The 57,671-nt window shown below is 70.4% G+C and carries 48 protein-coding genes and 4 tRNA genes (1 of these 52 running past the window's edge); 34 read left to right on the top strand and 18 right to left on the bottom strand.

Going from position 1 to position 57,671, the window contains the following annotated elements; genetic code table 11:
* Positions 1–155: 155 nt before the first annotated feature.
* A tRNA-Val gene (locus tag AC07FN_RS14255) sits at positions 156–227 on the bottom strand.
* A gap of 57 nt (positions 228–284) precedes the next feature.
* A complete protein-coding gene (locus AC07FN_RS14260) occupies positions 285–683 on the bottom strand; it encodes a TIGR02611 family protein (protein WP_478396020.1) in 399 nt (132 codons plus the stop codon).
* A gap of 942 nt (positions 684–1,625) precedes the next feature.
* Between AC07FN_RS14260 and AC07FN_RS14265 the strand changes: the two genes are divergently transcribed.
* The 6 genes from AC07FN_RS14265 to AC07FN_RS14290 all read left to right on the top strand — a co-directional run bounded on the left by AC07FN_RS14265 (position 1,626) and on the right by AC07FN_RS14290 (position 5,095).
* Positions 1,626–2,051, top strand: coding sequence for an SsgA family sporulation/cell division regulator (locus AC07FN_RS14265; protein WP_093261194.1), 426 nt, complete (start codon positions 1,626–1,628; stop codon positions 2,049–2,051).
* A 141-nt stretch (positions 2,052–2,192) separates the two neighbouring features.
* Positions 2,193–2,265, top strand: a tRNA-Gly gene (locus AC07FN_RS14270).
* A gap of 47 nt (positions 2,266–2,312) precedes the next feature.
* Positions 2,313–2,384: transfer RNA gene (locus tag AC07FN_RS14275), tRNA-Cys, on the top strand.
* Between the two features lies 1 nt (position 2,385).
* Positions 2,386–2,460: transfer RNA gene (locus tag AC07FN_RS14280), tRNA-Val, on the top strand.
* 320 nt (positions 2,461–2,780) lie between these two features.
* A complete protein-coding gene (locus AC07FN_RS14285) occupies positions 2,781–4,616 on the top strand; it encodes a glycoside hydrolase family 15 protein (protein ID WP_478396021.1) in 1,836 nt (611 codons plus the stop codon).
* Complete coding sequence (locus tag AC07FN_RS14290; protein WP_478396022.1) at positions 4,613–5,095, top strand: hypothetical protein; 483 nt, start codon at positions 4,613–4,615, stop codon at positions 5,093–5,095. Before AC07FN_RS14285 ends, AC07FN_RS14290 begins: the two co-directional genes overlap by 4 nt.
* Before the next feature lie 5 nt (positions 5,096–5,100).
* Here the strand turns inward: AC07FN_RS14290 and AC07FN_RS14295 are convergent, their stop codons facing one another.
* The 4 genes from AC07FN_RS14295 to AC07FN_RS14310 all read right to left on the bottom strand — a co-directional run bounded on the left by AC07FN_RS14295 (position 5,101) and on the right by AC07FN_RS14310 (position 10,069).
* On the bottom strand, positions 5,101–5,877 hold the full coding sequence (locus tag AC07FN_RS14295) for an SWIM zinc finger family protein (protein WP_478396023.1): 777 nt from the start codon (positions 5,875–5,877) through the stop codon (positions 5,101–5,103).
* A gap of 192 nt (positions 5,878–6,069) precedes the next feature.
* Positions 6,070–7,851 (bottom strand): DEAD/DEAH box helicase, encoded by a 1,782-nt coding sequence (locus AC07FN_RS14300; RefSeq protein WP_478396024.1) that lies wholly within the window; start codon positions 7,849–7,851, stop codon positions 6,070–6,072.
* Between the two features lie 23 nt (positions 7,852–7,874).
* Positions 7,875–8,924 (bottom strand): hypothetical protein, encoded by a 1,050-nt coding sequence (locus AC07FN_RS14305; protein WP_478396025.1) that lies wholly within the window; start codon positions 8,922–8,924, stop codon positions 7,875–7,877.
* A gap of 317 nt (positions 8,925–9,241) precedes the next feature.
* Entirely contained in the window at positions 9,242–10,069 is an 828-nt protein-coding gene (locus tag AC07FN_RS14310) for an alpha/beta fold hydrolase (RefSeq protein ID WP_478396026.1), read from the bottom strand.
* A 62-nt stretch (positions 10,070–10,131) separates the two neighbouring features.
* Here AC07FN_RS14310 and AC07FN_RS14315 point away from each other — a divergent pair, with 62 nt between their 5' ends.
* Positions 10,132–10,707: a CGNR zinc finger domain-containing protein gene (locus AC07FN_RS14315; RefSeq protein ID WP_478396027.1), complete on the top strand. Its 576-nt coding sequence runs from the start codon at positions 10,132–10,134 to the stop codon at positions 10,705–10,707.
* A 123-nt stretch (positions 10,708–10,830) separates the two neighbouring features.
* Complete coding sequence (locus AC07FN_RS14320) at positions 10,831–12,408, top strand: hypothetical protein (protein ID WP_478396028.1); 1,578 nt, start codon at positions 10,831–10,833, stop codon at positions 12,406–12,408.
* Between the two features lie 333 nt (positions 12,409–12,741).
* Here AC07FN_RS14320 and AC07FN_RS14325 read toward each other — a convergent pair whose 3' ends face one another.
* The 3 genes from AC07FN_RS14325 to pruA all read right to left on the bottom strand — a co-directional run bounded on the left by AC07FN_RS14325 (position 12,742) and on the right by pruA (position 16,262).
* The gene (locus AC07FN_RS14325; RefSeq protein WP_478396029.1) at positions 12,742–13,395 is read right to left on the bottom strand and encodes a Pr6Pr family membrane protein; all 654 of its coding nucleotides are present in this window, start codon (positions 13,393–13,395) and stop codon (positions 12,742–12,744) included.
* A 139-nt stretch (positions 13,396–13,534) separates the two neighbouring features.
* The gene (locus tag AC07FN_RS14330; protein WP_478396030.1) at positions 13,535–14,464 is read right to left on the bottom strand and encodes a proline dehydrogenase family protein; all 930 of its coding nucleotides are present in this window, start codon (positions 14,462–14,464) and stop codon (positions 13,535–13,537) included.
* Positions 14,465–14,633: 169 nt separating this feature from the next.
* On the bottom strand, positions 14,634–16,262 hold the full coding sequence (gene pruA / locus AC07FN_RS14335) for an L-glutamate gamma-semialdehyde dehydrogenase (RefSeq protein WP_478396031.1): 1,629 nt from the start codon (positions 16,260–16,262) through the stop codon (positions 14,634–14,636).
* Between the two features lie 148 nt (positions 16,263–16,410).
* Between pruA and AC07FN_RS14340 the strand changes: the two genes are divergently transcribed.
* Complete coding sequence (locus tag AC07FN_RS14340) at positions 16,411–18,078, top strand: PucR family transcriptional regulator (protein ID WP_478396032.1); 1,668 nt, start codon at positions 16,411–16,413, stop codon at positions 18,076–18,078.
* A 3-nt stretch (positions 18,079–18,081) separates the two neighbouring features.
* Here AC07FN_RS14340 and AC07FN_RS14345 read toward each other — a convergent pair whose 3' ends face one another.
* The 3 genes from AC07FN_RS14345 to AC07FN_RS14355 all read right to left on the bottom strand — a co-directional run bounded on the left by AC07FN_RS14345 (position 18,082) and on the right by AC07FN_RS14355 (position 21,907).
* Entirely contained in the window at positions 18,082–18,654 is a 573-nt protein-coding gene (locus AC07FN_RS14345) for an SMI1/KNR4 family protein (RefSeq protein WP_478396033.1), read from the bottom strand.
* Positions 18,655–19,147: 493 nt separating this feature from the next.
* Positions 19,148–20,080: a type I pantothenate kinase gene (coaA, locus tag AC07FN_RS14350; protein WP_452617426.1), complete on the bottom strand. Its 933-nt coding sequence runs from the start codon at positions 20,078–20,080 to the stop codon at positions 19,148–19,150.
* 375 nt (positions 20,081–20,455) lie between these two features.
* Complete coding sequence (locus tag AC07FN_RS14355; protein ID WP_478396034.1) at positions 20,456–21,907, bottom strand: amino acid permease; 1,452 nt, start codon at positions 21,905–21,907, stop codon at positions 20,456–20,458.
* A gap of 336 nt (positions 21,908–22,243) precedes the next feature.
* On the opposite strand from AC07FN_RS14355, the gene AC07FN_RS14360 reads away from it, so the two are divergent.
* The 6 genes from AC07FN_RS14360 to AC07FN_RS14385 all read left to right on the top strand — a co-directional run bounded on the left by AC07FN_RS14360 (position 22,244) and on the right by AC07FN_RS14385 (position 31,126).
* Positions 22,244–22,696 (top strand): universal stress protein, encoded by a 453-nt coding sequence (locus AC07FN_RS14360; RefSeq protein ID WP_452617428.1) that lies wholly within the window; start codon positions 22,244–22,246, stop codon positions 22,694–22,696.
* Entirely contained in the window at positions 22,677–23,654 is a 978-nt protein-coding gene (locus AC07FN_RS14365; protein ID WP_478396035.1) for an adenylate/guanylate cyclase domain-containing protein, read from the top strand. The genes AC07FN_RS14360 and AC07FN_RS14365 overlap by 20 nt, the downstream gene beginning before the upstream one ends.
* Before the next feature lie 235 nt (positions 23,655–23,889).
* Positions 23,890–25,269, top strand: coding sequence for an FAD-binding oxidoreductase (locus AC07FN_RS14370; RefSeq protein WP_478396036.1), 1,380 nt, complete (start codon positions 23,890–23,892; stop codon positions 25,267–25,269).
* Positions 25,270–25,288: 19 nt separating this feature from the next.
* Positions 25,289–26,518: a class I SAM-dependent methyltransferase gene (locus AC07FN_RS14375; RefSeq protein ID WP_478396037.1), complete on the top strand. Its 1,230-nt coding sequence runs from the start codon at positions 25,289–25,291 to the stop codon at positions 26,516–26,518.
* A gap of 159 nt (positions 26,519–26,677) precedes the next feature.
* Positions 26,678–27,160 (top strand): VOC family protein, encoded by a 483-nt coding sequence (locus tag AC07FN_RS14380; RefSeq protein ID WP_478396038.1) that lies wholly within the window; start codon positions 26,678–26,680, stop codon positions 27,158–27,160.
* Between the two features lie 78 nt (positions 27,161–27,238).
* Positions 27,239–31,126, top strand: a complete 3,888-nt coding sequence (locus AC07FN_RS14385; RefSeq protein WP_478396039.1) for a tetratricopeptide repeat protein — start codon at positions 27,239–27,241, stop codon at positions 31,124–31,126.
* Here the strand turns inward: AC07FN_RS14385 and AC07FN_RS14390 are convergent, their stop codons facing one another.
* Positions 31,127–32,536, bottom strand: a complete 1,410-nt coding sequence (locus AC07FN_RS14390; RefSeq protein ID WP_478396040.1) for a lipase maturation factor family protein — start codon at positions 32,534–32,536, stop codon at positions 31,127–31,129. It abuts the gene before it with no gap.
* 64 nt (positions 32,537–32,600) lie between these two features.
* On the opposite strand from AC07FN_RS14390, the gene AC07FN_RS14395 reads away from it, so the two are divergent.
* The 3 genes from AC07FN_RS14395 (at position 32,601) to AC07FN_RS14405 (ending at position 34,683) form a co-directional block, all read left to right on the top strand.
* Positions 32,601–33,425, top strand: coding sequence for a putative RNA methyltransferase (locus AC07FN_RS14395; RefSeq protein ID WP_478396041.1), 825 nt, complete (start codon positions 32,601–32,603; stop codon positions 33,423–33,425).
* A 57-nt stretch (positions 33,426–33,482) separates the two neighbouring features.
* Positions 33,483–33,626 carry a hypothetical protein gene (locus AC07FN_RS14400; RefSeq protein ID WP_478396042.1) on the top strand — a complete coding sequence of 48 codons (144 nt, stop codon included), beginning with the start codon at positions 33,483–33,485 and terminating at the stop codon, positions 33,624–33,626.
* A 94-nt stretch (positions 33,627–33,720) separates the two neighbouring features.
* A complete protein-coding gene (locus AC07FN_RS14405) occupies positions 33,721–34,683 on the top strand; it encodes a pentapeptide repeat-containing protein (protein ID WP_478396043.1) in 963 nt (320 codons plus the stop codon).
* An 86-nt stretch (positions 34,684–34,769) separates the two neighbouring features.
* On the opposite strand, the gene AC07FN_RS14410 is transcribed toward AC07FN_RS14405, so the two are convergent.
* Positions 34,770–36,230 carry an aldehyde dehydrogenase (NADP(+)) gene (locus AC07FN_RS14410; protein WP_478396044.1) on the bottom strand — a complete coding sequence of 487 codons (1,461 nt, stop codon included), beginning with the start codon at positions 36,228–36,230 and terminating at the stop codon, positions 34,770–34,772.
* Between the two features lie 153 nt (positions 36,231–36,383).
* Positions 36,384–37,733: an FAD-dependent oxidoreductase gene (locus AC07FN_RS14415; protein ID WP_478396045.1), complete on the bottom strand. Its 1,350-nt coding sequence runs from the start codon at positions 37,731–37,733 to the stop codon at positions 36,384–36,386.
* A 343-nt stretch (positions 37,734–38,076) separates the two neighbouring features.
* Between AC07FN_RS14415 and AC07FN_RS14420 the strand changes: the two genes are divergently transcribed.
* From AC07FN_RS14420 to AC07FN_RS14435, 4 genes are all read left to right on the top strand, one after another.
* Entirely contained in the window at positions 38,077–38,883 is an 807-nt protein-coding gene (locus AC07FN_RS14420; RefSeq protein ID WP_478396046.1) for an SAM-dependent methyltransferase, read from the top strand.
* Positions 38,884–38,888: 5 nt separating this feature from the next.
* Positions 38,889–41,003 carry a putative bifunctional diguanylate cyclase/phosphodiesterase gene (locus tag AC07FN_RS14425; RefSeq protein WP_478396047.1) on the top strand — a complete coding sequence of 705 codons (2,115 nt, stop codon included), beginning with the start codon at positions 38,889–38,891 and terminating at the stop codon, positions 41,001–41,003.
* Between the two features lie 275 nt (positions 41,004–41,278).
* Positions 41,279–43,294, top strand: coding sequence for a threonine--tRNA ligase (gene thrS / locus AC07FN_RS14430; protein ID WP_478396135.1), 2,016 nt, complete (start codon positions 41,279–41,281; stop codon positions 43,292–43,294).
* Entirely contained in the window at positions 43,291–43,866 is a 576-nt protein-coding gene (locus AC07FN_RS14435) for an HIT family protein (protein WP_478396048.1), read from the top strand. Before thrS ends, AC07FN_RS14435 begins: the two co-directional genes overlap by 4 nt.
* Positions 43,867–43,991: 125 nt before the next feature.
* Here the strand turns inward: AC07FN_RS14435 and AC07FN_RS14440 are convergent, their stop codons facing one another.
* Entirely contained in the window at positions 43,992–44,519 is a 528-nt protein-coding gene (locus AC07FN_RS14440) for a YceI family protein (RefSeq protein WP_478396049.1), read from the bottom strand.
* A gap of 184 nt (positions 44,520–44,703) precedes the next feature.
* Between AC07FN_RS14440 and pgsA the strand changes: the two genes are divergently transcribed.
* Positions 44,704–45,309 (top strand): phosphatidylinositol phosphate synthase, encoded by a 606-nt coding sequence (gene pgsA, locus AC07FN_RS14445; protein WP_478396050.1) that lies wholly within the window; start codon positions 44,704–44,706, stop codon positions 45,307–45,309.
* Between the two features lie 92 nt (positions 45,310–45,401).
* Here the strand turns inward: pgsA and AC07FN_RS14450 are convergent, their stop codons facing one another.
* The gene (locus AC07FN_RS14450; protein WP_478396051.1) at positions 45,402–47,516 is read right to left on the bottom strand and encodes an elongation factor G-like protein EF-G2; all 2,115 of its coding nucleotides are present in this window, start codon (positions 47,514–47,516) and stop codon (positions 45,402–45,404) included.
* Positions 47,517–47,725: 209 nt separating this feature from the next.
* On the opposite strand from AC07FN_RS14450, the gene pdxS reads away from it, so the two are divergent.
* Positions 47,726–48,643 carry a pyridoxal 5'-phosphate synthase lyase subunit PdxS gene (pdxS, locus tag AC07FN_RS14455; protein WP_478396052.1) on the top strand — a complete coding sequence of 306 codons (918 nt, stop codon included), beginning with the start codon at positions 47,726–47,728 and terminating at the stop codon, positions 48,641–48,643.
* A 42-nt stretch (positions 48,644–48,685) separates the two neighbouring features.
* On the opposite strand, the gene AC07FN_RS14460 is transcribed toward pdxS, so the two are convergent.
* Positions 48,686–49,258 (bottom strand): helix-turn-helix domain-containing protein, encoded by a 573-nt coding sequence (locus AC07FN_RS14460; RefSeq protein ID WP_452617445.1) that lies wholly within the window; start codon positions 49,256–49,258, stop codon positions 48,686–48,688.
* Between the two features lie 69 nt (positions 49,259–49,327).
* Here AC07FN_RS14460 and AC07FN_RS14465 point away from each other — a divergent pair, with 69 nt between their 5' ends.
* From AC07FN_RS14465 to secD, 10 genes are all read left to right on the top strand, one after another.
* Complete coding sequence (locus AC07FN_RS14465) at positions 49,328–50,035, top strand: AzlC family ABC transporter permease (RefSeq protein ID WP_452617446.1); 708 nt, start codon at positions 49,328–49,330, stop codon at positions 50,033–50,035.
* A complete protein-coding gene (locus AC07FN_RS14470; protein ID WP_358578540.1) occupies positions 50,032–50,343 on the top strand; it encodes an AzlD domain-containing protein in 312 nt (103 codons plus the stop codon). The genes AC07FN_RS14465 and AC07FN_RS14470 overlap by 4 nt, the downstream gene beginning before the upstream one ends.
* A 129-nt stretch (positions 50,344–50,472) precedes the next feature.
* Positions 50,473–51,141: a pyridoxal 5'-phosphate synthase glutaminase subunit PdxT gene (gene pdxT / locus AC07FN_RS14475; RefSeq protein WP_478396053.1), complete on the top strand. Its 669-nt coding sequence runs from the start codon at positions 50,473–50,475 to the stop codon at positions 51,139–51,141.
* 15 nt (positions 51,142–51,156) lie between these two features.
* On the top strand, positions 51,157–51,909 hold the full coding sequence (locus AC07FN_RS14480) for a YebC/PmpR family DNA-binding transcriptional regulator (RefSeq protein WP_452617448.1): 753 nt from the start codon (positions 51,157–51,159) through the stop codon (positions 51,907–51,909).
* A gap of 227 nt (positions 51,910–52,136) precedes the next feature.
* Entirely contained in the window at positions 52,137–52,604 is a 468-nt protein-coding gene (locus AC07FN_RS14485) for a DUF4262 domain-containing protein (protein ID WP_235883461.1), read from the top strand.
* A 123-nt stretch (positions 52,605–52,727) separates the two neighbouring features.
* Positions 52,728–53,300, top strand: a complete 573-nt coding sequence (gene ruvC / locus AC07FN_RS14490) for a crossover junction endodeoxyribonuclease RuvC (protein ID WP_452617449.1) — start codon at positions 52,728–52,730, stop codon at positions 53,298–53,300.
* A 120-nt stretch (positions 53,301–53,420) separates the two neighbouring features.
* The gene (gene ruvA, locus AC07FN_RS14495; protein ID WP_478396054.1) at positions 53,421–54,020 is read left to right on the top strand and encodes a Holliday junction branch migration protein RuvA; all 600 of its coding nucleotides are present in this window, start codon (positions 53,421–53,423) and stop codon (positions 54,018–54,020) included.
* 10 nt (positions 54,021–54,030) lie between these two features.
* Positions 54,031–55,101, top strand: coding sequence for a Holliday junction branch migration DNA helicase RuvB (gene ruvB / locus AC07FN_RS14500; protein ID WP_478396055.1), 1,071 nt, complete (start codon positions 54,031–54,033; stop codon positions 55,099–55,101).
* 327 nt (positions 55,102–55,428) lie between these two features.
* Positions 55,429–55,821: a preprotein translocase subunit YajC gene (gene yajC, locus AC07FN_RS14505; RefSeq protein WP_478396056.1), complete on the top strand. Its 393-nt coding sequence runs from the start codon at positions 55,429–55,431 to the stop codon at positions 55,819–55,821.
* 375 nt (positions 55,822–56,196) lie between these two features.
* On the top strand, positions 56,197–57,671 hold the 5' portion of the coding sequence (gene secD, locus AC07FN_RS14510) for a protein translocase subunit SecD (RefSeq protein WP_478396057.1). Its footprint extends 85 nt past the window's final position; only the first 1,475 of its 1,560 coding nucleotides appear in the window; its start codon is at positions 56,197–56,199; its stop codon lies off the right edge, out of view.

The following is a 57,671-nucleotide window of genomic DNA, read 5'->3' on the forward strand; positions in this document are numbered from 1 at the left end:
GCTCCGCGACAAGACCCTCTACCAGCCAGCCCGACCCACAACCCAACCCACGGCGCCCCCAGCCGCCGCTTGACAAAAACATAGGAACACCCCCCCACTACAAATACAAGTGAACCCTGTCTGCCGATGGCAGACAGGGTTCACCTATGAACGCGTGGGCGATACTGGGATCGAACCAGTGACCTCTTCGGTGTGAACGAAGCGCTCTCCCCCTGAGCTAATCGCCCTTGTTCTGTTGTTTCGTCCCCGTTCCCGGCGACGAGAAGAACAATACACGATCGTTTTCAGGCGCCGAACAGGGGGGAGGCCAACCACGTCCAGTGCAGGCCAAACCACCCGCCGACCGTGTTGAACAGGCCCAGCAGCCACAGCGTCGTGAGGACGACGAGGCAGGTGGCACCCATGACGGCGAGCTTGGTGGCGAGGTGCTGGCGGGCGAGCCAGCGCACCCAGCGCTGGTAGTAGCGCTTGGCGAACATGTTGACCTGGTGGGCCCAGTGGAACTCGGTGGCGAGGATCCCGAGGCCGGCGAAGACGACGAGCCAGCCGGGGCCGGGGTAGGGGATCATCAGGATGCCGGCGATGAGCACGATGGTGCCGAAGACGCCGAGCACGACGCGGTAGGTGATGTTGAGGCCGGGCTTGCTGCGGACGCGTTCGCGGAAGGCGTGCAGGCGCTGCATCAGGGCGTGCAGCCTGGGCGCGCGCTGTTGGTCGGTGGTGGGTTCCGCGTCGGTGTCGCGGGGTCCCGACTTGGTCGTGTCGTTCAGGGCTGTCCACCTGCCAGTTGCGAACGGTCGTCGGTGTGGGACACCTCTCGCGGGCCGCCGGTCGCCCGCGGTGTCCGATGTGCGTCAGAATACGGGCCTGGTCCGATTGTGGCCGTCGCCGTGCGGCTGGGGTGTCAAGCGCGCAGTTGGCCGGTGCGGGTTCGCCCGCTGCGGTTCGGATGTGACCGGAATCATCACCGATCGTGGGTGGTGCCGGGTCTTTTGGCCCTGGCGCCGGTCTTCGATCCTGGTCACAGTGTGACGCCACTCTCGACCGGGCGTTCGGGCGCACGCGTGGCCGATAACGGAGACGGTTCGGACCATTAGCCCGATACGGGGAACTGTGGTGGCGAGCGTCTCATCAGCGGGCCTCGCTGCGAGAATGCCGGGTGGTCCGATCGCCTATTCTTGAGCGGACGTCAAGCGAGCTCGACGAAGCGGTAAACCCGGTGGTCAGACCGGGCGCGGCAGCGGGTTCCGCAAGGCAAGGGCGACGGATCGAAGGCCCGGTGCAAGAACGATTCGCTCGGTTACGGAACGTAGTGGAGTTCGGTCACTGAGTGGAGTGCTGGTCCTGTGAATCAACGTCCTGGAGTCGAGTTCGTTCGCGGCGGATCTTTCTCCGGTGTGAACTTCGGTTCCGGCCCGTCTCGTAATGGGGTGGCCGGATCCGTGTTCGCCCCGAAACCGGAGTCTCGCGAACACGCTGCGCGTTCGCTTGATTGCCCAGCGAATTGGGGTTTGCCCCGTACGGGTGATCTATGCGGGAGTTGCGAGCGTTTCGGCCCGATGAGGCGTCACAACTGTGTTGCTCGGTCGATAAGCGGACCGGGAAGGAGCGGAAAGGGGAGGACAATGCGTAACGATCATGTGACACTCCGTTCGACGGCCGTGTTCGATCTGTTGGCTCCGCAGGCACCTGCCGTGCCGGTTCAGGTCGAGCTGCGTTACGACACCCGGGATCCGTACGCGGTGGTGGCCGCGTTCCGCACCGGCCGCGCCGGCTGGGTCGAGTGGGTGTTCGCCCGCGACCTGCTCGCCGACGGGCTGATCGCGCACGCGGGCGAGGGCGACGTGACGATCCGGCCGGTGGTCGACGACCCCGAGGTCGTGGCGATCGAGCTGAGCTCGCCGTCCGGCCACGCGGTGTTCGAGGCCTCGGCGCAGGAACTCGCGGACTTCCTCGACCGCACCTACGACGTCGTGGTGCCGGGCAACGAGAACCTGTGGGTCGATGTGGACGAGGCGCTGACCCGGTTGCTGCCTCACGACCTGGGCTGATCCGGGGGGAAGATCGGCCCGGCGCGGCGGCGCGCCGGGCGATGGGGCCCCCCTTTGATCGCGGTCGTGGGCGTGGTCTAGAGTTCACTGTGCAACGCGGCGGACGGACCGGAGGTTCTCCGGTTTAGAAGTCGCAGGCAGGCGGACGTAGCGCAGCTGGTAGCGCATCACCTTGCCAAGGTGAGGGTCGCGGGTTCGAGTCCCGTCGTCCGCTCTGGATTCTCTGGTGGTCCAGCCGACTTCGGTGTGGATGCGGAGTCCGGCGGAGTGGCCGAGTGGCTTAGGCAAGGGCCTGCAAAGCCCTGTACGCGGGTTCGATTCCCGCCTCCGCCTCGCGCGATTAGCTCAGTGGGAGAGCGCTACCTTGACACGGTAGAGGTCACTGGTTCAATCCCAGTATCGCGCACCATCTTTTTCGCAGTTCGCAGCCCCTGCGGTGGTCATCACCGGCAGGGGCTGTTCGCGTATGGGGGCTCAATCTCGCCGCGGGTCAATTGTCCTTGCTGCGCGTCGCTTTCATCTTGTCGGGCGCAGTCTCGAACCGGCGTCGGCTCTGGTGGGCGTAGGGCAGAAAGGCATTGGTCCGGTTCTGCCGTGCTGCCGCAGTCTGGCGTGGTGAGGGCGCTGTGCGATGGCGTTGCCGGGCCCGGCGGTGCGGCCGGTGAGCGGGGCGTGGATCGCACGGTGACGAACGGCCGCCGGATCTGAGGTAGCAGTTCGGGGGGTTCGATGATCGGGTCGGATCTCGGCAACGGCTCGCGCGTCGTAGTGCCGCGCCGGGAGGGGTATGCGCCGCTGCGGGACTACGCGGCGCTGGGCGATGGCCGGACCGTGGCCCTCCTCGCCCTGGACGGCTCGGTGGACTGGCTGACGGTGCCGGACCTGGATTCGCCGACGGTCTTCGGTGCGGTGCTCGACGCGCGTCGGGGAGGCCGTTTCGCGCTGGAGCCGGAGCTGCCCTACCAGGTCAGCCGCCGGTACCTCCCGAGCACGAACGTCGTGGAGACGACGTTCGCCACGGCCGAAGGTGCGGTCCGGGTGACCGATGCCCTGACGCTGCCCGGAACGGCGTTGACGCCCACCCGGGAACTGGTCCGCAAGGTCGAAGGGTTGTCGGGCGCAGTACCCATGCGCTGGTGCGTGCAGCCCCGTTTCGGCTACGGCACCGCGGGCCTGCGCATCAAGCGGCGAGCAGACGTGCCGGTGGCGTCGGCGGGCACGGACGCGGTGGCTGTGTGCACCTGGGGCGCGGGCGAGCCGGTGTGCTCCGGTGCGGAGATCGAAGGTGCCTTCGAGATCCGGATGGGTTCGCAGGCCGATCTAGCACTGAGCTTCGCGCATCAGGAGCCGCTCGTGGTGCCCGCACGTTCGGAGTGCGCGGCGCGGCTGGAGGAGACCGGGCACCGGTGGCGGGCCTGGCTGCGGGATCGCTCCGGCGCCGGGCGCTGGCAGGAAGCCGTGACGCGCAGCGCCTTGGCCCTGAAACTGCTGGTGTTCGCCCCGTCGGGAGCGGTGGCCGCCGCCGCGACCTCGTCGCTTCCCGAGGAGATCGGCGGCGGGCGCAACTGGGATTACCGGTTTTCCTGGCTGCGGGATTCCGCCTTCACCCTGGACGCATTCCTCGCGCTCGGGTGCCCCGACGATGCGCAGGCCTACTTCTGGTGGCTGATGCACGCCACCCAGTTCACCGAGCCGCGGCTGCGCCCGCTGTACCGGCTCGACGGCGGTGCCCGCGCGCCCGAGCGCGTGCTCGCATTGGCAGGGTACCGCGGGTCGGCGCCGGTGCGGGTGGGCAATGCCGCAGTCGAGCAGCTGCAGCTGGACACCTACGGCGAACTGCTGCAGACGGCCTGGCTGTACGCGACGGCCGGCGGCAGGCTCGATGCCGACATCGCGCGGCGGTTGGCGAGGGTGGCCGATTTCGTGTGCGCGAGCTGGCGGCAAGCGGACGCGGGGATCTGGGAAGTCCGCAGCGCGCCCCGGCATTTCACCCAGTCGAAGATGATGTGCTGGATCGCCCTCGACCGCGCGCTGCGCTTGGCCGAACGAGGGCTGCTTCCCCGCCGGCACGCACGCGCGTGGCGGCGCGAGCAGGATGCGATCGAGGACTTCATCGAAACGCGGTGCCTGAGCGAGGACCGGAGCAGCTACGTGCGCAGCGCCGGCGCCGAGGAGGTGGACGTCAGCGTCTTGCTCGGCCTGCTGCGCGGTTATGCGGGTCCGCAGCAGCCCCGGCTGCACGGCACGATCGAGGCCATCCGCCGTGACTTGGCGCGCGGACCGTTCGTGTACCGCTACGGCGGCGACGATGGTCTGCAGGGGACTGAGGGGGCGTTCGTGGCCTGCTCGTTCTGGCTGGCGGAGGCCGTTGCGCGCTGCGGTCACCTCGAAGAGGCCGCGGAGCTGATGGACCAACTGGTCGGGCTGGCCAACGACGTGGGCCTCTACAGCGAGGAGATCGACCCGGCCACGGGGGAGTTCCTGGGGAACATGCCGCAGGGCCTGACCCATCTGGCGTTGATCAGCGCGGCTTGTGCGATCACCGAGCAGGCGGTGGCGCGGTGACGATCTGGGGAGCGCTCGCCGGTGGGTTCATCGGCACCCTGGTGCTGACCACGGCATTGCGCGCGGCGAACGAGTTCAAGCTGACCCGCATCGACATCCCCTTCCTGCTCGGCACCTGCCTCACGGTCAACCGCTCGCGCGCGAAAGCCCTCGGCTACCTGGCGCACTTCCTCTTCGGGGAGCTGTTCGCCCTGGGCTACTACGGGCTGTTCGTCGCGCTGGGAACCAGCAGTTGGTGGTTGGGGGCGTTGTTCGGTCTGGTCCACGGCCTGTTCGCCGGAACCGCGCCGGTGAACCTCCTGCTGCCGGTGGTGCACCCGCGGATGGGAACCAGCCTGACCAGCGCTCCCCGCACCGCGCTGCTCGAACCGCCGGGATTCCTCCTGCTCAACTACGGGGTGGTGACACCGGTGGTCAGCCTCCTGGGGCATGTCCTCTACGGAGCCCTCGTCGGCGGATTCATCTCCTACACCGGCTGACCTGGTCACGCTCCTTCGGCGAGCGTCCACGCGCGGTTGCGGGCGTGCTGGCCGGCGGACACGAGGTGCTGCCAGCTTTCCCGGTCGATGCCCCGGATCTCGCCGAGCTGCCGCAGCGCCTCCGGCACCCGGCCGTCCGGCCGGTGCGGGTGGACCGCGATCGCTGCCAGGTCGCCGCGCGCGGTGAACAGCGCTTCCGGGTCGAGCCGGTCGATCGTCGGGCGCTCCGGTTCGGCCGAGCCGGAGCGCGCCGCGCGCAATGCGGCCAGCAGCGGCTCCCGGTCGCGGCCGCGCAGCCTGGTGAGCAGGAACGGGTCGGCGTCCAGCATCGGGGCCAGCACGTAGTGCACCGCCGCGGCGTGCCCGCACGGCTCGCTCTTGCTGGTGCATGTGCACGTCGAGCCGAGTTCGCCGGTTCGTGGGAACAGCGACAGATCGACCTCGCGCAGCGTGTCGTCGACGTCCTCCGGCAGCTCTCCCTGCAGCAGGGCGGCGGCGTGCCGGAGCTGACCGGCGAGCGCCTCGACGGCCCTTTCCCAATCGGCGTCGGAGAAAACCGGAAGCGTCAGGACGATGTCGTGCGCCCGGCCGCGCCCGTGCACCTGGGCCCGGATCCGGCCCGGCTCGACGACCAGGTCCTGCACCGCGCCGTTGCGCGCCAGCGACCTTCCGTGCGGCAGGCGCGGATTGGGATAGGTGGCGCCGAGCGATTCCAGGGCGCGCCGCCAGCGCCGTCCCCACCACGTCGCGCCGAAGGATTCCGTCCGCTTCTTGCCGCTCATGACCGGTCCGCCTCTCCGCGATTCACAGTGGTGGTTGCGTTCAGCCCACTCTCCCGTTGCGTGGTTTCTCGTGGCTGGTTTGCGTCACGGTCCCCTGGGGTGCGGTTGAGGAGGGCTGAGGTTGACACAGGGCTACTCATGAGTCCTCCGCATCTTGCGGGCGGATTTCATGAACGGGGAAGCCGTTTTCGCTCATGAGTCCTCAGTGGACAGTTCGACGAGTTCGCGCAGCGCGTCGTCGGTCAGTTCGGCCAGCCACGTCTCGCCGCTGCCGATCACCGCGTCGGCCAGGGCGCGCTTCTGCTCCAGCAGGTCGGCGATCCGCTCTTCGAGCGTCCCGTGCGCGACCAGCTTGTGGACGTGCACGCGGCGGGACTGGCCGATCCGGTGCGCGCGGTCGGTCGCCTGGTCCTCCACCGCAGGATTCCACCAGCGGTCGTAGTGCACGACGTGCGTCGCGCGGGTCAGGTTCAGGCCGGTGCCGCCCGCCTTCAGGCTGATGATCAGCAGCGGCGGGGCGGTGTCGTCGTGCTGGAAGGCATCCACCATCGCCTGCCGCCGCGCCGTCGACACGCCGCCATGCAGGAACGGCACCGCGGGCAGGCCCAGCTCGGCGGCCAGGTGCTCGGCGAGCAGCTCGCCCATCGCCCGGTACTGGGTGAACACCAGCGCGCGGTCGTCGGCCGCCACCACCTCGGCCAGCATCTCGGTGGCGCGGGTGAGCTTCCCGGAGCGGCCCGGGAGCGGCCCGGTCTCGCCGAGGAAGTGCGCGGGGTGGTTGCAGATCTGCTTGAGCGCCGTCAGCAGCTTGAGGATGCGCCCGCGCCGCCCGATGCCGGCGCCCAAGCCGTCGTCGAAGGTGTCCCGCACCGTCCTCCGGTACAGCGCGGCCTGCTCGTCGGTCAGCGTGCAGGTGACCACAGACTCGACCTTCGGCGGCAGGTCGGCCGCGACCTCGGTCTTGAGGCGGCGCAGCAGGAAGGGCGCGACGACCGAACGCAGCCGCCGCGCGGCGTCGGCGTCCTGCCAGCGCTCGACCGGCACCGCGAACCGCTCCTTGAAGCGGGGAAAACCGCCCAGCAGGCCGGGATTCGCGAAGTGCATGATCGACCACAGCTCGGCGAGCCGGTTCTCCACCGGCGTGCCGGTCAGCGCCACCCTGGCGCCCGCGCGCAGCCGGCGGGCCGCTTGCGCGGTCTGCCCGGCGTGGTTCTTGATCTGCTGCGCCTCGTCCAGCACCACGACCTCCCAGTCCACTTCGGACAGGAGGGCGGCGTCGGTGCGCAGCAGGGGATAGGTGGTGATCACGACGGAGCCGGGGGTGAACGCCCCGGGAGTGGTGGGCCGCCGCGGGCCGTGGTGGCGCACGACCGGCAGCTTCGGGGCGAAGCGGTTGAGTTCGCGCTGCCAGTTGTCCACCACCGACGTCGGGCACACCACCAGCTGCGGCCGCGCACCGGCGCGGGCGGCCAGCAGCGTGATGGTCTGCAGCGTCTTGCCGAGCCCCATGTCGTCGGCGAGCACCGAGCCGAATCCCAGCTCGGCCATGCTCTGCAGCCAGGCCGCGCCGCGCTGCTGGTAGCCGCGCAGCGTCGCGTCGATGCCGATCAGCCGTGGTTCCCGGGACGGCTCGCCGAGCCGCTCGACCAGCGTCCGCAGCCGCCCGCCGGCGGACACCTCGACCTCGCCGAGCTCGGTGGCCCGGCGCCCCTCCAGAACCGCCGCCAGCGCTTCGGACTCCGACAGCGTGTGCGTTTTCCCAAGCACGGCGCGGACGTTCTTCGCCTCGTGCACGTCGACGCGTACCCAGCAGCCGCGCCAGCGCACCAGCGGGCGGCCCGCCGCGATCAGCTCGTCGAGCTCGTCCGCCGTCAGCGCCTGGTCGCCGATGGCGGCCTCCCAGCGGAACCGCGCCGAATCCGGGGAGTGGAGGCGCGCCCGGAGGCGGCGCACCCCGGTGAGATCGGCCGGCACGTCGACGGCGATGCCCGCGGCGGTCAGCTCGGCCTCGCCGGTCGACAGGAACCCGCCGCCTGCGCGACGTCCAGCAGGGCTTCGGTCGGGCGCTGCTCGGACAGCGCCGCGTCCAGCGGCCGGAAGATCCGGGCCGCCTCGGCCAGGCCGCGCACCAGCGAATCCTGCGGCGCGCCGATGGAACCGCCCGGCAGCCGGAGCGTCGCAGAACCCGCCGACCAGGCCCGCGCGGCCGGCACCGACACCGTCCGGTCGGCGGCTTGGAGGTGGAAGCTCAGCGCCCACGGCGCGCCGTCGTCGGCGGGTACCTCCAGGTGCAGGCGGAGCCGGCCGCCGAGCGGACCGGCCGGGGCCGCCGGAAGCGGCCGGGCCCAAGCCAGGACCTCGGACCTGGCCTGCTCGTCGAGCCGCACCACCGGATCCGGGCCGGTCAGCGCGGTGATCCAGCTGCCTCCCCAGGAGCCGTTCCCGGCGATCGCGGTGCTCCGCGCGCACGCGTCCGCGACGGCGTCGCCGAAGGCGGCGAGGAGTTCCGCCGCGGTCCAGAGCGCGTCGCCGCGGCGCAGCGCGTGCGCGGCCGGCGGCAGGGCCTCGGCGAGCGCGGCGAGCCGGTCGTCGTTCGGGTTGGCCAGGCGCCAGCAGGCGATGTCGTCGCGCACCTCGGGCACGAGGTGCCCGGCGGCGACGTGCTCCAGGGCCAGTTTCGCCGCGACGCTCCAGGCGATCAGCGAGTCGCCGGGGCGGTGCCAGCCCGGCCACCGGTCCGGGCTGGGCAGCGCCGCCAGCGGCGCGAGCGCGTCGCCGACCGGGATCAGCACGGCGGGCACGTCGGCCGCCCCGACCCCGCGTCCGGACGGCAGCACGGTCGGCAGTTCCCCTTGCGCGACAAGGGGAAAGCCGAGCTCGGTCGCCGCCGCGGACGGGTCGTCGGTGCCCCACAGGGCGAGCTGTCCGGCGGACGGCAGCGGGCCGTGCGGCCGGAAGGTCGCCTGCAGCCGCGCCGGGATGCCGGTTCTTCTGGTGCTTGCCGGAGCGGTAATGGGTGTCCTCCGTTCAGGCCGGTTGGCGGGCACAGTTGTCCCCCGACCGCGATGCCACGATTTCCCCGCTGCCGGACAACGGTACCCAAGAATCGTTGTGCTGCCCAGAAATCCAGCTCAGCGCGCTATTTGACAAATGCCGCGGATTCTGGCCGCGAAGCGATTTGACAAATGCCGCAGTTCCTGTCAGCGAAGAGATTTGACAAATCGCCTCGGATGCCTTCCGGGAATTTGCTGACCTGCGGTTCCGCTGCTGCGGTGGTGTTGCGGAAAACGTGATTCCGGCCGTTTCTCGAACGGGCCTTTCGGGACGCACTGCCGATGCAGAACCCCGGAGCTGCCGAAAGTGGCTAGCCGAAGAAGTCGAGCAGTGCCGCCGCGGTTTTCCGCGGCTCGTCCTCGGCGATGAAGTGCCCGGCATCGGGCACCGTCGCGCGGCGGGCACCGGGAATGGCCGCGGCCAGGCGATCGCCGACCGAAGGGTCCAGCCACTCGTCCCGCTCGCCCCACAGCACCAGGGTGGGCGCGGTGATCTCGCCGAGCCGGGCCACGACCTCGCGGGTGTCCTCGAAGCTCACGGCGGCCACCTGGTCGATCCAGCGCTGTTGCCCGGCTTCGCCGCTCCAGGGCGCGAGGTACGCCGCCGCGGCGGTGCCGGACATCCGGTGCGCGGCGGTGCTGAAGCGCGCGGCGATGATGTCGCCGAAGACGTGCGGCGGCATCGTGCGGTAGGCGTCCTCGTGGGTCTGCATGTGCTCGGTGAACGGGGTGTTCCACGGGCCGAGCACGGCGGCGTCGAGCAGTGCGAGGCTCCGGGCCGGGACCCGCTCGACCAGGTGCGCCCGCAGCACGATCCCGCCGCCGATGTCGTGCCCGACCAGGCTCGGTTCGTCGATCTCCCAGTGCTCGACGAGCTCGGCGAGCGTCCGGGCCTGGCGGGCGATCGATGGTGCGGCACCGGGTTCCGCGCGGGAATCGCCGAAGCCGAGCAGGTCCCACACGTGGACGGTGTGCCGCCGGGCGAGCACCGGCACGACGTCGCGCCACAGGTAGGACCAGGCCGGCGTGCCGTGGACCAGGACCACCGGCGGCCCGTCGCCGAAGACGCCGGTGGCGACCTCGCCGCCGGACACCTCGACCCGCCCGGTGAGCCGCCACGTCTCGGGCTTCGTGTGCATCGATCCTCCATCGCTAAGGGGTATATTCGTGTTTCTCCGGTTACCGTAAGGGAGGGTAAGGGTTGAAAGCAACGTTCAACGATTACGCATTGGGTGCCGGGGTGGCCACCGACCTGGTCAACACCGCGCCCGAGGTGCGGAGCGCGGGCGAGGTGCTCGTCGACCCCGCGGCCTTGGAGCATTTCCTGGAGGAGCACGAGATCCGGGCCGATGCCCTGGCGGACGGCGGGCCGAGTGCCGCCGACCTCGATCAGGTGCGCGCGCTCCGCCAGGAGGTCCGGGCCGTCATCGAAGCCGACGAAGACCGGCTCGTCGAAGGCGCGTCGGCGCTGGTCGCGCGTGCCGTCACCGGCCCGTCGCTGCACCGCGACGACGGTGGCCGGTGGCAGTGGCACGTCGCGACCGCGCCGCACGCATCGCTGGCCGACGAGCTGGCGGTTCTCGTGGGAACCGGGCTGCTCGGCGCTCTGCGCGCGCTGGGGCGCGACCGGTTCCGGGACTGCGCTTCGCCGGTGTGCAACGGGGTTTTCGTCGACACCAGCCGGGCGGGCCGCCGCCGCTACTGCATGCCCGAGCTGTGCGGCAACCGCCTCAACGTCGCCAACCACCGGGCCCGCCGCCAAGCCGCCAAGCCCTAGCCGGGCGCCGGTGATGTGGGCGATCGGCCGCTCTTGGTAACCCGATCGGACGAGTAGTGGTTGTTAGTATGCCTGCGGTCTGGGCGCTGCCCGGCGGTTTCTCCCGCTACACCCGGAGGTTCGATGGCCCAGTCGCCCGGAGACGGCCCGAAGCGCGTCGCGATCATCGGCAGCAGCGGCGGAAACCTGCACAGCCACGGCGGCGACGACCCGGCCCGGCTGCTGGCCGACATCGCGCGGCAGCTGGACGCCGCGGGCATCGAGCTGGCCGCGGTGCAGTTCGTCGCCGCACAGTCGTCGATGGACCACGCCTCGGACGACACCGCGGCGACCCTGTGGACGCTGGAAACCGATGGGCCTGCGCCGGCCTTGCAGGGCTCGCTGGCCGAGGTCAACGAGGCGGCGGCGGAACACGACGAGCGCCTGGCGCAATCGCTGCGCTCCGGTGAGGTCGACGGCTTGATCCTGGTCAGCGCCGACCCGTCGGGTGCCAACGGCCAGGCGGTCGCCGCGGCGGCGGAGGTCCGCGCCCCGGCCAGCGGGACCGGCGGCACCTCGCTGGCCACCGCGCAGGCCCTCGGGGTTGACCTGGTCGCCGGATCCGGCACCACCGGCACGACCAGCGCCACCCGCGCGGTGTCCTACGTGTCCGGGCTCGCCCGCCGCTGGGGCCTGAAGTACCGGCCGGTCATCGGCAGCGGACCGTCCACTGTGGCCGAAGGCAGCCCGTGGCGGCGGATCAGCATCCGCGGGATCATGGTCGGCAGCATCCCGGCGTTCATCGCGATGGCCCTGGTGCTGGCGATCAGCAAGATCCCCGGTCTCGACTTCCTGTCGCCGGTCTTCGACACGCTCATGGAAGGGCTGCCGATCGTCGTGGCGGCCGTCGCCGCCCGCCGCGTCTCCGGGCTCGGCGAGGTCGGACTGGTCGCCGGTGCGGTGGCCGGCATCCTGTCGGCGCAGGGCGGCATCCTCGGCGGCCTGGTGGGCGGCGTGCTCGCCGGCGTGCTGGCGTCGTACCTGCTCACCTGGACGCTGGCGCGCCGGTTCCCGGCGACGACGGCGAACATCGTCACCGGCGGTCTCGCCGGGTTGCTCGGCGGGCTCGTCGTCCACTTCGCGCTCGCGCCGCTGACCAGCGCGATCGGCGACGGTGTCAAGGCCGGCATCGAGGCGCTGGTGGAGTTCAACCCGCTGCTGGCCGGTGCGCTGGCCGGGCTGGTGATGTGGCCGGCGATCATCGGCGGCGTCTACCACGCGGTGATCCTGCCGCTCGTGCTGGTCGAAATGGGGGAGAAGGGGCACAGCTTCTTCGGCGCCATCGACATGGTGGGCCTGGTGATGGTCAGCCTCGGGATCACGCTGGCGAACGTGGTGCTGCCGCGCAGCAGTGGCGAGCGCGCGCTGGCGGCCTCGGGCGCGGCGGTCAACTTCGGCTTCGGCACCTTCGTGGAGGCGGCGTACCCGTTCCTGTTCGCCGACAAGCGGGTCTTCGCGGGCGCGCTGCTGAGCGCGGCGGCGGGCGGCGCGCTGGTCGGCTGGACGGGCTCGGAAGCGACGGCCTACCTGCCGGCGTTCGTGCCGCCGTTCATCGCGACGAACAAGCTCGGCATGGCCCTGGCGATGCTGGTGGCGTGCGCGTGCGCCTTCGCGGTGACGGCCCTGGCGAACCTCCACCACCGCCGGAAGCAACGCGCCTGACCCGGTGCTCCGCAGTTTCAATTGAAACCGCGGGAATCCCTTGGGAGGGCACAAGTTTCAATTGAGGTTTTTCCAATCTCGTTTTGCGTGGCGGTGCGGGTAGCGGAACCTCAGAGGCTCCCTGGACTGTGGATGCCCCTTCTGATGTATGTCCAATACACGGCGTCAGGGCCGTCCTCGCCAGGAAGCCTCTGAGAACCCGCGGCGGTGCCAGTGTCGTAGGTGGGCTATGCGCCTGCGGCGCATGCGACAGCCAATCGACGTGTGGCTTTACGACCCGCGGCTGCGGAACGACCAAGATGAAAAACGCTCAATTGAAACTGCGTTCTGGGGTCAGGCGGCGATGCGTTGCGGTGCCGGTGTTGGTGCCGTGGGCTTGGGCGCGTTGCGGGGGAGCGCCCGGTCGGCGGCCACCATCGCCAGGCCGAGGAGCCAGAAGGCTCCGCCGTAGATCACCACGTTGAGCGCCATCCCGTCGTAGCCGAGGGCGTTGACGTCCAGGAACGGGTACGGGTACCGGTCCAGCAGCGCGCCCCGGATCAGGGCGAAGGCCAGGTAGCCGAACGGGTAGGCGAGCCAGTGCAGCGCGCTGGCCCAGCGGAACCGGCGGTGCTCGTCGAACAGCAGCCAGTCGACCGCCGCCGCGATCGGGGTGACCAGGTGCACCAGCTGGTTGCCCAGTTCCCAGGTGCCGGACAGCGCCGCGGTCATCTGGAACGGCTGCCCGGCCAGCACCAGGTTGTAGACCAGCCCGGTGATCGCGATGAAGAGCGTCGTGCCGCCCTTGAGCCACTTCGGCGGGTGTCCCGCTCCGCACGCCGTCGCCACCGCGGCCCAGGCGAACACGATGGCCACCACGACGTTGCTCTGGATGGTGAAGTACACCAGGGCGCCGGTGAAGCTGCCGTCCTTCGTGCTCAGGTAGATCCCGACGACGGCCGCGAGCGCCACGGCGATCCGGAAGAGCGTTGCGGCCGGCCTGCGCATGTTGTCCCACCCAGAAACGCGAAGAATCATTCAAGATTCAGATTAACGAGGCGAACCGGGCGTGCCGACGTGATCTGCGGCGCATGGGAAACGGCCCGGCCCGAGGGGGAATCGGGCCGGGCCGTTCGGGGGCGCCGGATCAGTTCTGGGAGATCAGCGAACGCAGGAAGAAGACCAGGTTGGCCGGGCGCTCGGCGAGGCGGCGCATGAAGTAGCCGTACCACTCGTCGCCGTAGGCCACGTACACCCGCAGCTTGTTGCCCTCCGCGGCGATCCGCTTCTGCTCCTCGGTCCGGATGCCGTACAGCATCTGGAACTCGTAGCTGTCCGCGCTGCGCCCGGACCGGGCGGCCAGGTCGGCGGCGATCGCGATCATCCGCGGGTCGTGGCTGGCCACCATCGGGTAGCCCCCGCCCGCCATCAGGACCTTCAGGCAGCGGACGTACGAGCGGTCCACCTCGGACTTGTCCTGGTAGGCCACCGAGGCGGGCTCGGAGTAGGCGCCCTTGCACAGCCGGACCCGGGAGCCCTCGCCCGCCAGGTCGCGGCAGTCCTGCTCGGTTCGGTGCAGGTACGCCTGCAGCACCGCGCCGACCCACGGGAAGTCCACCCGCAGGTCGCGGAGGATGCCCAGCGTCGAGTCGGTGGTGGTGTGGTCCTCCATGTCGAGGGTCACCGTGGTGCCGGCGGCGGCCGCGGCCTCGCAGATCAGCCGCGCGTTGTCCAGGGCGATCTTCTCGCCGTCGTTGGGCAGGAACTGCCCGACCGCGGAGAGCTTCACCGAGACCTCGGCCCGGTCGGCCAGGCCCTCGGCGGCGAGCACCTCCAGCATCTGCTGGTAGGCGCGGACGGTGTCGGTGGCCTGCTGCGCATCGAGGGTGTCTTCGCCGAGGTGGTCGAGCGTGACGTACATGTTCTGGTCACGCAGGGCCCGGGTGGCCCGGACCGCGTCCTCCGGCGTGGTGCCGGCCACGAACCGCTCGACGACCGGCTTGGTCAGCGGGTTGGCCTCCACGAGTCGGCGCACGCCCTGGGAACGGGCGGCGGCCAGCAGGGTGCTGCGCAGCATCGTGGTCTCCTTCTTTGCAGCTGTGCTCGGGGGTTTCGGGGATCTCCTGCCTTCCGCGTTGCCTGCAGTCGAAAGTGCGTGCCGCGGTTCGCCGAACGGGGGCGAAGGGTTCGGAGTGGGGAACTGCTCAGGGGTTCGGGGCGCCCTCGGCCGAGGGCGCCCCGAACGCTCAGCCCATGTGCGGGTAGGAGATACCGGTGGGGGCGTCCCACGTTTCCTTGATCGCCCGCGGGCTGGTCCACCGCTGGATGTTCAGCAGCGAACCGGCCTTGTCGTTGGTGCCGGAGGCGCGGCTGCCGCCGAAGGGCTGGCGGGAGACGATCGACCCGGTGGGCTTGTCGTTGACGTAGAAGTTGCCGGCCGCGCCGCGCAGCTTCCGGTGCGCCAGCTCGATGGCGCTGCGGTCGGTGGCGAACACCGCGCCGGTCAGCGCGTACGGGCTGGAGGCGTCGACGACGTCGAGGATCTCGGAGTACTTGGCGTCGTCGTAGACGTGCACGGCGATGATCGGCCCGAAGTACTCGGTGGTGAACACCTCGTCGGCCGGGTCGTCGCAGACCAGCACGGTGGGCTCGACGAAGTAGCCGACCGAGTCGTCGTAGCCGCCGCCGGCGAGGACCTCGATGGAGTCGGTCTTGGCCGCGCGGTCCAGGGCCGCCTTGTGCTTGGCGAAGGCGCGGGCGTCGATGACGGCGCCGCCGAAGTAGGAGAAGTCGGTGACGTCGCCGTAGCGGACGGAGCGGGTCAGGTCGGCCAGCTCGTCGCGCAGGCCGCCTTCCCAGATCGAGCGCGGGACGTAGGCGCGGGACGCCGCCGAGCACTTCTGGCCCTGGTACTCGAACGCGCCGCGGGAGAACGCGGTCGCCAGCGGGACCGGGTTGGCCGAGGGGTGCACGACGATGAAGTCCTTGCCGCCGGTCTCGCCGACGATGCGCGGGTAGCTGCCGTAGCTGTCGAGGTTGTCGCCGATGGTGCGCCACAGCTTCTTGAAGGTGGCGGTGGAGCCGGTGAAGTGCAGACCGGCGAAGCCCGGGTCGGTCAGCGCGACCTCGCTGACGGCCTGGCCGTCACCGGTGACGAGGTTGATCACGCCCGCCGGGAGCCCGGCGGCCTCGAACAGCCGCATGGTGAAGTGCGCGGCGAACTGCTGCGAGGGGGTCGGCTTCCACACCACGGTGTTGCCCATCAGCGCGGGCGCGGTGGGCAGGTTGCCGGCGATGGCGGTGAAGTTGAACGGCGTGATCGCGGTGACGAAGCCGTCCAGCGGGCGGTAGTCCATGCGGTTCCACTCGCCGGGAACCGACCGCGGCTGCTCGGCGATGATCTGCCGCGCGTAGTGCACGTTGAACCGCAGGAAGTCGATGAACTCGCAGGCGGCGTCGATCTCGGCCTGCTGCACCGACTTGGACTGGCCCAGGATGGTGGCGGCGTTGATGGTGTCGCGCCACGGGCCGGCGAGCAGGTCGGCGACGCGCAACAGCACGGCGGCGCGCTCGTCGAACGGCGTCGCGGCCCACGCGGGGGCGGCGTCCTTGGCGGCCTGCACGGCGTCGGCGACGTCCTGGGTGGTGGCCTGCGCAGCGGTGCCCAGCACGTGCTGGTGGTCGTGCGGCTGGACCACGTCGAACTTGTCACCGCCGCCGAGGCGCTGCACGCCACCGATGGTCTGGGTGAGCTCGATGCGCTCGGACTCCAGCTCCGCGACCCGCTTCTGCAACGACTCCCGCTCCGGCGAGCCGGGCGCGTAGCCCTTGACCGGCTCGTTGTAGGGCACCGGGACCGAAGTGATGGCGTCCATGGCCAATTTCGCCTCCTTGCGAGAGTCGCTGTCTGGGACAAGGGTCCTGTTACTTGGGAGATTAAGGTTTCGTTAGCGCCCCGGGCTTGTCCATTCGGCTATCGTTGTCAATATCGGATTGTCCGCTTGAACAAGTGGGGTTCCTGGTTTGCACGAGGTCGAAAACGCCCCGGCAGTGGACGCGGTGGGCGTCGCCGTCGTGGGGGTGCCATTGCGCCAACTCCTGATCGCGGTGGGCGAGCCACTGGTCGACGTGCTCGCGGCGCCGCGCGGCTTCGAGGTCGAGGTGCGCGACGTCGTCATTGTCGACCCGGAGGAGGAGTCCGGCAGCGGGCGCAACGGCGACTTCGTGCTGGTCATCGGCGCACGGGGCCGGGCCGCCGCCCGGCTGGTGCGCGCGGCGGCGCGCGACGGCGCGGCGGCCGTGGCGGTGAAGGTCGACTCCGAATCCGACGCGCGAGCGCTGCGGGACACCGCGATCGACTGCCGGATCGCGCTGCTGGGCGTGCGGCCCGAGGTCCGCTGGGAGCGGCTGGAGTCCTTCGCGCGCTCGGCCGTCGACAACGCCCGCCTGACCACCGACGCGGACCTGGGCGAGGCGCTGGGCGACCTGTTCTCGCTGGCCCAGACGGTGGCGGCGATGACCGAGGGCATCGTCGCGATCGAGGACACCGCGAGCCGGGTGCTCGCCTACTCGCGCTCGGACGACGAGGTCGACGAGCTGCGCCGGCTGTCGATCCTGGGCAGGCAGGGGCCGGAGCCGTACCTGGCGATGCTCCGGGAGTGGGGCGTCTACCAGCGGCTGCGCGCCGGCGAAGACGTCGTGCGCATCGACGAGCGACCCGACCTGGGCATCCGCCGCCGGATGGCGGTCGGCATCCACGCGGGCACCCAGCCGCTGGGCACGATCTGGGTGCAGGAGGGCAAGCGGCCGCTGTCGGAGCACTCCGAGCGGGCGCTGCTGGGCGCGGCGCGGGTGGCGGCGCTGCAGCTGATCCGGCAGCGCACCGAGGCCACCGCCGGGCCGCGGTTCCGGGAGAACCTGCTGACCGGGCTGCTCGACGGCCTCATCGACGCCCAGTCGGTGGCCGACAACATCGGCGCGGACCCGGCGAAGCCCGCGGTGGTCGTGGTGTTCACGCTGCGCCCGCCGGACGCCAGCGCGGACCGCTCCGAACTGGAGCTGCAGCGCGCCGAGATGACCAGCCTGATCTCGGTGCACGCCTCGGCGTACCGCCGCAGCGCGCTGGTCACCACCATCGGCTCGCGGGTGTACGTGCTGCTGCCGGATCTGCCGGAACGCTCGGCGGTGGCGTCGGCGCTGAGCCTGACGCGGGAGATCGTGGCGGCGGCCAAGCAGCACCTGCGGGCGCGGGTGCAGGTGGGCGTGGGCTCGGCGGCGCGGACGCTGGACGAGGTGGCGGAGTCGCGCACCGAGGCGGACCGCATCCTCGACGCGATGACCCACGACCTGCGCGCGGAGATCGCGACGATCTCGGACGTCCGGGCGCAGGTGGTGATCAGCGAGATCCTGACGGTCCTGCAGGGCAACGAGCGCTTCCGCGACTCCCGCCTGGCGGCGCTGCACGAGCACGACGCGGAGCACGGCACCGATCTGGCCCGCTCGCTGCTGGCGTACCTGGAGGCGTTCGGCGACGTCCGGGGGGCCAGCGACGGCCTGCACGTGCACCCGAACACGCTGCGCTACCGGGTCCGCCGGGCCGGCGAGATCACGGGCATCGACCTCACCAACCCGACGGAACGCCTGAGCGCCCACCTCCAGCTGTTGCTGTCCCGCCGGGCCGCCCGCCGCTGACCGCTATTCGGTGGCGTCCCTGCGGGTGGTCGCCACCAGCGCGGCGAAGCCGTCGTGGGGCTCCGGGGCATCGCCGTCGCCGGGCCACCAGTCGTACGCGGTCCACTCGCCGTTCTCCGGGGCGCTGCCCGCTTCCAGCAGCGAGTAGTTGCCCGCGCCGCCGTCGTCGATCGACACCAGCAGGCAGCGTTCGACCAGCTCGACCCATTCGCCCATGTCGGCCGAACGCCAGGCCTCGACCAACTCGGGCTCCAGATCGGCGAACCACCCGACCTGCTTGGTGTTCAACAGGTCGACGGCGTAGGAGATGGTGCTCCAGCCGTTGCTGGCCAGCAGGAAGTTGCGGTAGCTCGGCGGCAGCCGAACCCCGAGGCGCGCTTCGGCGGCGCGGACGGCTTCCTCGCCGGCGGGCTCGTAACCGAGCCACCGGGCCTCGCGCTGGGCCTCGCTCACCAGCCACTCCGCCCGGCCGTCCGCCTCGGCTTCACGCAGGTAGGACGAGGCCAGGAACTCGGTGCTGTAGTCCTGGAGGAATTCGCGCCACTCGGCAATGGTCGAGGGCTGGGACGGATCCATGGGTGAAGCTCCTTCGGCGGTACGTGCGGGCCAGTCTCGCGGAACCCCGGGGCGTTCCGGGCGGATTTGCCCCTTCAGGCCCGGCATCGTGCCCACCCGTCCCCGGCGAGTCTCCCTCCACATAGGACCAGGAGATGCTGGAGGTATTGCCAGAGCTGATGACTGCAGCGGAGCCGACGCCTCTCACGCAAGGACGTGCGATCGTGCTGCGGAAAGATCTCCGAAGCGTGCCTGCCGGACCGGGGTGGGGGGCAGCGGCCGATCGCACCGCCTGAATCCCGCGGCGTTCACGACATTCGGCAATGCCGCCGAGATGCTCGGCACGCTCTCAGCGCGGCTCGGGGCGTTTCTCGATCCGTTGCTCCAGCGGAACTTCCAGCGCTTTGCCGAGTTGTTCCCGCTTTCTTGCGGGTGGGAGATCGAGACCGCCGATCAGCGCCGTGAGTGTTTTGGGGCTGTGGCATCCCAAAGCACTCACGGGACCTGGCCGGTGTCAGAGCTTGCGGAGGCGGACCCGGTTGATCGAGTGGTCGATGTCCTTGCGCAGCACCAGGGTCGCGCGGGGGCGGGTCGGGAGGATGTTCTCCACGAGGTTCGGCTCGTTGATCGTGCGCCACAGGTGCTCGGCCTCGGCGCGGGCCTCCTCGTCGGAGAGCTCCGAGAAGTGGTGGAAGTGCGAGTCCGGGTTCGCGAACGCCGTGCTGCGCAGCGCCAGGAAGCGATCGGTGTACCAGCGGGCGATGTGGTCGGTGTGCGCGTCGACGTAGATCGAGAAGTCGAACAGGTCCGACACCGCCAGGCTCGGGCCCGGCTGCAGCACGTTCAGGCCCTCGATGATCAGGATGTCCGGCTTGCGGACCACGTTCCGCTCGCCGGGCAGGATGTCGTAGGCGACGTGCGAGTAGACCGGCGCGGTGACCTCCGGCGCGCCGGACTTCACCTCGGTGACGAAGCGCAGCAGCGCCCGCCGGTCGTAGCTCTCCGGGAAGCCCTTGCGGTGCATCAGGCCGCGGCGCACCAGTTCGGCCTTCGGGTGCAGGAAGCCGTCGGTGGTGACCAGGTCGACCCGCGGGTGGTCGGGCCAGCGCGCCAGCAGCGTGCGCAGGATCCGCGCGGTGGTCGACTTGCCGACCGCGACGCTGCCCGCGATGCCGATCACGAACGGCACCTTCGTGCCGTTCGTCTCCTCGCCCAGGAACGTCGTGGTGGTCTCGTGCAGCCGCTGGCGGGCCGCCACCTGGAGGCTGATCAGCCGCGACAGCGGCAGGTAGACGTCGGCGACCTCGGCGAGGTCGACCGGCTCGCCGAGCCCGCGCAGGGCGACGAGCTCGTCCTCGGACAGCGGTAGGGGCAGGGAATCGCGCAGCTCCCGCCACTGCGCTCGGTGCAGCTCGACATACGGGCTCAGTTCGCGAACGCGCGTCACAAGCACCCCTCGGCATTGAGGCCCGGCAGGAACTCCAACGCCCCCGGGAACTTCCGGCGGCGCCGGGAAAACCCTAGGACGCCGGAGCCCCGCCGCGCTGTGATCCAGTGCACGCTGAGACACAGCGAACACCCTTGATCGATCGCGACCCATTCCGCTTCGCGGACAAGAACTTCCATTTCCGCAATTTCAATGGAAATCGGACCTTCGATTTCCATTGAAATTGCGCCGGAACGCCGGAACGCCGGAACGCCGGAACGCCGGAACGCCGGAACGCCGGAACGCCGGAACGCCGGAACGCCGGAACGCCGGACGACGCAGGGGGAGGGGCGTCATCCGGCGTTCCGGGTCCGGTCGTGGACCGGGGTCAGCAGGTCACTTCGGCGGCTCGGTCGTGGTGGCCTCGTTCAGCTTCGACTTGCGGTAGCCGTAGGCGAAGTAGATCACCAGGCCGATGGCGAACCAGAGGGCGAACCGCAGCCAGGTCACCGGGTCGAGGAACGTGACCAGCCAGATCGAGAACACGATGCCGATGATCGGCACGATCGGCATGCCCGGGCACTTGAAGCCGCGCGGCAGGTCCGGCCGCTTGTAGCGGAGCACGATCACGGCGGCGCACACGATCACGAACGCCAGCAGGATGCCGATGTTGGTCAGCTCCGCGGCCTCGCCGATCGGCAGCAGACCGGCGATCCCGGCCGAGGCGATGCCGATGAGCCAGGTGAAGCGGCTCGGCACCTGCTTCACCGGGTGGGTCTTGGAGAACCACTTCGGCAGCAGGCCGTCGCGGCTCATCGCGAAGCCCACGCGGGTCACGCCGAGCATGAAGGTGAACAGCACGGTGAGGATGCCCAGGATGGCGCCGACCGCGATGATCGCGCCGAGCACCGGCAGGCCGACGTCGGCGAAGGCGGTGGCGAACGCGCTCTCGCTGCTGATCTGCTGGTACGGGACCATGCCGGTGAGCACCAGGCAGGCCAGCACGTAGAGCACCATCGAGATGGCCAGCGAGTACATGATCGCCTTCGGCATGTGCCGCTGCGCGTCCTTGGACTCCTCGGCCGCCGTGCTCATCGCGTCGTAGCCGAATACCGCGAAGAACACTGTTGCCGCACCGGCGAACGCGCCGCTGATGCCGAACGGGAAGAACGGGTTGTAGTTGCCGGCGTTGATGTGGAAGGCGCCGACGACGATCACGACCAGCACCACGGCGACCTTCAGGTACACCAGCAGCGTCTCGAAGCGCGCCGCGCTCTTCATGCCCTGGTTGAGGATGAAGGCGATCAGCAGGCACAGCAGCGCCGCGAACAGGTTGATCTTGTAGCTGCCCGCCGGCGCGTCACCGGCCTCGGTGCCCGGTGCGCCCATCATCCACAGCGGTAGATCGATGTGCAGGAAGCCGAGCAACTCGTTGAAGTACCCGGAGATGCCGATGGCGACCACCGCGACGATCGCGGTGTACTCCAGCAGCAGGTCCCAGCCGATCAGCCACCCGACGACCTCGCCGAGCACCGCGTAGCCGTAGGTGTAGGCCGAACCGGCCTTGGGGATCATGCCCGCGAACTCGGCGTAGGAGAACGCCGCGGCCGCGCTGGCGATGCCCGCGATCAGGAACGAGATCAGCACCGCCGGCCCGGCCTTCTCGTTGGCCACGGCGCCGGCCAGGGAGAAGATGCCGGCGCCGATGATGCCGCCGACACCGATCGCGGTGAGCTGCCACAGGCCCAGCGTTCGCTTGAGCCCGGTGTCGCCGCCGTCCTCGACGATCGAGTCGATCGGCTTGCGGCGGAATATCCCCCGCCCGGGTTGGAGGCTTGGTGTGGTCACGGATTCTCCCGATGCATTTGTTCTCGCGAAACGGTACGTACATGGCGTGATCCGGCCCGGTGGACGTCCCGCGCAACGTCGTCCGTGTCCTGCATCACCAATGGGTTTGCACGTTGCGGCGAAACCTACGCGTCGACGATGCGCAATCTGCTTGTGGGGTCGGATGAGAGTTTCCAGGCCGGTTTGGCCGACCGGACAAATTGGCCGGTGGGAGGTCGACGCCTGCCTCACAGCCGGGCTCTATCGGTAGCGACCCGTGACCCGCGGGCATCGCGATCGTTAGTGTTCACGCCGGAGTCCACCCGAGGCCAGCCCGCGGCGGAAGTGAGAGTTGTGATGTCCAGTTACCGAACCGTCGTCGTCGGGACCGACGGCTCGGCGCCCTCGTTGCGCGCGGTGGCCCGCGCCGCCGGGGTCGCCGGCGAATCGACGGCCCGGCTGGTGATCGTCTGCGCCTACTACCCGAGCAGCGCGCGGGAGGTGGAGGAGGCGAAGGACGCGCTCGGCGACGAGGCGTTCCAGGTGATCGGTTCGGCCCCGGCCGAGGACACGCTGCGCGAGGCGGCGGACGTCGCCCGCTCGGCGGGCGCGGCGGCGGTCGAGACGTTCGCCTCGGTCGGGGCGCCGGTGTCGGTGCTGCTGGCCGCCGCCGAGAAGGAGGTCGCCGACCTGCTGGTGGTGGGCAGCCGCGGGCTGAACACGTTGAAGGGGCGCATCCTCGGCTCGGTGCCGTCCGAGGTGTGCCGCCGGGCCGATTGCGATGTGCTCGTTGTCCGAACCGCGCGGTAAGCCGTCGATGCGCGGTCACGAGGTCGAGGAGACCATCCTCGGCGGGCCCGCGCGCTACATCAAGGACGAGGTCGCCGCGGCGGCCGGGGTGCCCGTGAGCCGCGCCGAGCAGCTGTGGCAGGCGATGGGCTTCGCGCACGTCGAAGACGACGCCGTGGTGTTCACCGACGCGGACGTCGCCGCGCTGCGCTCGCTGGTCGAGCTGGTCTCGGCGGAGGTGATCCCGCCGGAGCTGGAGTCGGCGGTGGCGCGGTCGCTGGCCCAGACCATGTCCCGGCTGGCGGAGTGGCAGGTCGGGATCTTCAAGTCGCTGCTGGGCGAGCAGTTCGCGCTGGACGTGGCGACCACCGCGCAGGTCGCCGACGTGATCCTGCCGGTGATGGAGCGGATGCAGGACTACGTGTGGCGGCGGCACCTGGCGGCCACCGCGGCGCGGGAGCTAGCCGAACGCGATCCCGGCGCCGACGAGCGGGTGCAGGTGATCGGCTTCGCCGACATCGTCGGCTACACCCGGTTGATCCGGGACTTCACCGAGCTGGAGCTGGCCCGGCTGATCGACGGCTTCGAGTCGCTGGCCGGCGGCGTGGTCGCCGAGAACTACGGCCGGGTGGTCAAGACGGTCGGCGATGAAGTGCTGTTCGTGACCGACAACGCGGCGGAGGCCGCCGAGATCGCGCTGACGCTGAACGAGGAGATCGCCAAGACCGACCTGCTGCCGCCGCTGCGGATCGGGCTCGCGATGGGCCCGGTGCTCGCGCGCTTCGGCGACGTCTACGGGTCGACGGTGAACATCGCGAGCCGGCTCACCTCGGTCGCCCGCCCCGCTTCGGTGCTGGTGGACCGGGAGGTGGCGGCCGCCCTGCGGGGGCGTGCCGGATACCGGCTGATCTCGGTGGGGCCGACGAAGGTGCAGAGCTTCCGCGCCCTGCGGGCCTGGGCGCTGCGCCGATCGGAGTGACGGCCACACGAACGGGCGCATTCGGTGTGACCTAAATCCTGTTTCTCTTGCATGCGACAAGCAAGCATGCTTGGTATAAGGCCGCTCGGCGTTGATCACCTGGCCTTTTGCGATCTCCGCTGGTCGGCGGCCTCGTTCCGGCCGGGTCGATTTGGCCTCTTTGTCCGCGTTTCGGTCGTGTTCGCGCCGCGTAAAGCGGGATGCCCGCGGGCTTGACCGGCAATAGAGTCGGGATATGGCCGATCGGGGAACAGTCGCGGCAGGAAGCCATTCCGACGAAGTATCCGCTCTGGTGGCGCGGTACGGCCGGTTGCCGGCCGGCGCGCCGGTGCGCCTGGCCAAGCCGACCTCGAACCTGTTCCGCTTCCGCGCGCCGTCGCAGGGGCCGGGGCTGGACGTCGGGCGGTTCAACCGGGTGCTGGAAGTGGATTCCGCCGGGCGCACCGCGCAGGTGCAGGGCATGGCGACCTACGAGAGCATCGTCGACGCGCTGCTGCCGTCCGGGCACATGCCGTTCGTGGTGCCCCAGCTCAAGACGATCACGCTGGGCGGCGCGGTCGCCGGGCTGGGCATCGAGTCCACCTCCTTCCGCAACGGCCTCCCGCACGAATCCGTGCGGGAGATGGAGATCCTCACGGGTTCCGGCGAGGTCGTCCGGGCCCGCCCGGACAACGAGCACGCCGACCTGTTCCGCGGATTCCCCAATTCCTACGGCACGCTCGGCTACGCGCTGCGGCTGGAGATCGAGCTGGAGCAGGTCAAGCCGTACGTCCGGCTGCGGCACGTGCGCTTCGGCTCCGCGCAGGAGTGCGCCGCCGCGATCGCCGAGATCTGCCGCGACCGCAGCTACGACGGGGAGCCCGTCGACTTCCTCGACGGCACCGTGTTCGGCGCCCGCGAGCAGTACCTGACACTCGGGTCCTATGTGGACAAGGCGCCGTTCGCCAGCGACTACACCGGCCAGCAGATCTACTACCGGTCCATCCAGCAGCGGCAGGTCGACTACCTGGGCATCCGCGACTACCTGTGGCGCTGGGACACCGACTGGTTCTGGTGCTCCCGCGCGCTCGGCGCGCAGCACCCGCTCGTCCGCCGGTTCTGGCCGCGGCAGTACCGCCGCTCCGACGTGTACCGCCGGATCGTGGCCTGGGACCGCCGCCACGCGGTCACCGACCGGATCGCGACGCTGCAGGGCAAGGGGCTCAACGAGCCGGTGATCCAAGACGTGGAGATCCCGGTCGAGCGGCTGCCGGAGTTCCTGGAGTTCTTCCACCGCGACATCGGAATCGCCCCCGTGTGGTTGTGCCCGGTGCAACTGCGCGATGACAAGGGCTGGCCGCTGTACCCGATGGATCCCGATGCGCTGTACGTCAACGTCGGCTTCTGGGCCACGGTGCCGCTGCGGCGCGGCGAGGCGCCGGGCCGGTTCAACCGGGCCATCGAGCGCGCGGTGACCGAGCTCGACGGGCACAAGTCGCTGTACTCCGACTCCTACTTCGAGGAAGCGGAGTTCTGGCAGCTCTACAACCGCCCCGCCTACCAGCAGCTGAAGGAGCGCTACGACCCGCAGGGCCGGCTTCCCGGCCTCTACGAGAAATGCGTGGGGAAAAAGTGAGCAGGAAGGAGATCCGCTGATGGGCTGGGCAGAGGTGTTCGCGCGCATCCTCGGAAGCGACCTCTCGGTGGAGATCCGCGCGTTCGACGGCAGCCGCGCCGGACGACCAGGGGCGGACGTGTGCGTGGAAATCCGTTCACCGCTGGCGCTTTCGCATCTCGCCGCCGCGCCGGGCGAGCTCGGCCTGGCGCGCGCCTACGTCACCGGGGCGATCGAGGTGCACGGCGACATGTACACCGCGCTGGCGGCGTTCCCGTCCGTCGCACTCAACGACATCCCGCCGAGCCTGCGCCGCGAGCTGGCGGTGAAGCTCGTCGGATACCGGCTGTGGTGGCCGGTGCGCCCGCCGGCGGTCGAGCACCGCCCGCGCGGCTGGCGGCACTCGAAGCGCCGCGACAGCACGTCGATCGCGTACCACTACGACGTGTCCAACCGGTTCTACGAATGGGTGCTGGGCCCGTCGATGGCCTACACCTGCGCCGTCTACCCCGAGCAGACGTCCACTTTGGAGGAAGCGCAGTTCACCAAGCACGACCTGGTGGCGCGCAAGCTCGGCCTGCAGGAGGGCATGCGGCTGCTGGACGTCGGCTGCGGCTGGGGCGGCATGGTGATGCACGCGGCCGAGCACTACGGCGTGCGCGCGCTCGGCGTGACGCTGTCGCGGCAGCAGGCGCAGTGGGCGCAGAAGGCCATCGCCGAACGCGGCCTGGCGGACCTCGCCGAGGTGCGCTACCTGGACTACCGCGACGTCGCCGAGACCGGCTTCGACGCGGTCAGCTCGATCGGGCTCACGGAGCACATCGGCCTGGCGCAGCTGCCGGGCTACTTCTCGCTGCTGGCGAGCAAGCTGCGTCCCGGCGGGCGGCTGCTCAACCACTGCATCACCCGGCCGGACGGCAGCCACGGCTCGCGGCCCGGGAAGTTCATCGGTCGCTACGTGTTCCCCGACGGCGAGCTGGAGCCGGTGGGCACGCTGGTGTCGGCGATGAACGACAACGGCTTCGAGGTGCGCCACGAGGAGAACCTCCGGGAGCACTACGCGCTGACGCTGGCCGGCTGGTGCACGAACCTGGAGGAGCACTGGGACGAGGCGGTCGCGGAGGCCGGGCTCGACCGGGCACGCGTGTGGCGGCTCTACATGGCCGCCTGCCGGCTGGGCTTCGAGCGCAACATCGTCCAGCTCCACCAGGTCCTCGGCGTCCGTCTGGACGACACCGACGCGCACTACCCGCTCCGCCCGGCCTGGTAAGCATCGTTTCCACTGTTCAGGGCCCATGTGTGCGTTGCGCTGCTACGGCGGCGCAAAGTACGCACGGGCCCTGAACCGCGTCCCGGGCGATGAGTTCTGCCGCGGTCGCCGGTCTACCCGTCCGCAGCCAGCATGGTGGCGACGGGACGGGAGACGGGCATGTACGAGATCAAGCAGAAGATCATCACCAACCTCTGGTTCGACACCCAGGCCGAGGAAGCCGCGCAGCACTACGTCGGCATCTTCGACGACTCGCGCATCGTGCGCGTCCAGCGCTACGGCGACGCGGGGCCGGGCGAGCCGGGAACGGTCATGACCGTGCTGTTCGAGCTGGCCGGGCAGCAGTTCGTGGGCATCAACGGCGGCCCGGAGTTCAAGTTCACCGAGGCGATCTCGTTGGAGGTCCTGTGCGACTCGCAGGACGAGGTGGACCGGCTGTGGCAGCGGCTCGGCGAGGGCGGCGAGCCCGGCCCCTGCGGCTGGCTGAAGGACAAGTACGGCCTGTCCTGGCAGATCGTCCCGCGCCGCCTGTACGAACTGATCGCCGACCAGGACGAGACCAAGGCGCAGCGCGCGATGAAGGCGATGCTGAGCATGGGCAAGCTCGACATCGCGGCCCTGGAAGCCGCCGCCGAGGGCTGACCCCGCCGATCCGCGCATTCCTCCCCCGGAATGGTGTTCGCTGCTGGCAAACTGCCGGTGGCCGACACGAGGTGAGGGATGAGCGAGATTTCCGGGGAAGTGCGCGATCTCAGCGACATCGATCTGCTCCGGCGCCGCTGCGAGTTCGACGCGGCGCAGCAGGCCGCCGACGCGGCCCTCGCCTTGGCGGACAGCGCCGAACTGCGCATCCTGCGGGGCCGGGTGGCGCTGGACCGGATCGCCGTCGGAACGGCGTTGATCGAGTTCGAGCGGGCGCTCGAACTCGACCCGGATTCCGAACGCGCGCACGCCTGGCGCATCGCGGCGTTGGCACGCGACTACCGCTACGACCAGGCGCTGGAATTCGCCGAATCCGGGATCGAGCGCTTCCCGGACGGCGTGGTCGTCCGCGTGGCGCTCGGGCGCCTGCTCGTGGCGATGGAGCGCCCGGACGACGCGATGCGGCACCTGGAGAAGGCACTCGCGATCGCCCCGGATGACGTCAACGCCATCGAATGGCGATGCCTGGCATTGCACGCGGCCGGCGAGCTCGACGCCGCCGTGGCGGCGATGCGCGAAGCGCTGCGACGGCTCCCCGACGAGGCGGATCTCCTGGATTCGCTGGCTTACCTGGAGATCGAGCAGCTCGGCTACGAGTCGGGGTTGCGCACCCTCGACCGCGCGCTCGAAGCGGACCCGTGGCACGCGCTCGCGCACGAGCGCAAGATCTCGCACCTGAGGGTGCTGACCAGGTTCGATGCGGCCGAACAAGCGGCCGTCGAAGCGCTCGCCCGGCTTCCGCGCTCGCCGGACCTGCTGATCGAGCACGCCCTGATCGCTAGCCGGCGAGGCCAGGACGAACTGGCCGTCGAGCGCATCGAGCGGGCGGTCGCGGTCGCCGCGGGCAACCCGCTCGTCGCGGACTGGCACGCGACGTTCCTCCGGGACGCGAAGCGGACCGAAGACGCCGAAACCGTCCTAGACGCGGCCATGGCCGTGAACCCGGAATCGCCCCGGCTGCTCCTGGAACTCGCGTGGCTGCGCACCTCCCAGGGCCGGCACGACGAGGCGGTCGAGTTGGCGCGGACCGCGGTGCGGATCGATCCGTACCGGAGGTACGCCCGCACTGTGGAGATCGGCGTGCTGCGCGGCGCGGGCCGGTTGGAGGACGCCGAGAAGGCGGCCCGGTCCGCACTGCGGCAGTTCCGCTCCGGCGAAGACATCCGGCTCGATCTGGTCAACGTGCTCGGTTCGCAGGGCCGGAACGAGGAGGCGTTGCAGGAGTGCCTGCACTTCCTGGACGACTGCCCGTACGACCTCGATCTGATCTTCGCCAGGTGCAACCTGCTTGACCGGCTGCGCCGCCACGACGAAGAGCTGGCCGCGGCGCAGGACGCGCAGCGCCGGTTCCCCGACGTACCGGCACTGCGCTACCTGGTAGGCCGGATCCACCGGTCCCGGGCGGACTACGACACCGCGCTCCAGTGGGTGGAGCGCACTCTCGACGTGGCGCCTGCCCATGTCGACGCACTGGAATCGAGGGCGTTGATCCTCCGCCTGATCAGGCGGTTCGACCAAGCCGAAGCGGCCGCCCGGGCGGGCTTGCGCAAGGTGCCGACCGCCCCCGAACTGCACGAGGAACTGTCCCTGGCCTTGTCTTGCCAGGGCCGGTACGAGGACGCGGTCGCCGCGCTGGAGGACGGCCTCAAGGCATGCGGTGAGACGTGGTACCTGTGCGAGGCACTGATCGCGGAGTACACCCGGCAGGGTCGTCACGAGGAGGCCCTCCAGACAGCCGATCGTGCCTTGCGGCTGGATCCCGGGAACGTGTCGGCCCTGTTGGAGCGCTTCGACGCACTGGTGGAGCTGCGCCGGTTCGACGAGGTCGACGCCCTCGCCGCCCGGCTGGCCGCGGAGTTCGGCGAGGACGAGGACGTCATCCGGAAACTCGGTTGGCGGGAGTTGGTCCTCGGCCGTGTCGATGCGGCGATCGAGTTCTTCCGCCGCAACCGTGACGGCGACAGTCCGATGGTCGCAGTGCAGGACGAGGTCAAGGCGCTGCGCATCGCCGATCGTTACGACGAGGCCGCCGCGTTGCTGCGCGAGGAGTTGGCGCAGGATCCGGAATCCCGGTTCCTCCTGCTGGAACTGAGCCGGACGTTCCGCCAGGCCGGCCGGTTCGAGGACGCCCTTCAGCTGGCACGCCGGGCGCAGCGGGTGGAGCCGCACTCCCGGGTCGCGGTGTGGGACGAGATCATCGCCCTGCAGCGGATGCGCCTGGCCGCGGAGGCCGAAGCGGCCACGCTGGCCGCGATCGAGCGATTCCCCCACGACCTGGACTTCCCGCGGCTGCTGAGCGAGATCTACGCCGACACCAACCGTCCGGAGCAGGCGCTGTCCTGTTTGGACAAGATCCTGGCGGTCAGCCCGTACAGCTCGGACGCCGTCGTGCTGAAGGCCGGTGTGCTGCGCAAGCAGCGCAGGTATCGCGAAGCGGAGCGCGTCGTCCTCGGCTACCTGCGGCGATATCCGCGTGACCGGTCGTTGCTGGTCGAGCTGGGCTGGATCCAGCTCGCGCAACGGCGTTTCACCGAGGCGGAGAAGCATTTCTCCGGGCTGCTCGGCGACGCGTTCAGGCCAGGCGAGCGGATCAACTCGCTCCTGGGCTTGGGCTGGGTCGCGTTGCACGGCAACGACACCCAGAAGGCGCAACGGCATTTCCGGGCGGCGCTGGAGATCGACCCGCGCGACGACGAGGTCAGGCTTTCGCTGGCCGCCGCCCTGCTGCGCGATGTGGGAACAGCGCAGCACGACGAGGTGGAGCGGTTGTGCCTCGGCGTTCTGGAAGACGACCCGTGCGACGACGAGGCGCATGCGCTGCTGGGCGTGCTGAACTTCCGGCGCGGCAACCACGCCGCCGCCGAACACCACCTGCGCACCGCCGTCGAACTCGTCCCCGGCGGCGGTCCCATCGTCGACCTGGCCGCGCTGTACAGCCAGCTCGGGCGCTTCGACGAGGCGGAGAAGCTGCTGGACCAGGCCGTCGAGCGGGACTGGTACGACGTGCAGGCGCACATCGAGCTGGGCAACGTCTACCTCCAGCGAGACGTCGACACCGGAGAGCCGGGCGAGTGGGCCGGGCAGGCGGCGCAGCAGTTCCGCCAGGCGACGGTCCTGGCTCCGGGCAACGGGACGGCCGTGATCGGCCTGACCCGCTCGGTGGTGCGGTCCTCCGGTGACCTGGTGAGCGCGGAGGAGCCGCTGCGCTACGCGCTCGACCGGTCGGACTGCGACCTGCCGAAATGGCGCCTGCAGGTCGAGCTGGCCCGGCTGCTGGTGCAGCGCGGCGACGCGACCGGCAGCGAGGACCTCTACCTGGAGGCGCTGGCGGTCGCCCGGGAGGCGATCGGCTCGGCTTCGGACCAGGCCGAACCGCACTTCGTGGCGGGTGTTGCCGCGTACAAGATCGGGGAGAGCGGCGACGTGCAGCTCTCGTCGCTGCACTTCCGCCGGGCGATGCGCTACCTGCGCCGGGTGGAGAAGTTCGACAGCCGGAACTCCGAGGCGCACCGGGTCCGGGTGCTCGCGCAGCAGCGCATCCGGCGGGCCCGCTCCAGCGTGGTCGGCAGCACCGCGCTGATCACCGTGTCGCTGGTCGTGCTGGCCATGCTCTGGAGCGCGTTCTTCCTGCGGTACCAGGTGCCGACCGTACTGCTCGGCACCTTGACGCCGGTGCTCGTCGCGATGGTGGCGATCGGTTTCCTGCTGCCGCTGCTGGTCCGGCTGAAGCTGCCCGGCGGCCTGGAGGCCGATCTTTCCGCGAGCCTGCACCAGGTTTCCTCCGGACCGACCGGCGAGGTCACCCTCGGCTCCGGGCGCTACGGGAGCCGGCCCAACGAACAGGCGCGGTCCCGCCCGGCATCGCTGAGCGAAGGCCCGCGCGGCGAACTCTCCGGCCGCAGCTGACTACTCCAGGTCCTCCAGGGTCAGGGGCGGGACGAAGTCGCCGATGCGGCTGCGGATCCAGAACGCGCCCGTTTCGCGGCGCTCGGCACGGGTCGCGAAGCGGTAGCGGTAGAACTGGGCCCGGACCAGCCGCGGCGGCGAATCCGGGAACGGGTTGTGCCGCAGCAGCCGGAGCACGTGCTCTTCGTTGCGCAGCAACGCTTTCACCAGGTTCGGCAGCCAGGACCGGCCGTAGCTGGGGGAGATCGCGAGGAACCACATCAGCCAGTCCAGGCGGAGGTGGTACGGCGCCACCTGCGGCGGCCGCCGGTGCGGGTCGCCGGGCTTGCCCTTGAACTCGTACGCCAGCCACTCGCCGTCCGCGGCCGCGCCCTCGATGATCACCTCGTAGCGGGTGCGCGTGACGCTGCCGAACGCGCCGTAGGTGTTGCCCAGGTGCAGCCTGTTGAAGCTGCGGTTCATCACCTGCCGCTGCCCCAGCATGTTCCGCACCGGCCAGTAGCTGAGGACGACGAACACCACCGCGACGACGAGCACCGCGGCCACGAACCACGGTGGCGGCGCGGTCGGCGGCGGCGGTTCCGGCGTCACCCAGCGCAGCAGCCACGAGCCCATCGCCGAGAAGGCCAGCGTGATGGTCAGCCAGTTCAGCCACGCGAAGTTGCCGCTGAGCACCAGCCAGCCCTGCGTGGCCACGACGACCAGCGCGGCCACCGTGGCGGCCGGCTGCGGCGCGAACAGCACGAACGGCACCACCAGCTGCGTGCCGTGGTTGGCCGCGACCTCGACCTTGTGCAGCCGGCGCGGCAGCCAGTGGAACCAGCGGCTGAGCGGGCCGGGCATCGGCTGCGTCTCGTGGTGGTAGTACAGCGCGGTGAAATCGCGCCAGCAGGCGTCGCCGCGCAGCTTGATCAGCCCGGCGCCGAACTCCACGCGGAACAGCAGCCAGGTGAGCAGCCACAGCACCGGCGCGGGCGGCGCGAGGGAACCGGGCCCGAGGAAGATCGCCAGGAATCCGGCCTCCAGCAGCAGCGATTCCCAGCCGAAGGAGTACCAGACCTGCCCGACGTTGACGATCGACAGGTACATCAGCCACAACACCAGCCACAGCACGATCCACACCCACAGCGGCGCGAAGTCGACGACCAGCGCCAGCACGCTGCCGGCGATCCCGGCCCAGCACACGCCCGCGAAGAACCGGTCGGAGTAGTGCAGGTGGAACAGGCTCGGCGCGCCACGGAACGGCACGCGCGCCAGGTACCGGGGGATCGGCGTGAGGCCGCGTTCGCCCAGCAGGCCGCGGAACTGGCGCAGCGCGCAGGCGAAGGCCACCAGGTATCCGACCGCGAGGAGGTGCTGCACCGCGAACCGCGCGGCCCAGTAGTCGGGAGCCGAGAACCAGTCCCACATCCTCCCCACCATCCCTGCCGGGGGACGGCTCCTAGAATCTCGTACCGAACGTGTGGAGGCGAGCTTGCTGGACGACGTGGTGGCGGTGCTGGCCTGTCCGCACTGCGGTGCGGACCTGAACAGGGCCGGGAACAGCCTGCGCTGCGCGGCGAACCACGTGTTCGACATCGCGCGCCAGGGCTACGTGAGCCTGCTGCCAGGCGGCACGAAGGTCGTCGGTGACACAGCGGCGATGGTCGCGGCGCGAGCGGAGTTCCTCGAAGCGGGTCACTACGCCCCGATCGCCGACGCGGTGGCATCGGCGGTGGCCCCGCTCGACGGCTGCGTCGTGGACATCGGCGCCGGTACGGGTTACTACCTCGCCCGGGCCCTGGCGGATTCGGACCGGGTCGGGGTCGCGCTGGACGTCTCCAAGTACGCCTGCCGCCGCGCGGCGAAGGCCCACCCGCGCATGGGCGCTGCGGTGGCCGACGTATGGCAAGCGCTGCCGCTGCGCAGCGGCGCGACGTCGGCGGTGCTGAACGTCTTCGCGCCGCGCAACGCGGCGGAGATGCACCGCGTGCTGCGCCCCGGCGGCCGGCTGGTGGTGGTCGTCCCGAACCCGGGCCACCTCGGCGACCTGGTGTCGGCGCTCGGCCTGCTCAACGTGGACGAGCGCAAGCAGGAACGGCTCACCGAACAACTGGCCGACCACTTCGACCTGGTGTCGCAGCAGACCTGCGAGTTCAGCCTGTCCCTGAGCCCGGAAGAAGCGGAGTCGGTGGTGGCGATGGGTCCCAGCGCCTGGCACGCCGACCCCGAAGACCTGCGCGCTCGCATCGCCGACCTGCCGACGCCGCTCGCCCCGGCCGCATCGGTCACGGTCGCCCGCTACGTGCGCCGAGGCTGAGCCCCGGCGCCGTTCAGCGGTCGGGCGAAGCTCCGCCGAGGCGATCATCGCTTCGGGTTGTACTTCGCCGCCGTCGTCCCGGTCGGCGACCAGGGAGCGCCGGACGAGGACAAGCTGCACGACCTCATCGAGCAGGACTGGGCGCCAATAGAAACCCACGTCTGCTGGTCCGGCGCCGGCGAACTCGTCGATGCTCCGTGACTCGCCGACTTTCAACGGACGGCGGGAATCGTCCGATCGGGGTAACTGATCGGAAGCAGCCGTGGAGGGTTGATCAATACGACATTCTCGGATCATGGTGGATGTTCCGAGTGCTCCTGATCCGTTGCCGGTAGCCGATGCGGCGATTGTGAATCCGGATGATGCTGCCGCGACCGAGCGAAGTTCGAGGCGTCGCTGGATGCTGGGCATCGTCCTGACGACCGCCCTGAACCTCGCGGCTACGGCGACCACCATCGGTGGGTTGTGGCTGCAAGGGCGCAGCGTCGATCTGGAATACTCCAAAGCAGTCCAAGAACAGATGGCCGCCGCGCAAGAGAAGATCAGCAGTCCGGAGGTCGGCGATCAGGTAGCCGGTTTCGGATTGTTGAGCGATGTCATGCGAAACTCGCCGGAAAGACAAGGTTATGTCCTCGCGAGCGCTGAAACGTACCTCCTGGGGCAGAAGGCCGTTGCCGAGAAGATCCCGGGCCTCACGGGCAAGCTCGACTTGTACGTGGCGAACCCGGGCACACAGGCCGCAGTGGACTTGATCAGGTCCCGCAACATCGCACAGGACCCGGGTGGGCCTGGTCAACGCGCCTTCAACCTCACCGGCATGCAAGTTGGCGCGGTGCGGTTCAACGACGTGGTAATGCGCAGTACCAGGGGCTCGGGTTGTCATGGTAACTGGACCCTTTGGGACAAGGCTGACCTTAAGGACAGCGAATTCCGGGAGTGCGATTTCGAAGCGGCGCGGTTTGTCGGCGCCAAGCTGCAAGACGTCAATTTTACGGGGGCATTCCTAAACGACGCGGATTTCACCGACGCTGACCTGACCAAAGCCGATTTCGGCCGCGCGGTGTTCAATTCCAAGACGAAATTTCAGGGGGCGGATCTCAGTGGAGCCACGTTCACAGGTAAATTGGGGACGACGAACTTCGTCGGAGTGAAGTCCATCGCTGGTGCGGACTTCTCGCAGGCGAAAGAGGTTGAGCGGGCCCAAAACCTGCGAAATGCACCAGGGCATGAATACGCGCGCTGGCCCGAGTCGCCGTGATCAAGCCTGTCCGCATGCACTCCGGTCGGAGTTGCCCTTCGCCCACCGTCGAACGCGGTGGGCGAAGGGCATCCGTCCGATGTGGATTACTTGGGTTCGTGGATGGTTTGGGGGACGTTCCAGGAGTTTTCGTCGCGGAGGGCTTCCGGGAGGAGGTCCTGCGGGACGTTCTGGTACGTCACCGGGCGCAGGAAGCGGTCGATCGACGCCGTTCCCACCGAGGTGAAGCGGGCGTCCGTCGTCGCCGGGTACGGGCCGCCGTGCTGCATCGCCGGGGACACCGCCACGCCGGTCGGCCAGCCGTTGAACAGCACCCGGCCCGCGCGCTCGCGCAGGCGGCTCACCAGGGTCGCCGCGAACTCCGTGTCGTCCGGCTCGGAGTGCAGCGTCGCCGTGAGGTTGCCCTCGAACGCCTCGGCCGCGCGCCGCGCGTCGTCCTCCGAGGCGTAGATGACCACAATGGACAGCGGGCCGAAGACTTCCTCGAGCAGCGCCTCGCGATTGGCCAGGAGCGTCTCGACGTCGGTGGCCAGCAGCGTCGGCACCGCGCCGTCGTCCACGCTGCCTTCGGCCAGCACCCGCACGCCCGGCACCTCGGTGACGGCTGCCCGCCGCCCGCAGTAGCCCTCGTGCAGCCGCTCGTTGAGCAGCTTGTGCGCCGCGACGGCCTTCGACTCCGCCGCCAGCGTCTCGTCCAGGCCGTGGTCGGCGGGCAGGAACAGCAGGCCGGGCTTGGTGCACAGCTGCCCGGCGTTGCCCGAGTACGACGTCACGTAGCCCTTGGCGATCTCCTCGCCGCGGGCGCGCACCGCGCCGGGCGTGACGAACACCGGGTTCAGGCTGCCGAGCTCGCCGAAGAACGGGATCGGCGTCGGCCGCGAGTTGGCGATGTCGAACAGCGCGCGACCCGCCGGGACCGAGCCGGTGAACGCCGCGGCCTTGATCCGCGGGTCCTGCAGCGCCGCGGTGCCGACCTCGAAGCCGAGCACGACGGCGAACGCACCGTCCGGTGCGCCGGCGGAGCGCAAGGCCTCGACGATGATCTCGCCGGTGCGCACGGACAACCGCGGATGTCCGGGGTGCCCCTTGAGCACCACCGGGCAGCCCGCCGCGAGCGCCGAGGCCGTGTCGCCGCCTGCGACGGAGAACGCGAACGGGAAGTTGCTCGCCGCGAACACCAGGACCGGGCCGACGGGCTGCAGGATCCGGCGCAGATCCGGCTTGGCGCCCAACGGGAATCCGGCGTCCGCGCGGTCCAGGGTGGCCTGCAGGTAGCGGCCCTCGTCCAGGACCTCGGCGAACAGCCGCAGCTGGAACGTGGTGCGCTTGAGTTCCCCGGTCAACCGCGCCTCGGACAGGTTGGACTCGGCCATCGCCAGCGGCACCAGCTCGCCGGCTGCGGCGTCGAGCGCGTCCGCGACGGCGCGGAGCTGCCGGGCGCGGGTAGCGGGCGGCTGCGTGCCGAAGGCATCGGCGGCGTCAGCGGCTCGCTGCAGGACGGTGTCGAGTTCGGCTCGGGTGGTGTCCGGGATCTCGGTCGCGGTCAACGTGCCCATCCTTTGCGCGTTGCGAGTGGCGTCTCCCGACACCGTAGTACGGCACACAACCGGCAGGTCGCACGCCGTTCGAAATCACGGCCGGTGGAAACGCGAAGGGCGCCCCCGAGCCAGTTGCTCGGAGGCGCCCTTCAACCCGAAAGATCACTCGGCGCGGGAGATCCGCACCATCTCCTCGCGCGGCACGACCTTGACGCGCTCGCGGCCCTGGACCTCGCCCAGCGCCTTCTCGTGCGCGTCCAGGCGGCCCCAGCCCTCCCACGTCGTGTACTCCACGCCGCGCTCTTCGAGCAGCCGCAGGATGCTGTCGTTCGCCGGCTCCTCCGCCTGCGGCATCGTCGGCAGGTCGGCGAGCAGGTTGTTGATCGTCTCCAGCGCGTCGCCCTTGGTGTGGCCGATCAGGCCCACCGGTCCGCGCTTGATCCAGCCGGTCGCGTAGACGCCCGGGATGTGCTCGCCGTCCAGGTCCAGCACCCGGCCGCCGGCGTTGGGCACCGTGCCGGTGCCGTGGTCGAACGGGATGTCCGCCAGCGGCGAGCTCAGGTAGCCGACCGCGCGGTAGACCTGCTGCACCGGGTAGGTCTCGTACTCGCCGGTGCCGCGCACGTTGCCGTCACCGGTGAGCTCCATGACCTCGACCTTGAAGCCCTCGACCCGGTCGGTGCCCTGCACCTCGACCGGCGAACGCAGGAAGTGCAGATGCAGCCGCCGCGCGGTGTCGTGCTTCGGGTCCCGCAGCGCCCAGTCCTGCAGCGTCTTGACGATCGTCTTCACCTGGTTGTTGGTGCGGATCGCCTCCTCGCTGGCCTCGTCGAGCTCGAAGCCCTCGGGGTGCACGATGATCTCCACGTCGGCCTGGTGGTCGAGCTCGCGCAGTTCCAGCGGGGTGAACTTCGCCTGCGCCGGGCCGCGGCGGGCGAACAGGTGCACGTCGGTGACCCGGGAGTCCTTCAGGCCCGCGTGCACGTTCTCCGGGATTTCGGTGCTCAGCAGGTCATCGGCCTGCTTCGCCAGCACCCGGGCCACGTCCAGCGCCACGTTGCCGGCGCCGATCACGGCGACCTTCTCGCCGTCCAGCGTCCAGTCGCGCGGGGCCTCCGGATAGCCGTCGTACCAGTAGACGAAGTCGGCGGCGCCGTAGCTGTGCGTCAGGTCGATGCCCGGGATGTCCAGCGCCCGGTCCTTGTCCGCGCCGGTGGCGAAGATGATCGCGTCGTAGTGGTGGCGCAGGTCGTCCAGCTTGAGGTCCACGCCGTAGTCGACGTGTCCGACGAACCGGATCTCGGGCTTCTCCAGCACCCGGTGCAGGGCGCTGACGATGCCCTTGATGCGCGGGTGGTCGGGGGCCACGCCGTAGCGGATCAAGCCGTAGGGCGCGGGCATCCGGTCCAGCAGGTCGATCTCGACCGGCGTCTCGGACTTGGTCAGGATGTCGGCGGCGTACACGCCGGCCGGCCCGGCCCCGACGATCGCTACCCGCAGTGGGCGAGTCATTCAATCTCCTCCTACGCCCGCTCCGGGCCGAACGGGGGTCGGCCGGATGGCGGCGCTTGACTTGCTGGCCCACGACTGGGCCCGGTGGCCGTCCACCAAGACCCCACCAGCTTAGGTATCCCTTACCCCGGATCCCGCGATGCGGACGGTGACAATGGTCATACCGGTTCCGCGGGCCCAGGGATGGCAACGCTGAGTACGTGACTAGACGCCCTGGGTGACAGTAAGATCGCCGCTTGATCAACGCTCCGGTCGCGGTGACGTCGGACTCGAACGTTCCAGATGATCCTGATCACGGCCGTGCCTAGGGGCGCCGGAAGACCGACCCCTGGAGGTCCCGCGGATGCAGCGGCCGGACTGGATACCCGAAGGCGTCGACCTGGAGAAGCCCAGCGCCGCGAGGTGCTACGACTTCTACTTAGGCGGGGCGCACAACTTCGCCGTCGACCGCGAGCTCGGCCGCAAGGTGATGGAGGTCGTGCCGAACGTGCAGGAGGTTGCGGTGAACAACCGCGCGTTCCTGCGCCGCGCGGTCCGGTACTGCCTGGACCAGGGTGTGCGGCAGTTCCTGGACATCGGCTCCGGCATCCCCACCGCGGGCAACGTGCACGAGATCGCCCAGGCCGTCGACCCGGGCGCCCGCGTGGTCTACGTCGACAACGAGCCGGTCGCCGTCGCGCACAGCCGGTCGATCCTCGGCGACAACGAGAACGCCACGATCGTGCAAGCCGATCTGGTCGACGTCGAGGACGTCCTGGACGCGCCGGAGACCCGGCGGCTGCTCGACTTCTCCCAGCCCATCGCGGTCATGATGGTCGCGCTCGTGCACTTCGTCCCGGACGACAGCAAGCCCCGGGAGGTCGTCCGCCACTACTACGACCGGTTGCCGTCCGGCAGCTACCTCGGCTTCTCCCACGTCACCGGCGACCACTACCCGGAAGGCGTCCAGGGGCTGGTCGAGCTGTACAAGAGCAGCACCAACCCCGTCACCCTGCGCACCCGCGACGAGGTGGCCGGGATGCTCGACGACTTCGAGATCGTCGAGCCGGGCGTGGTCTACGTGCCCGATTGGCGCCCCGACACCGAGGACGACGTGTGGGAGAACCCGGAGCGGTCGATCGTCTACGGCGCCGTGGGGCGCAAGGTGTGACCCGGATGCCAGGTATGGGGGGACCGGCGGACGGGCAGCCGCGAGCGGACGAGGTGGTCCGGCAGTGGGCCGGCCAGATCATCAACACCAGCTACGTCCCGATGGGCCGCCGCGATCTCGAAGCCTTCCTGGGCAAGTGCTTCGAGGAACTGGTGGGCGAGCTCGACGGCGGCGGGGTGGAGGCAGCGCGCGACGTCGGTGAGCGGCTCGTCGGCGCGCACCTCACCAACTCGACGGCCCTGGCGCGCACGCTGCGGCATCTCGCCGCGGAGCTCCCGAAGTTCCGCGAGGCCGAAACGGCGAGGCTGACCGCGGTGCTCGGCGAGCTGGCCGCCGGGTACGCCGGCGCGCTGCGGGAGCAGACGCTGTGCGAGCAGGAGGTGATCCAGCGCGCCGTCTCCGACGCCCGGGACGCGGCGGAGGAGGCACTGTGCGCCAGCGAGGCGCGTTCGCGGGCGGTGTTCACGGCATCGGCGCTGGGCATCGCGATCGTCACGCTGGACGGGGTGATCGAGGAGACCAACCCGGCGTTGACGCGGATCTTCCGGCGGCCGGCGGGTGAGCTCGTCGGCGGCACGGTGTACGAGCTGGCCGACGAGGGCTGGCTGATCAAGCTCGCCGACACCGTCGCCGCGCTGGCCACGGGCGACACCGACCAGGACTTCCTGGACATCCGCTTCACCGAGCCCAACGGCTCGCACGTGTGGACCCAGCTGTCCGGGTCGCTGGTCCGCGATGCCCGCGGCGAACCGGACTACCTCGTGCTGCTCTACGAGGACATCACCGACCGCCACATGCTCCAGGAGCACTTCCGCCGGCAGGCCGTCCGGGATCCGCTGACCGGCCTGGGCAACCGCACCAAGCTGGAGTCGAGCCTGGCCGCCGCGCTGGAACCGAACCGCCCCGGCCGCCGGGTCGGGCTGTGCTACTTCGACCTCGACGGGTTCAAGGCTGTCAACGACAGCCTCGGTCACCCGATCGGCGATAGGCTGCTGCGGCAGGTCGCGCAGCGCTTCGAAGCGCTGGCCGCCGAGGCCGGTGCGGAAGCGGTGCGGATGGGCGGCGACGAGTTCGTGGTGCTGGTGCCCGACTCGTCCGGTGCCGGGCCGGTGATCGACCTGGTGGAACGCCTGCTGCGGGAGATCACCCGGCCGGTGCTGATCGGCGCGCACGAGCTCCGCGCTTCGGCCAGCGTCGGCGTCGTCGAGAGCGAGGTGGCCGGCACCGACGCCGAGGCGCTGCTGCGGGACGCCGACATCACCCTCTACCGGGCCAAGAGCGACGGTCGCGCGCAATGGGTGCTGTTCGACCCCGAGCGCAACGCCGAGGCGCGTGACCGGTTCAGGCTCTCGGCGGAGCTGCCCGCGGCCGTGGACCAGAACGAGCTGTTCGTCGAGTACGAGCCGATCTTGGACCTGCCCTCCGGCGCGCTGGCGGGCGCCGCCGCGGCCGTGCGCTGGGACCACGCGGAGTTCGGCGAGCTGGGCGACGAGCAGTTCCTCGGGCTGGCCGAGGAGACCGGGCTGATCGTCCGGCTCGGCAGCTGGGCGCTGGAGCAGGTGTGCGAGCACGCGGCGCGCTGGGTGCGGCAGCTCGGCGCGGACGCGCCGGTGCCCACGGTGAACCTGTCGCTGCGGCACTGCCGCGACCCCGAGCTCGTCGCCGACGTGCAGGAAATCCTGCGGCGCACCGGGCTGCCGCCGGGCGCGTTGGCGCTGGGGCTGCCGGAGTCGGCCCTGTTCGACCACCAGGACGACCCGGTCGACACCCTGGAGATCTTCGCCGACATGGGCATCAAGCTGGTGGTCTACGAGTTCGGCGACGACTACGCGCGGCTGGGCCGGCTGCGCGGCCTGCCGCTGGCCGGGGTGCGCATCGACGGGCCGCACCTGGCGAGCCTGGCCGCCCCGGACGGCCCGGACCCGCTGGACCGGCACCTGGTCCTCGCCGCGGTCGGCGGCGCGCAGCTGCTGGGGCTGCCGGCGCTCGCCACCGGCGTGCGCACCGAGCTGCAGGCCGACCGGCTGCGCGAGCTCGGCGTCAGCGAGGTCCAGGGCCCCTACGCGGGGGACCGCGCCTCGGCCCTGGAGATCGAGCAGCTCGTCGCGACGAGGAGCTGAACGTCGCGGGCAGCCTGCTCGGCTGCGACCGCGCTCCGCTCCTTTTCCGCCACGCGCGCAACTCGCACCGCCGCGGGTTCTCAGAAGTCGTCTGCGCGGGCAGACGTGTGCCGGGGATCGCACCGCTACCTGCGCCGCTGCGGGGAGCGGCCGAAAACGGGTCGCGACTGGCCGATAGCATCGGTATCCGAGAAGTATCCGCGCCGGTCCACGGCCGGCCCAGCCTAGGAGTGATCGTGTCCGTACAGCCTTCCCAAGCTCAACAAGCTCTCCGGGTGAAGGTTCCGGCGGGCACTACTGCGGGCGCGGCGGTCGCCGAGGCAGGGCTGCCGTCGAAGGGACCGGACGCGATCGTGGTGGTCCGCGACGCCGAGGGCGACCTGCGCGACCTCGCGTGGGCGCCGGACGCCGACGTCGAGGTGGAGGCGGTCGCCGCCGACACCGAGGACGGCCGCAGCGTCATCCGGCACTCCGCGGCGCACGTGCTGGCCCAGGCGGTGCAGAACCTCTTCCCCGACGCGAAGCTGGGCATCGGCCCGCCGGTCCGGGACGGCTTCTACTACGACTTCGACGTCGACCGCCCCTTCACCCCGGAAGACCTGCAGGCGCTGGAGAAGCGCATGAAGCAGATCATCAAGTCCGGGCAGAAGTTCGCCCGCCGCCGCCTGGAGTCGGTCGAGGCCGCCAAGGAGGAGCTGGCGAGCGAGCCGTACAAGCTGGAGCTGGTGGACATCAAGTCCGATGTGGACACCAGCGAGGTGATGGAGGTCGGCGGCGGCGAGCTGACCGTCTACGACAACATCGACCGGCACGGCGAGGTCGCCTGGGGCGACCTGTGCCGCGGCCCGCACGTGCCGCACACCCGGTTCATCCCGGCGGTCAAGCTGATGCGGGTCGCCGCCGCGTACTGGCGGGGCAACCAGAACAACCAGCAGCTGCAGCGGGTCTACGGCACGGCCTGGGAGTCCAAGGAGAAGCTCGACGAGCACCTGGAGTGGCTGGCCGAGGCCGAGCGCCGCGACCACCGGCGGCTCGGCGCGGAGCTTGACCTGTTCTCCTTCCCGGACGAGATCGGCTCCGGGCTGCCGGTGTTCCACCCCAGGGGCGGCATCATCCGGCGCGAGATGGAGGACTACTCCCGCAAGCGGCACGAGCAGGCGGGCTACGAGTTCGTCAACACCCCGCACATCACCAAGGAAACGCTGTTCAAGACCTCCGGTCACCTGGACTGGTACAAGGACGGCATGTTCCCGGCGATGCACCTCGACGAGGAGCGCGACGCCAACGGCGAGCTGCGCAAGCCGGGCGTCGACTACTACCTCAAGCCGATGAACTGCCCGTTCCACAACCTGATCTTCCGCTCGCGCGGGCGCTCCTACCGGGAGCTGCCGCTGCGGCTGTTCGAGTTCGGGTCGGTGTACCGGTACGAGAAGTCGGGCGTGGTGCACGGCCTGACCCGGGTGCGCGGCATGACGCAGGACGACGCGCACATCTACTGCACCCCGGACCAGCTGCAGGACGAGTTGAAGTCGCTGCTGGGCTTCGTGCTGGACCTGCTGCGCGACTACGGCCTGGACGACTTCTACCTGGAGCTGTCCACCCGCAACGACGAGAAGTTCGTCGGCAGCGACGAGAGCTGGGCGGTGGCCACCGAGGCGCTGCGCACCGCCGCCGAGGACTCCGGCCTGGAACTGGTGCCGGACCCGGGCGGGGCGGCGTTCTACGGTCCGAAGATCTCCGTGCAGACCAAGGACGCGCTGGGCCGCAGCTGGCAGATGTCGACCATCCAGGTCGACTACCACCTGCCGGAGCTGTTCAACCTGGAGTACACCGCGCCCGACGGCAGCAAGCAGCGCCCGATCAAGATCCACCGCGCGCTGTTCGGCTCGATCGAGCGGTTCTTCGGCGTGCTGACCGAGCACTACGCGGGCGCCTTCCCGGCCTGGCTGGCGCCGCAGCAGGTGGTCGGCATCCCGATCGCCGACGAGCACGTCGAGCACCTGCAGCGGGTGGCGAAGGCGTTGCGCGCCAAGGGAATCCGCATCGACGTCGACACCAGCGACGACCGCATGCAGAAGAAGATCCGCACCCACACCACGCAGAAGGTGCCGTTCCTGCTGCTGGCCGGCGGCAAGGACGTGGAGGCCGACGCGGTGTCGTTCCGGTTCCGCGACGGCAGCCAGATCAACGGCGTGCCGGTGGACGCCGCGGTGGCCGCGCTGGAGGACTGGATCGGGCGCCGCGAGAACGCCTCGCCGACCGCGGAGAACTTCCAGGCGGAGCGGGCGTGAGCGGAGTTCGCGGCCCGGAGGGCGTCGAGCTGACCGAGCAGTCGGGCGTCGGGGTGCCGGACGCGTTGCAGCGGTTGTGGACCCCGCACCGGATGGCCTACATCCAGGGCGAGAACAAGCCGGAGGGCGACGACAGCGACGGCTGCCCGTTCTGCCGGCTGCTCGAGTCGGGGCAGCCGGACGACGAGACGCTGATCGTCGCGCGCGACGACCTGGTCTTCGCGATCCTCAACCTGTACCCGTACAACCCGGGGCACCTGATGGTGCTGCCGTACCGGCACGTGGCCGACTACACCGAGCTAAGCGCGGCGGAGACGGTGGCGGTCGCGGAGTACACGCAGCGGGCGATGCGGGTGATCCGGCGGGTTTCCGCGCCGCACGGGTTCAACATCGGGCTCAACCAGGGGCCGGTGGCGGGGGCGGGCATCGCGGCGCACCTGCACCAGCACGTGGTGCCCCGCTGGGGCGGCGACTCGAACTTCATGCCGGTCATCGGCCACACGAAGGTGCTGCCGCAGCTGCTCGGTGAGACCCGCCGGCTGCTCACCACCGCCTGGTCCGAAGTGGACTGATCGGGTGGTCCGCAGTTTCAATTGAAACTGCGGTCCCCTCGGGTCTCGCGGTTTCAGTTGAAACTGCTCCCGAACGGCGACGGGCCGAGGACGTGATCGTCCTCGGCCCGTTGTGCCGTCGTCGCTCAGCCGCGGAGCTTGGCCTCGATGTCGAGCGTGATGGTGATCTTCTCGCCGATCATCGCGCCGCCGGCCGGGCCGACGCCGAAGTCGGTGCGGTTGAGGACCACCTTGGCCGACAGGCCCAGCAGGCCGTCCTCGGTGAAGCCGCCCAGCTCGGTCTCCAGCGACACGGGCTTGGTGACGCCGTGCAGGGTGAACTCGCCGTCGATCACGAAGTCCTCGCCGTCCTGGCGGACGCCGGTGGAGCGGAAGGTCGCGGTGGGGAACTGCTCCACGTCGAGGAAGTCGGCGTTGCGCACGTGCGCGTCGCGGTCGGCGTTGCCGGTGTTGATCGACGTGGCGTCGATGGTGGCGGTGACGGTCGACTCCAGCGGGTCGGCCGCGGTGACGATCTCGCCCTGGAACGCGCCGAACCGGCCACGGGACTTGCCGACGCCCATGTGCCGCACGGTGAACTGGATGTCCGAGTGCACGGTGTCGATGTCCCAGGTGCCCGCGACGTAGCCGGGGATCTGCGCGGTTGCGGTCATGCTGCCTCCAGGGGAGAACGAAGTGGAAATCTCATCCGAAGAACCAGATTGAAAGCTCAAGTATTCCGCCTGTGTTCGCGGTCACGGCACCCGGTTGTTCCCGCACACCTGCCGTGCGATTGATCAGCTGCGGCTAATCTGCAGGAAACGACACTCGGTGCACAGGCGGCTGACACTTCACGCAATGCTCAACATCTTCGCGCGGGCTTCCATTTCGCGACTGACCGACCCGATCGGCGCGGGGTTGGTCCGCCTCGGGCTGTCGCCGAACGCGGTCACGGTGGCCGGCACGGTCGCCAGCGTCGGGGCGGCGATGTGGTTCTTCCCGCGCGGCCAGTTGTTCGTGGGCACCGTGGTGGTCGCGGTGTTCCTGCTCTTCGACATCCTCGACGGCGCGATGGCGCGGGCCGGCGGCAAGGCGACGCGGTTCGGCGGCGTGCTGGACGCGAGCTGCGACCGGCTGGTCGACGGCGCGCTGTTCGGCGCGCTGGTGTGGTGGGCGCTGGTCGTCGACGTGAACCACCTGCGCGGCCTGGCGCTGCTGATCTGCCTGGTGAGCGCCCAGGTGATCTCCTACGTGAAGGCGCGCGCGGAGGCCAACGGCCTCAGCGCCGACGGCGGCCTCGCGGAGCGAGCCGAGCGGTTCCTCGTGGTCCTGGTCGGCACCGGCCTGCACGGCCTGGGCGTGCCGTACGTCCTGGACGTCGCTGTCTGGCTGCTGGTGGCCCTGTCGCTGGTCACGATCGCCCAACGGCTGATCGCGGTGCACACCTCCTACCGCGACCGCTGACGCGCCCCCGCCGTCGGCGTTCCGCAATTTCAATGGAAATCGAAGGTCCGATTTCCATTGAAATTGCGGGACCGCGGGACCGGGCGCCCTGGTCACTTCTGCGGGATGAGGGACTCCGGCATCGGCTCGTAGCTCTCGAACTGCCGCGTGAAGGTCGCGCTGCCGGAGCTCAGCGACCGCACGTTCACCGTGTAGCGCACGAGCTCGCTCGCGGGCACGTGCGCGCGCACCACGGTCCACCCGCTGTCCTCCGGCTCCGTGCCGACGACCTTGCCGCGGCGGCTGGACAGGTCGCCCAGCACCGCCCCGAGGTGCTCGTCGGGAATGCGGACCGCGACCTCGTCGACCGGTTCCAGCGTGACCAGCCCCGCCTGCTCGGCGGCGGCCTTGAGCGCCAGTGCGCCCGCCGCCTGGAACGCCGCGTCGGAGGAGTCGACGCTGTGCGCCTTGCCGTCCACCAGCGTGACCCGCACGTCCACGAGCGGGGCGCCCTCGTTGATGCCCTTCTCGATCTGCGCCCGCACGCCCTTCTCCACGCTCGGGATGAACTGCCGCGGCACCGCGCCGCCGACCACGCGCTCGGTGAACTCGACGCCGGAACCGCGCGGCAGCGGCTCCACCTCGATGTCGCACACCGCGTACTGGCCGTGCCCGCCGGACTGCTTGACGTGCCGCCCGTGGCCCTTGGCGGGCTGGGCGAAGGTCTGCCGCAGGGGCACCCGCACCGGCACCGTGTCGACCTCGGCGCCGCCCTCGCGCAGGCGCTGCAGCACCACCTCCGCGTGCGCCTCGCCCATGCACCACAGCACCAGCTGGTGCGTCTCGCTGTCGCGTTCCAGCCGCAGGCTCGGGTCGGCGGCGATCAGCCGGTTGAGGTTGCGCGCCAGCGCGTCCTCGTCGCTGCGGGTGTGCGCGGTGACCGCGATCGGCAGCAGCGGTTCCGGCATCGGCCACGGCTTGAGCAGCAGCGGGTCGGACGGATCGGACAGCGTGTCGCCGGTCTCGGCCGAGCCGATCTTGGTCAGCGCGCACAGGTCGCCCGCGATGCAGTGCGACACCTCGCGCAGGTTCACGCCCAGCGGCGAGTAGAGGTGCGCGACCCGCTCGTCCTCGTCGTGGTCCGGGTGCCCGCGCTCCGCCATCCCGTGCCCGGAGACGTGCACCGGGCGCTCCGGGCGCATCGTGCCGGAGAACACCCGAGCCAGCGACACGCGGCCCACGTACGAGTCGACCGAGGTGTGCACGACCTCGGCCGCCAGCGGGCCCGCCGGGTCCGGGGTGAGCGGGTGCGGATCGCGGCCCTGCGGGTCGGTGAACTCCGGCAGCGGGTGCTCCAGCGGCGACGGGAAGCCGCGCCGGATGCCTTCGAGCACCTCGCGGATGCCGACCCCGGTCAGCCCGCACACCGGCAGCACCGGGTGCAGGCCGCCCTTCGCCACGGCCTTCTCCAGGTCGGCGATCAGCGTGTCCTCGTCGATCTGCTCGCCGTTGAGGTACCGGTCCATCAGCGACTCGTCCTCGCTCTCGGCGATGATCGCCTCGATGAGTTCGCCGCGCGGCCGGTCGATCTGCTCGCGCACCCGCGCATCGGCGGAGACGGTCCCGCCGAGCTCGTAGATCTGCTCGGTGAGCAGGCCGATCAGGCCGAAGAACTCGCCGTCGGAGTCGAAGTGCGGCAGGTACAGCGGCAGCACGCCCGAGCCGAACGCGTCCTGGCAGCTCAGCAGCGCGGTGTCGAAGTCGGCGCGCGGCTGGTCCAGCCGGGCGATGAGCACGGCTCGCGGCATGCCGACCGCGGCGCACTCCTGCCAGATCGCGCGGGTCGCGGCGTCGACGCCTTCGGTCGCCGAGACGACGAACAGGGCGGCGTCCGCCGCGCGCAGCCCGGCGCGCAGCTCGCCGACGAAGTCCGCGTAGCCGGGCGTGTCGATCAGGTTGATCTTGACGTCGCCGTGGTTCATCGGCGCGATGGCCAGGCCGATGGACCGCTGCTGCTCGATCGAGGCGGGCTCGTGGTCGCACACCGTGGTGCCCTCGGTGACCTTGCCCGATCTGGGAATCGTCGAGGTGGCGGCCAGCATCGCCTCGGCGAGCGTGGTCTTGCCGGCGGCCGACGGGCCGACCAGCACCACGTTGCGGATCTTCGCGGGATCTGAGGGGGCCGGTATCGCCGGCCCTCCTACTGTGCCGCTTTGCTTCGTGCCCATGAGTACCCCCTGCGAGCTCCCGGCGACCGACTGTGTCTCCGATCACACACCTCGCGTTCGGGTCGTGCAAGGCCGGTGGTCACCCGGCATGGGAGTGATGTCGCCGCTGGGCAAGTGGACTACCGGAAATCGCGGTTAGTGGACCGTGGAAATGGTCCAGTTCGGGAATAGCCTTGTCGCGGCAGAGCAGGACGACAGGAAGGCCGAAGGTGACTACCGTCGACGCCAAGGACACCGCCAACAACGCCCGGACCGGCACTGACGGGGTCAAGCGCGGCATGGCAGAAATGCTCAAGGGCGGCGTGATCATGGACGTGGTGACGCCCGAGCAGGCCAAGATCGCCGAGGCCGCGGGTGCGGTCGCGGTGATGGCGCTGGAGCGGGTGCCCGCCGACATCCGCGTCCAGGGCGGCGTGGCCCGGATGTCCGACCCGGACATGATCGAGGGCATCATCGACGCCGTCTCCATCCCGGTGATGGCCAAGGCACGCATCGGCCACTTCGTCGAGGCACAGGTCCTGCAGGCGCTGGGCGTGGACTACATCGACGAATCCGAGGTGCTCACCCCGGCCGACGAGGTCAACCACATCGACAAGTGGGCCTACACCGTGCCGTTCGTGTGCGGCGCGACCAACCTCGGCGAGGCGCTGCGGCGGATCTCCGAGGGCGCGGCGATGATCCGCTCCAAGGGCGAGGCCGGCACCGGCAACGTCGTGGAGGCGACCCGCCACATGCGGCAGATCCGCGCCGACATCCGGCGGCTGTCGGTGCTCGGCGAGGACGAGCTCTACGTCGCGGCGAAGGAGCTGCGCGCCCCGGTGCAGCTGGTCCAGGAGATCGCCAGGACCGGGAAGCTGCCGGTCGTGCTGTTCACCGCGGGCGGCATCGCGACCCCGGCGGACGCGGCGATGATGCGCCAGCTGGGCGCGGAGGGCGTCTTCGTCGGCTCAGGCATCTTCAAGTCCGGCGACCCGGCGAAGCGCGCCGAGGCGATCGTCAAGGCGACGACGTTCTACGACGACCCGGACGTGATCGCGAAGGTCTCCCGGGGCCTCGGCGAGGCGATGGTCGGCATCAACCTCGACGACCTCACCGAGCAGCAGCGCTACGCCCAGCGCGGCTGGTGACCCCGGCGCGGCCGGGGTGCCTCCGGGTGCCCCGGCCGCGCGTCAGGCGTGCTCCATGACGAGGACCGCTCGGGTGGCCGGTTCGAGGGCTTCGTACATGTGGGGCACGTCGCCGGAGAAGGAGATGTAGTCACCCACGCCGAGCTCCACCGGGTTCTCCTCCGGGCCTGCCAGCAGGCGTCCGGAGGTGAGGACGACGTGTTCCACCGATCCTGGGATGTGGGCGTCCGCGTGCCGGACCCCGCCCGGCTCCAGTTCGAGGACGTAGAGGTCGCGACGGGCCCCGGAGCGGCCGGAGGACAGCAGTGCCGCAGCGTAGGTCGACTGCTCCGAGCGCACGAGCGGGACCTGCCCGGCCCGCACGACCCGCACCTGCGGCGTCGGTGGGTCGACGAGGCGGCTGAAGGGCACGCCCAGTGCCACGCCCAGTGCCCAGAGCGTTTCCACGCTGGGGTTGCCGGTGCCGGATTCGAGCTGCGACAGGGTGGATTTCGCGATCCCGGCGCGCCGGGCGAGTTCGGTGAGGGTCAGCCCGGCGCGGTCGCGTTCGCGGCGCAGGGAGGCGGCGATGGTCTCCAGCGGCGGCGCGGCCGCCGTGTTCTCGGTCTCACTCATGCCTGTTCGCTCTGTCGGTCCTTGGATTCGGTTTGACGAACAACGCCCTTGGTGTTCAGGATAACGAACGTGAGTACGTTAGAGCGAACACGAGCGGGATTCTGGCGGGACGCGCTGGTGCGCGACGTGCTGTCGATGGCCCTGGCGATGGCCATCGTCGGCGCGTCGCTCGGCGCCATCGCGGTGAGCAAGGGCGTGCCGCTGTGGATGATCACGCTGATGGGCGCGGTCGTGTTCGCCGGCGGCTCGGAGTTCATGGTGGTCGGCCTGGTCACCGCGGGCGCCGCCCCGGTCACCGCGGTGCTCGGCGGCCTGATGCTCAACGCCCGGCACCTCCCGTTCGGCATGGCGGTCGGCGGCCTGCTGGACCGCGGCTGGCCGAGCCGGCTGATCGGCAGTCACCTGATGGTGGACGAATCCGTGGCGTTCGCGCTGGCGCAGGACACCACGGCGCAGAAGAAGCGCGCGTACTGGCTGACCGGCATCGCCCTGTACTGCGCCTGGGCCCCCTCGGTGTTCCTCGGCGGCCTGCTCGGCCAGAGCGTCGGCGATCCGGGGGCCTTCGGCCTGGATGCGGCGATGCCCGCGGCCCTGCTGGCCCTGATCATGCCGTCGCTGCGGGAGTTCCGGACCCTGCGGGCGGTCGCGGTGGGCGCGTTCGTGGCCTTGCTGACCACGCCGGTGCTGCCCGAGGGCCTGCCGGTGATGGCCGCGCTGGTCGGCCTCGCCGCCGCGCTGCCGTTGCCGAAGCGACTGGTGGGGGAGGAGGCCCGATGACTCTCGGCGTGATCTTCGCGCTGGCCGCCGGCACCTACGCCATGCGGCTGGCCGGCCCGCTGCTGCGCGGCCGGATCCAGATCTCGGAGCGGTTGGAGCAGCTGCTGTCGATCGCCGCGATCGTGCTGCTCGGCGCCTTCGTCGCCACCAGCACCGCCTTCGAGTCCGGCGGCTTCGCCGGCTGGGCCCGCTTCGCGGGCGTCGCGGTCGGCGGCGTGCTGGCCTGGCGGCGGGCGCCGTTCGTGTTGGTGGTGGCAGCCGCGGCGGCCACCACGGCCCTGCTGAGGCTCACCGGCCTGGCGGGGTAGGTCGCCGCAATTTCAATGGAAATCGGACCTTCGATTTCCATTGAAATTGCGGCAGTCAGGCTGCCGGGGGCCTGCGGGCCGCGCATCCCGGCCTTCGGTTGTGGACGGAAGTGCAGGAGAATCGGAACCGTGACGAAACCCGTGATCGGAGTCCTCGCTCTGCAAGGCGGCGTCGCCGAGCACCTGGCCGCGCTGGAGCGCAGCGGGGCCGATGCCCGGCCGGTTCGCCGAGCGGAGGAGCTGGCGGCGGTGCAGGGCATCGTGCTGCCGGGCGGCGAGTCGACCACCATGACCCGTCTGCTCGACACCTTCGAGCTCTACGAACCGCTGCGCGAACGCCTCGCAGCCGGTCTGCCCGCGTACGGCTCGTGCGCCGGGATGATCATGTTGTCCCGCGAGGTGCTCGACGAGGACCGGGAACTGCCGGCGGTCCGCCCGCTGGGCGCGCTGGACGTCGTCGTGCGGCGCAACGCCTTCGGCAGGCAGGTCGATTCCTTCGAAACGGACCTGGAATTCGCCGGCATCCCGGACGGCCCCGTGCACGCGGTGTTCATCCGCGCACCATGGGTGGAGAAGGTCGGTGACGATGTCGACGTGCTGGCCGCGGTACCCGACTCGGGGCCCGATGACCCGGACACCACCGGGCGGGATGCGGCCGCCGGTAGGATCGTCGCGGTTCAGCAGGGACCGGTGCTCGCCACCGCTTTCCACCCGGAGCTGGTCGGCGGGGACGAGCGCGTGCACCGCTATTTCGTACAGATCGTCCGCGCGCGGCTTGGTTCCACGGCGCAGGCGTAGAAAGACGGAGGAGAGATGAGCGGCCACTCCAAGTGGGCCACCACCAAGCACAAGAAGGCCGCCCTCGACGCCAAGCGCGGCAAGCTCTTCGCGAAGCTGATCAAGAACATCGAGGTTGCCGCTCGTACCGGTGGGGGCGATCCCGAGGGCAACCCGACCCTGTACGACGCCGTCCAGAAGGCGCGCAAGAACTCGGTCCCGATGGACAACATCGAGCGCGCCCGCAAGCGCGGCGCCGGGGAAGAGGCCGGCGGCGCCGACTGGCAGACGATCATGTACGAGGGCTACGGCCCCAACGGCGTCGCAGTGTTGGTGGAGTGCCTGACCGACAACCGCAACCGCGCCGCGGGCGAGGTGCGCACCGCGATGACCCGCAACGGCGGCTCGATGGCCGACGCGGGCTCGGTGTCCTACATGTTCAACCGCAAGGGTGTCGTGCTGCTGCCGAAGAACGGGCTCAGCGAGGACGACGTGCTCTCCGCGGTGCTGGAGGCAGGTGCCGAGGAGATCAACGACCTCGGTGACAGCTACGAGATCCTGGCCGACCCGACCGACCTGGTCGAGGTGCGCAAGGCGCTGCAGGCGGCGGGCATCGAGTACGACTCGGCGGAGTCGAACTTCCTGGCCTCGGTCAACGTCGAGCTCGACGCCGACGCGGCCCGCAAGATCTTCAAGCTGATCGACGCCCTCGAGGACTGCGACGACGTGCAGAACGTCTTCGCCAACTTCGACGTGTCGGACGCGGTGCTCGAAGAGGTCAACGCGTAACCGGTGCACAGCGGTGGCATCGCCACCGCCAGTGACCGATGGAGCGACCGGCCCCCATCAGCGGGGCCGGTCGCTTTTGCCGGCCCGGGGAGCCGCGGCCACGCGGCGTGCCCGGCCCGCTCCCGCCGGTGTCCACAGTGGCCGACGCCCGGGTGGCGGCGGGAGCGGATCTGCTCCGCAGGCAGAATGGCGCCGTGGTCGACACGGATGAGGCTCTGCGCAAGTGGATGGTGAACACCGCGGACAAGCACGGTGCCGCGGTGATGCACGTGGCGGGCGACGACAGCGGCGCGGCATACGCGTTCTCGGTCGGCGCGTGGCGGCGCTTCGGCAAGCCCGAGGTCGTCGTGATCGGTCTGCCCAAGGAGGTCGCGCACGCGGTGGTCAACACCTACGTGCAGCGGGTCGGCGGCGGCGAGCGGTTCCAGCCGGGTCAGCTCTACGACGGCTTCCTGCAGGGCTGCCCGGTCACCTTCGAGAAGGTCGCGCTGCAGCACTACCCGGAGTACCTGGGCAGTGCGTTCCTGGTCTACAACGGGCCGGACTTCCCGGCGGTGCAGCTGATCGCCTCCAGCCCGGACGACGGCAAGTTCCCGTGGCAGCCCGACGCGCCGGGCGGTTTCCGCGAGTACCAGCCGGTCCTGACCGACAGCGGCCTCCCGGAATCCTGGACGCCCGGGACCGACGGCCCCTGACCGGCGAGGACGCCGCGCGATCTGACCCGGTCGGGTGAGGCGCGTGCGTGTCGGTGTGGTCGCGGACTCCGGCGGTTCGATAGGGTTCGAACGAGTGTTCATCAGGCGGGAGCAGGTGGCGTCGTGCGCGTGCTGGGAGTCGACCCCGGGCTGACCCGCTGCGGCCTCGGCGTGGTCGACGGCGGCCGCGGCCGCGAGGTCGCCTGCATCGCGGTCGGCGTGGCGCGCACCCCGCCGGAGGACGAGCTATCCAGCCGGCTGCTGGCGGTGTCCGAAGTGGTGGAGCAGTGGATCGACGCGCACCGCCCCGAGGTGGTGGCGATCGAGCGGGTCTTCAGCCAGCACAACGTGCGCACAGTGATGGGCACGGCGCAGGTCTCGGGCATCGTGGCGCTGGCGGCCGCCCGCCGCAAGCTGCCGGTCGCCTTCCACACGCCCAGCGAGGTCAAGGCCGCCGTCAGCGGTTCCGGCCGCGCCGACAAGCGCCAGGTCACCATGATGATCACCAAGATCCTCGGACTGGCCGAAGCGCCCAAGCCGGCCGACGCCGCCGACGCGCTGGCGCTCGCGGTCTGCCACATCTGGCGCGCCCCGATGGCGGCCCGGCTCGCCGAGGCGGAGGCCAGGGCGGCCGAGCTCGCCCGGAACCACCGCGCCAGGCTGAAGGCCGCTGCGCAAGCCAACCGAAGATCGTGATGTCGTCCCCGAAGCGGCGAAGCCGCTCGGCCCACGTGCGCAAGGTGACCACCGGCGGCGTTCCGCCGAGCGACCACCCGCGCAGAACTAGCCCATGAACAGGTTTGGAGGGATTTCCCGATGATCTCCACGGTCCGGGGTCCGGTGCTGTCCATCGGGCTGGACCACGCCGTGATCGAAGTCGGCGGCGTGGGCATGGCGGTGCACGCCACCCCGGTGACGCTGGCCGCCCTGCGCCGCGGCGAGGAAGCGCGGCTGTGGACGTCGCTGATCGTGCGCGAGGACTCGCTGACGCTCTACGGCTTCGCCGACGCCGAGGCCCGAGACCTCTTCGTGCTGCTGCAGACGGCCTCCGGGGTCGGCCCGCGGCTCGCGCTGGCCACGCTCGCGGTGCTCGCGCCCGGCCAGCTCTGCCACGCGCTGGCCGACGGCAACCTGACGGTGCTCACCCAGGTGCCCGGCATCGGCAAGAAGAGCGCCGAGCGGCTGATCCTGGAGCTGCGCGACAAGGTCGGCGTGGTGGCCGGGACCGCGGCCGGGCCGGCGGCCTCGGCGGATCGCGGCCGGGTGCGGTCCGAGGTCTCCGAAGCGCTGGTGGGGCTGGGCTTCTCGGCCAAGCAGGCCGAGCAGAGCGTCGAAGCGGTGCTGGCCGCCGGCAACGGTGACCTGGACACCTCGGCGGTGCTGCGCAAGGCGCTGGCCACGCTGGGCCCGAAGTGAGGCCGGCCTGATGCACGAGGACAACGACGAATGGCCGCCGTCCGCTGACGGCGTCGCCCTGACCCCGCAGCAGGACCTGGGCGATCAGGACGTCGAGACGACGCTGCGCCCGCGCAAGCTGAGCGAGTTCGTGGGCCAGTCCCGCGTGCGCGAGCAGCTGGAGCTGGTCCTGCACGGCGCGCTCAAGCGCGGCGAACAGCCCGACCACGTGCTGTTCTCCGGCCCGCCCGGGCTGGGCAAGACCAGCCTGTCGATGATCATGGCGACGGAGCTGGGCGCCTCGATCCGGGTCACCTCCGGGCCGGCGCTGGAACGCCCCGGCGACCTCGCGGCGATGCTGTCCAACCTCGCCGAAGGTGACGTGCTGTTCATCGACGAGATCCACCGGATCGCCCGGCCCGCCGAGGAGATGCTCTACCTGGCGATGGAGGACTACCGGGTGGACATCGTGGTCGGCAAGGGACCGGGGGCGACCAGCATCCCGCTGGAGCTGGCCCCGTTCACGCTGGTCGGGGCCACCACCCGGTCCGGCGCGCTGACCGGGCCGCTGCGCGACCGGTTCGGCTTCACCGCGCACATGGAGTTCTACTCCGCCGCGGAGCTGGAGCTGGTGGTGCGCCGCTCGGCCGGGATCCTGGGCGTGGACCTGCGCGACGATGGGGCGACCGAGATCGCCCGCCGGTCCCGGGGCACGCCGCGGATCGCCAACCGGCTGCTGCGGCGGGTCCGCGACTTCGCGGAGGTGCGCGCCGACGGCGTGGTCGACCGCGAGATCGCGCGCGCCGCGCTGGCCGTCTACGACGTCGACGAGATGGGCCTGGACCGGCTGGACCGGGCGGTGCTCACCGCGCTGATCAAGTCGTTCCACGGCGGCCCGGTGGGGGTTTCGACGCTGGCGGTCGCGGTCGGCGAGGAGCCGAGCACGGTCGAGGAGGTCTGCGAGCCCTACCTGGTGCGCGCGGGCATGATCGCCCGCACCCCGCGCGGCCGGGTCGCGACGGTCGCCGCGTGGCAGCACGTGGGCCTCACGCCGCCGCAGCATGCGCCCGGCGAGGCGCAGACCGACTTCTTCGCCGAGTGATCCAATAGTGACAAATCGCCGATACTGTGTGCGTCGCCCAGCCATCGGCTCGCAGCCGGGGCGCTGGTCCGTGCTTGCGGCGTGACGTTATCCTCCTCACGTCCCGCTCGGTGGTGGTGAACCGCGCGAGGCGGCACCGCCGGACGGGTGGTGTGCCGCGCGGCAGGCACGAACCGCGCCCCGCGCGAGAGCGGGGAGACTCTCCTGGTTCCCAGCGGGAGAGGACGTCGACCCGAGTTGACCTGGCACACTGGGGCAGAACATCCGAACAATTCGGGCGCAGTACTGCGAGGGCTGGGCCCCGAAGCGTCCGCTGAACGGAGCACGATGGACCTCCAATCCCTGATTCTTCCGCTGCTGATCGTCCTGCTGGCGGTGCCGCTGTTCCTGCAGGCCCGCAAGCAGAAGCGCGCCGTGGCCGAGCAGCAGAAGCTGCAGAACTCGATCGAGCCGGGCGACAAGGTGATGACCACCTCCGGTGTGTTCGGCAAGGTCGTCGCCACCAGCGACGACACCATCGACCTGGAGCTCGCCCCGGGCATGACCACCACCTGGGTGCGCGCCGCGGTCCGCGAGAAGGTCGCCACCGACAGCGCCCCGGCCGCCGAGGCGGTCGAGTCGACCGAGTCGGCGAAGACCGAGGAGGCCCCGGCCGAGGCCGAGGTCCCGGAGTCGAAGGCCGAGATCGCCGAGCCGATCGAGAAGCAGAAGACCAACTGACAGCAGGCGCAACGCCTCCCCCGGGCGCCGCAGGGCGCCCGGCGGGCGGGTTCGCCGCAGCCAGGTCGTGACGCGGGCACCGGGTTTCCGGGCCCGCGTCCGTGCGTAGTCGTCGATCAACGCACGGTCGCCACCCGGATCGCCGGAGCCTGTGCCCGGCCTGTCAGACTGGACCGAAGGAATTCGGCGATCCGCCGCCCGTTGGTGGCGAAGATCGCCAACAGATCGCGCCGATCGGGGAACCTGGCGAGCCCGGCTGTAGGTTGGCGTCGAGCGGGCGGAACCGCTCGTCACAGCTTGCGCAGTTCGGTAGGCGACGCCTACGCGAACCGACCGCGCACCCGATACGGACCGTGGACAGGAGACTGACGCACCGTGGCACCTCCGGCCGGGCAGATTCGCCCAGGGCGTTATCTGGCGATCTTCGCGCTGATCGTCGTGGGGCTGTACGCACTGGTGTTCTTCACCGGTGACGGCAAGCCGACGCCGAAGCTCGGGATCGACCTGCAGGGCGGCACCCGCGTGACGCTGACGGCCCGCACGCCGGACGGTCAGCCGCCCACCAACGAGGCGCTGAACCAGGCGCGGCAGATCATCGAGACCCGCGTCAACGGCATGGGCATCAGCGGTTCCGAGGTGACCCGGGACGGCAACAACCTGGTGATCACCGTGCCGGGCGAGGGCGGCGAGGAAGCCAAGCAGCTGGGGCAGACCGCCGAGCTGAACTTCCGCAAGGTCGTCAACGCGGTGCCCGCGGCGCAGCCGCCGGCGGGAACCACCCCGCAGGCCGCGCAGCAGCAGGGCCCTGGCGACCAGCAGAAGGCCATCGACGAGGCGAAGGCGCTCCGGCAGAGCACCGACCCGAACGTCCAGATGCAGGCGCTGCAGACGCTGAACTGCACCGCGGACGACCCGCTGCGCGGCAACGACGACCCGAAGCTGCCGCTGGTGACCTGCGACCGCGAGGGCCAGCAGAAGTACCTGCTGGAGCCGGTGTTCCTGCCCGGCAAGGAGATCGCGAACTCGCAGGCCGTGCCGCCGCAGCCGCAGGGCGGGCAGCCGGGCTGGACGGTGTCGCTGGACTTCAAGAGCGAAGGCGCCAAGGTCTGGGCCGACTTCACCTCCGCCAACGTCGGCCAGCAGGCCGCGTTCGTGCTGGACACCGAGGTGGTGTCGGCGCCGCAGATCCAGCAGGCGCTGCTGGGCGGCAACGCCAGCATCAACGGGCAGTTCAACCAGGAGAGCGCCACCGACCTGGCCAACATCCTCAAGTACGGCTCGCTGCCGCTGGCCTTCGACCAGTCCGAGGCCGAGACGGTCTCCGCGAGCCTCGGCGTGGCCTCGCTGGAGGCCGGCCTGATCGCCGGTGGCATCGGCCTGATCCTGGTCGCGGTGTACTGCCTGCTCTACTACCGGCTGCTGGGCATCCTGACCGTCCTGTCGCTGGTGCTCTCCGGCGGCGTGGTCTACGGCGTGCTGGTGCTGCTCGGCCGCTGGGTCGGCTTCACCCTCGACCTGGCGGGCATCGCCGGTTTCATCGTCGCGATCGGCATCACCGCCGACTCGTTCATCGTGTTCTTCGAACGGCTCAAGGACGAGATCCGCGAGGGCCGCACGTTCCGCTCGGCGGTGCCGCGCGCCTGGACGCGGGCCCGGCGCACGATCCTGTCCGCCGACGCGGTCAGCTTCCTGGCCGCCGCCGTGCTGTACGTGCTCGCCGTCGGCCAGGTGAAGGGCTTCGCCTTCACCCTCGGCATGTCGACGGTGCTGGACCTGGTCGTGGTCTTCCTCGTCACGCACCCGCTGGTGGTGCTCGCCTCGAAGAACAAGTTCCTGTCCAAGCCCTCGGT

This window comes from Saccharopolyspora sp. NPDC045941 (genome assembly GCF_056431445.1).

Bases quoted from the DNA above. Each gene is read 5' to 3' on its own strand.
- AC07FN_RS14260 (WP_478396020.1), bottom strand. From the start codon at position 683: ATGCAGCGCCTGCACGCCTTCCGCGAACGCGTCCGCAGCAAGCCCGGC.
- AC07FN_RS14265 (WP_093261194.1), top strand. From the start codon at position 1,626: ATGCGTAACGATCATGTGACACTCCGTTCGACGGCCGTGTTCGATCTG.
- AC07FN_RS14285 (WP_478396021.1), top strand. From the start codon at position 2,781: ATGATCGGGTCGGATCTCGGCAACGGCTCGCGCGTCGTAGTGCCGCGC.
- AC07FN_RS14295 (WP_478396023.1), bottom strand. From the start codon at position 5,877: ATGAGCGGCAAGAAGCGGACGGAATCCTTCGGCGCGACGTGGTGGGGA.
- AC07FN_RS14310 (WP_478396026.1), bottom strand. From the start codon at position 10,069: ATGCACACGAAGCCCGAGACGTGGCGGCTCACCGGGCGGGTCGAGGTG.
- AC07FN_RS14320 (WP_478396028.1), top strand. From the start codon at position 10,831: ATGGCCCAGTCGCCCGGAGACGGCCCGAAGCGCGTCGCGATCATCGGC.
- AC07FN_RS14325 (WP_478396029.1), bottom strand. From the start codon at position 13,395: ATGCGCAGGCCGGCCGCAACGCTCTTCCGGATCGCCGTGGCGCTCGCG.
- AC07FN_RS14330 (WP_478396030.1), bottom strand. From the start codon at position 14,464: ATGCTGCGCAGCACCCTGCTGGCCGCCGCCCGTTCCCAGGGCGTGCGC.
- pruA (WP_478396031.1), bottom strand. From the start codon at position 16,262: ATGGACGCCATCACTTCGGTCCCGGTGCCCTACAACGAGCCGGTCAAG.
- AC07FN_RS14345 (WP_478396033.1), bottom strand. From the start codon at position 18,654: ATGGATCCGTCCCAGCCCTCGACCATTGCCGAGTGGCGCGAATTCCTC.
- AC07FN_RS14360 (WP_452617428.1), top strand. From the start codon at position 22,244: ATGTCCAGTTACCGAACCGTCGTCGTCGGGACCGACGGCTCGGCGCCC.
- AC07FN_RS14370 (WP_478396036.1), top strand. From the start codon at position 23,890: ATGGCCGATCGGGGAACAGTCGCGGCAGGAAGCCATTCCGACGAAGTA.
- AC07FN_RS14375 (WP_478396037.1), top strand. From the start codon at position 25,289: ATGGGCTGGGCAGAGGTGTTCGCGCGCATCCTCGGAAGCGACCTCTCG.
- AC07FN_RS14380 (WP_478396038.1), top strand. From the start codon at position 26,678: ATGTACGAGATCAAGCAGAAGATCATCACCAACCTCTGGTTCGACACC.
- AC07FN_RS14385 (WP_478396039.1), top strand. From the start codon at position 27,239: ATGAGCGAGATTTCCGGGGAAGTGCGCGATCTCAGCGACATCGATCTG.
- AC07FN_RS14390 (WP_478396040.1), bottom strand. From the start codon at position 32,536: ATGTGGGACTGGTTCTCGGCTCCCGACTACTGGGCCGCGCGGTTCGCG.
- AC07FN_RS14405 (WP_478396043.1), top strand. From the start codon at position 33,721: ATGGTGGATGTTCCGAGTGCTCCTGATCCGTTGCCGGTAGCCGATGCG.
- AC07FN_RS14415 (WP_478396045.1), bottom strand. From the start codon at position 37,733: ATGACTCGCCCACTGCGGGTAGCGATCGTCGGGGCCGGGCCGGCCGGC.
- AC07FN_RS14420 (WP_478396046.1), top strand. From the start codon at position 38,077: ATGCAGCGGCCGGACTGGATACCCGAAGGCGTCGACCTGGAGAAGCCC.
- AC07FN_RS14425 (WP_478396047.1), top strand. From the start codon at position 38,889: ATGCCAGGTATGGGGGGACCGGCGGACGGGCAGCCGCGAGCGGACGAG.
- AC07FN_RS14440 (WP_478396049.1), bottom strand. From the start codon at position 44,519: ATGACCGCAACCGCGCAGATCCCCGGCTACGTCGCGGGCACCTGGGAC.
- pgsA (WP_478396050.1), top strand. From the start codon at position 44,704: ATGCTCAACATCTTCGCGCGGGCTTCCATTTCGCGACTGACCGACCCG.
- AC07FN_RS14450 (WP_478396051.1), bottom strand. From the start codon at position 47,516: ATGGGCACGAAGCAAAGCGGCACAGTAGGAGGGCCGGCGATACCGGCC.
- AC07FN_RS14460 (WP_452617445.1), bottom strand. From the start codon at position 49,258: ATGAGTGAGACCGAGAACACGGCGGCCGCGCCGCCGCTGGAGACCATC.
- AC07FN_RS14470 (WP_358578540.1), top strand. From the start codon at position 50,032: ATGACTCTCGGCGTGATCTTCGCGCTGGCCGCCGGCACCTACGCCATG.
- AC07FN_RS14480 (WP_452617448.1), top strand. From the start codon at position 51,157: ATGAGCGGCCACTCCAAGTGGGCCACCACCAAGCACAAGAAGGCCGCC.
- AC07FN_RS14485 (WP_235883461.1), top strand. From the start codon at position 52,137: ATGGTGAACACCGCGGACAAGCACGGTGCCGCGGTGATGCACGTGGCG.
- ruvA (WP_478396054.1), top strand. From the start codon at position 53,421: ATGATCTCCACGGTCCGGGGTCCGGTGCTGTCCATCGGGCTGGACCAC.
- ruvB (WP_478396055.1), top strand. From the start codon at position 54,031: ATGCACGAGGACAACGACGAATGGCCGCCGTCCGCTGACGGCGTCGCC.
- yajC (WP_478396056.1), top strand. From the start codon at position 55,429: ATGGACCTCCAATCCCTGATTCTTCCGCTGCTGATCGTCCTGCTGGCG.